We start from the raw sequence: 54554 nt of genomic DNA, 5'->3' as shown, positions 1-54554 counted from the left end.
TCGCTTTATAGCGCAGCCAGCCATAGGCGCCGACGATCCCAAGCGACAGGACCGCGAGAGAAATCGTTGCGATAATGAGACCCGCGGACCCGCCGCGCCGGCTACGCCGCTTGCGTCGCGCCAAGGATGCTCTCCGGGAAAAGATTATCAAGCTGGTGGTATTTCTCGATGGCGCGCTCGAATTCGTCGCCGATCCGCTTGATCTGCTCCGAAAGCTCCGCCTGGGCGCCCTGGATGCGCGAACCCAGCACCTTGTCGTCCCATTCTTCTTCGGTGCGAATGACGGGTGTCAGGCGCTCCATCTTGTAGGCGGCCTTGAAGTAGGATGGGCCTGGTTCGGTGCGTGTGGCCTGATTGGCGTCGCGATAGGAGGTGAGCAGCACATTGGCGGCGCGCTCGAGATGGTTCTGGTGTTCGGCAAACAGGCCCGCGGTCCTAGCGCGATGGGCGATGATGGCGGCCGTTTCCTGCCGGCGCAGCGAGAGGTCGCGGATGATTTCCTCGATCTTGCTGTTGTGCTCGTCGCGAATTTCACGAAGGTCCTCGATCAGATCGAGCTTGCGGTCGATATAATTATCCCTCGCTGTATCGAGACGCTTCTGCACACCGGCAAAGCCCGGATAGGGATCGGTCAGATAGCAGCCATCGATGAAAGCGACGAGCGAGAACATCAGGCCGATGGCAAAGAGCATCCAGGAATTCAGCTCCTGCAACCCGAGCGGCGCCGTCTTAAGCCGCTGGATCACCTCAGCACCGGCACCGCTTAAGATGGTCGCCGAGACTTCACGGTAATGCGCGAGCGCAATGTTGATCCCGAGGGCCACGGCGACATAGGCGACAAGCCCCAGCAGGCCGAGCAGCTTCAGCGCAAAGAAGCGATGCACCAGGAAGCGGACGCAGAAGAAGGAAAAAATCAGCGCCATGCCGATATTCAGGAAGGCGAAGGCCGCAGCCTCGGTTACACCCCCGACGAGACCCTGCTCGCTTCCCTTGGCCAGAAAGCTGCCGTTCATCACCATTTCGATGAGTACGAGGAAGACGATCAGCGAGACTTTGAAGCCCCACGCCGCCCTGCTGGAAACCTTCGCCGCCCGCTGCAGCTTGTGCCTGGCCTTGAAACCCACCATCTCGTCTTCGGCAGTTTTCAGGTTACGGCGCAGACCATGCAGCTCGTCGACGCCGCTTGCCACCTCCGCCTTGAAATCCGAGACGCTCGACGCGTTCGCCTGGCGGATCAGCCCGAACTGGCCCTCGAAATCGAGGTTGCGCAAGCGGCTGTCAAACGTCTGGAACTGGTCTTCGAGGATTTGATAGGAGCTTTTCTTCTCTGCTTCGACCCAGGCGACAATGCGCTGTTCCGTCTCGTCATGCGATTGCGCATCCGGCGGCGGCCGGTTCTGCCGGCCGGCAGCGGCACCTTTTTCCTTCAGGTCGAGGGTCGTGCCCAGCTTTTCGATATCGACGACGGGAAACACGTCCGTCGAGGCGCGGAAATCATGGCTGGTCTCCCGAACGCTGTCCCAGAGACGGTTGAGGGCTTCGAAACGCAACGATCTTCCCCGGCGAATTCATCAACTTAGAAAGGACAATTGAGAGATCGATACCGCACTGGTTGTCCACGGTCCAGAGCGATCTAGCTGAGGTTAGGATGCGATTGTGGTAAAGACTAGCCCGAGCCTGTAGTGATCGGAAAACACTCACGTGAGCAAGGAGACGCTTTCACCTGATGGCGGACCGCTGCTATGCCACGGTCACGTTCGGGGTTGCCTTCCAGAAACCTGCCCGGCGCAGCCCTTCCCGATAGATGTCACGCTGCCATTGCTCCTTGAACGGCACGACGGAAAGCCATCGATCGACATCGAAATCCGGATTGGTTCTTTGGACGCGCCGAACGAAAAAGCCTGCCTTTTCCTCGTGCCCGAGCATCGCCCAGCTCGCCGCGGAAATCCTGTCCGCTAGGCGTGAATTCGCCATTCGTCCGATATAATCGAGGGCAGCTTCGAAGCGACCGAGCGTGTAGCTCGCCACGGAGGCAGTCCAAAGATACGTGTCGGGGCTTACCGGATTGAGCGCGATGGCGCTTTCAATCTTCGTCAGCGCCAGATCTGGCCGAGACGCGTGAAGCAAAGCTTCGGCATGGTCGGCAATGATGCCGGCATGACCCGGATTAAGGGCTTCCGCCAATTTCAATGCCTCGATGCTCTCATCACTCGCCTTTCGGAAGACTTTCGTCATGCCAAGCTCGCGATAGCCGTCGGCAATATCGCCACGCGCTGCGATGGCCTGCATCGCGTAGCTTTCCGCCTTGTCCAGCAAGGCCGCATTGCCACCGAAGGTCAGCACCCATTCCTTGGAATAGGTGCGGGCCATCGAGCTCAAGGCCGGCGCGAAATGGCGGCCGGTGCGCAGTGCCATCTCAAGTTCCCCACGCGCCCTCTGCAGGTCCGGTACCGATAAGCGCTCGATGTAACGTTTGCCGGCGAGGTAGCGCTGATAGGCCGCCGGATTTTCCTCGAAATGGGACCTCATCATCTCCCGACGTTCGATCTGTCCCGCAAGCGATAGCACGATATGACGTGCGACGGCCTGGCTCTGCTCTGCTTGTGAGGATTGTCCGAGGCTGACGCGCTCGGCCCAGATGATTTCATCGCTTGCGGCGTCGACCAGTTGCGAAAACAGCAGCGGTGCGTTGTCGCGAAGGCTAAGCCGCATCTCGAGAATGTAGGAGCGATCCCACTGATCGAAAGTTGCGACAGCACGTTCCCCAGCCCTGCCGACCCGGACCGTAGTGTAGCGATCCGCAATCTGGAGATTGTCCAGCGCGCAGAAGCCGATTGTAATATCGTTCACGAGAGATGAGGCATCATAATCCTTCCCTTGCCCCTCCGTGGAGGACAGGAGCAGAAGGGGTATCTTCACCCTCGTTCGCGCAGCTGAAGTCCCTTCATGATGGCGAATGGTATCCTCGGCTCGAATTTCCGAAGCATATTCCTGCTGCGCCGACCATGAGGCCAGCAGCGCGGCACGCTGCGCGAAAATCTGCCTGAAGTGCTCCACCTCGCCTTCCGCATCGAATATCCGCAACAGGGTGCGATGAATATCCCGGTCTTCAGGGTCTATACCGAAGACCAGGAGTGCTGCCTCTCGCACCAGAGCGATATCGTCCATCCCGTTGGCTTCTGCAGCTGCGGCATTCAGCGCCTCCTTCAACGCCATCAGATGCTTGCCGCTTTGGGCTTCCCGCCAATGAAAGAAAACCGCGCTCTGGCAATCGATACCCTGCAGGAATTCCGCCTCGAGCGTTTTCACCAGCGATTTCAATCTTGCAAAGATTGGCCCGCCACCATCCGAACGCGCGAACCAGAGGTCGGAGGTGGTTGGAGGCGCATGGAGTTCGACGGCTGTTTCGCTGAAACGCAGAAATGATCTCCCGAGCGCTTCCTGACGGACCCTGATACGCGAAACCAGCTTGCGCAGATTGACCTGCGCGCTGCCATTGTCATCCCCCCACAAAAGCCGGGCGATCGCGCTACGCGACGCGCGCGCTGCTGGCTCCAGCATCAGATAGACCAGGATCAACAGGCCTTTTTCGGGAAAGGCGACCTCGTCACCGTCACCATCCAAAAGCTTCAAGCCGCCAAATGTATGTAGTGAAAACATAGTCTGTTCACAAAATCCGGGTGAAGCAGCGGCGGCTGAGAAGGTATTTCCTTTACCTGCTAACCTCATTCGCGCTCGGACGAGTATGGTGAAATTTCGATAAGGCTGTAGTGTGTCGAAAGGTTTGGCGATTTTCAATTCCAATTGCCGACAATCTGATAAACCACTCGCTAAATCACGGGCTCGTCATCCCTCGGCGGAGCGCGCGAGTTCATTCGGAGCATCAAATCATGACGCCCTCTCCCTTCAAGAATATCTGTGTCTACGGCGCCGGCGCACTCGGCGGTGCGATCGCGACCAAGCTCGCCTCCGCCAAAGAGGCGCAGACGAGAATTTCCGTCGTTGCGCGCGGAGCTCATTTGGAGGCCATTCGCGCCGGCGGCATAAGCCTGTGGGAAGCGGGTGCGGATAGTCCCCTCGTTGCCCAGATGACGGCAACGGCCGATGCCGGCGAACTGCCGCCGCAGGATCTCGTCATCACCGGCCTCAAAGGCCATCAGCTTGCCGCAGCCGTCCCCGGCATCGCGAAGCTGCTGCATCCAGGAACCCGCGTCGTTATGATCCTCAATGGTGTACCATGGTGGTATTTTCACCGGGACCGTCAGAGTGGTCATGCCGAGCACCAGATGGAAGAACTCGATCCGAACGGCGATCTCTGGCGCCTGATCGGCCCGGAGCGCATCATCGGCTGCGTGGCCTATCAGGGAGCGGAGGTCGTCGCACCTGGCGAGGTCAAACTCGCCAACAGCGGCCACTTCATCCTTGGAGAGCCATCCGGCGAGACGACGGCCGATATCGAAGCTGTCGCAGCGCTACTCCGACAGGCCGGCGTCAACATCTCGATTTCCTCGCGCATACGCGACGATATCTGGAGCAAGCTCATGGGCAATGCCGCCTTTAATCCCATCAGCGCACTTACCCGCGGATTGATGTCCGACATCATGGACGATCCCGCACTTGCCACTATGGTCGGGCAGGTGATGGCCGAGGTGAAAGCCGTCGCCGAGGCCTTGGGATCGCAAATCGCCATGTCCGTCGAAGAACGTCTTGAGCGCTCCCGCCAGATCGGGCCGGTGCGCACTTCGATGCTGCAGGATCTGCTTGCCGGCAAGGCACTGGAAATCACGCCTCTCGTGGGCGTCGTCGTCTCGCTCGGAAAGCTCGCGAATGTGCCGACGCCAGTCTCGGCGACCATTCTGGCGCTGGTGACGCAGCTCGATCGCAAGAACCAGCAAGGCACCGATTAAGCGGCGGTCGACTACGCCAGATAGATTTTCAATCCTCCGGCATCGGTCCACGGGCCTGTTTCCGGAGGAATTCCGGGCATGCCAGCTCTTTATATTTCACTTACTTCTTCGTCTTCAGCCCCGAATGGATTTCCTATGGGGACCGGCGTTACGCTTGCGGTGGAATATGGAGATAGATCCCATGCTCGACACGCACGTACCCAATCTCACGGAATCCATCCGCGTCCTCGTTCATAACAGCGACGAGAAGCATCATCGCGTTGCGGCATCGACTGCAACAACGAAGAGTTCGCGCAAGCGTCAGCCTCACTCGCGTCAGGTCCGGGAAAAGCGCACCTTTCAGGCCATGTTCGGCTTCGGGCTGCTGCTCGGCGCGCTCGAGTTGTTCATCGTGCTGCATTACCTCTGAGATTTCACCCATATGAGTAGACCGACTTTTCAACGGCGGATCGGCGGTGCGATTACCGCCCTCGTCACACCTTTTCGCGGCGGTGTTTTCGATGGCGTCGACATGATGGCCCATATCGAGTGGCAGCTGCTGAGCGGGATCGACGGGCTTCTGGTCTGCTCGCTGACCGGCGAAGGCCCGACGCTGACCGAGGCCGAGCGCATCCGCACCATCGAAATCTGCATCGAGCTTTCGGAAGACAAGGTGCCCGTCATCGTCGCGACCGGGACCAACGACACGGCGACAACCTTAGAGGAAACGATACAGGCACAGCGCCTTGGCGCCGATGCGGCCTTCGTGACGGTTCCTTATTACTCCAAACCAACACAAAAGGGGATCATTCACCATTTCGAGCAGCTGGCGACGCAGACCGAGTTACCTATCATCGTCCACAATCAGCCATCGCACACCGCGATCGATCTTGCCCCGGCAACGATCGCGCGGCTGGCCGAAATTGGTGGGATCATCGGGATCGCCGACGGCAGCGGTGACATCTCACGCATCGATCTCTGGCGGCCCTTCCTGCCGGAGCGGTTCGGCCTGTTTACCTCGAACGACGCCAGCGCACTCGGTTTCACCGTGGCGGGAGGTCATGGCTGCTTTTCCAATGCGGCCAACATCGTCCCCCGGCTCTTTCAATCCATGCAGCATTCGGCCGGCTGCGGTAACATCAACGCGGCCCTATCCATCGACGAGCGCCTGCAGCCATTATTCAGCGCGCTGGCCCGAGAAAGCGAGCCGGCGACGGTCAAACACGCCTTGTCACTGGTGAGGGATATCGAAGCAGATGTACGCCTGCCCTTGGTCGTCGCCGGGACCGAGACAGCCGCGGCCATCCAGGCAGCAATCACCCCGTTTCAACTCGATGGCAGCGGTCGTTTCGCCTCGCGCCATGCCTATCGCCTGGGATTGTAAAACCACTCCATCCCTATGAGATTTTTATATTTTTGCCGTTTCAAGCAAATGGAAAACCTAGCAACTCCCCCATAGATTCAACAGCGTAGCACCGAAAATGGTCTTATCGGACCGATGGTGCCGGTGACACTGAAAGGAACTATGATGTCACGCTACAGACATGTCGGCCTATCCGCCGACCCTCTCCAACGCCCTCGTGCCGTCGCGCTTCAGCGCGACGAGAGGCGCTTCTCTTCGGACGCATTGCTGGACGGAATTCGCTCCGTCACTCCACGCCTTGGGCTTGTCTTCCTGATCGCCGCCGCCCTGCAAATGGCGCTGCATCTGACCGGTCACTGAGTGAAATCGAAGAGATCCAAGAGGAAACATAAAAATGGCAAACGCACAGCATCTTCAGCGTCGCTTGGCCCACAGCCAGCTCTCGCCGGCTCCGGCCCGCTTCATCATCGGGCGTGACCGCCGCGGCAGCTGGATCGTTCAGGACCGGCAGGGTCTGGTCGGCGGCCTATTCCGCAACGAAGCAGCCGCCCTGCATTTCGCCGCAGAAGAATGCAACCACAATCCGGCTGATATCTGCCTGGCGCCCGAAGGCGCTATCCTCGACCTCGACGGTTTCGCTCCCGCCTCGTCCAATCTGCACTGAACTTGCCCTTGGCAGGCTTCGACACTATCCCGCCGAACGCTTCCTTAACCGCCCTCAGTTAAGCTTCCGGCCAGATATCCCAAGAACAGAAGACAATGTCGAAGCCTGCCTTCCGCTACAGCCACTACGACCTCAAGGAACAGCGCGCCGGAACGGTGATCGAAATCACCCTCACGGCCATTGCCAATGTCAGGCTGATGAACGGCTCGAATTTCGAGCGATTTACGGAAACCCTCAAGCACCAGTTTCTCGGCGGCGTTGCCAAGAAATCGCCGATCAGGCTCACCATCCCCGAATCCGGCCATTGGCATCTCGTCGTCGATATGGAAGGTCACAACGGGCAGGCAGAGTCGAGCGTGAAGATCGTCGATGCGGCACTGGCTCCCCGGATGCAGAAGGCTCCGCAGGAAACTTCCTCCGGCCGATAATACCGCGTTAACGCTCGCCGCGTTCTTTGCGCAGCTTCGACCACCAATCCAGCCGCTTGCGGATCTCCCGCTCGAAACCGCGCTCCGGCGGATCGTAGAAGGTTTGGCGACCCATCTTCTCCGGAAAATAGTTCTGGCCTGAAAAGGCATCCGGTTCGTCGTGATCGTAACGATAGCCGTCGCCATATCCCTCGGTGCGCATCAGCTTGGTCGGCGCATTCAGGATGTGTTTCGGCGGCAGTAGAGAGCCATTCTGCTTGGCCGCCTGCGTCGCCGCCTTGAAGGCCGTGTAGACGGCGTTGGATTTCGGCGCGGTGGCGAGATAGACGCAGGCCTGCGCCAGCGCCAGCTCGCCTTCCGGCGATCCGAGATAATCATAGGCATCCTTGGCAGCATTGCAGATGACCAGGGCTTGCGGATCGGCAAGCCCGATATCCTCCACCGCCATACGCACCAGCCGGCGCCCGAGGTAAAGCGGGTCCTCACCGGCATCGAACATGCGGGCGAGATAATAGAGTGCGGCATCGGGATCGGAACCGCGGACCGATTTATGCAGCGCCGAGATCAGATTGTAGTGCCCATCCTGTGCCTTGTCGTAGACCGGGGCGCGGCGCTGGACGATTTTGACCAGCATGTCGGGATTGAAAAGCTCGTCCTTGCGCGCCGCGCGCCAGACCTCTTCCGCCAGCGTCAGCACCGAGCGGCCATCGCCATCGGCCATGCCGATCAGGCTGGCGCGGGCATCCTCGGTCAGCGGCAACGGCTTGCCCTCTACCGCCTCGGCGCGGCGGAGCAGTTCTTCCAGGCTCTCCTCGTCATGCGACTGGAATGTCAGGACGCGGGCGCGGGACAGAAGAGCGGCGTTGAGCTCGAAAGACGGATTTTCGGTCGTCGCCCCCACCAGAATGACGGTGCCATCTTCCATCACGGGCAGGAAGCTATCCTGCTGGGCGCGATTGAAGCGATGGATCTCGTCGACGAACAGCAGGGTCTGGCGGCCATCCATGCGGCGCAGACGCGCCGCCTCGAACACCTTCTTCAGATCGGCAACGCCGGAGAAGATCGCCGAGATCTGCTCGAAGGCGAGACCCGCCTCGCCCGACAGCAACCGGGCAACCGTCGTCTTGCCGGTGCCGGGCGGTCCCCAGAAGATCATCGATCCCAGCGAACCCGCCTCGATCATCCGGCGCAGCACGCCGTCCTCACCGGTCAGATGTTCCTGACCGGTGACTTCAGCCAATGTTTGCGGCCGCAGACGATCGGCGAGAGGCCGTTTGTTGGCGACCTCCTCCGGTATCCGCGGTGCAAACAGGTCATTACTCATCGGAAGAACTGCCGGATGCGCTGGCCATCACGCTCGATCTCCACGCGCCAGAAGCTCGGGTTGGACGTGACGGTCTTCTGAAGGATTTCCGTGGTGTTGATCGCGACACCATTGATGGAAATGACGATATCGCGGGCAGCAAATCCAAGCCGGTCAGCCGGCGAATTCTGCTTCAGGCTCTCGATAACGACGCCGGTGGAATCCGGTGGCATATGCAGATCATCGGCGACGCGCGGCGAGAGATTGGCAACGGTTGCGCCGGAGAAGGGATTGTTGCCCTCGATCACCCGCTCATCGCGCGGCGTGGATTCGGGTGCGGCGGCAAGCGTCATCATGGCCTGATGTTCCTTGCCGTTGTCAAGTACGGTCAATGATACAGTCGCACCGAGGCCGGCCGTGGTCAGACGATAGCCGAGCGCATCGGGATGCTCTATCGGGATATTGTTCAGGGCCGTGATCACCTCGCCCGGCTTGAGGCCGGCCTTGGCAGCCGGGCCGCCATCGACCACCTTCGTCACCAGCGCACCGCGCACCTTGTCGAGGCCAAGCGCTTCGGCAACGTCCGATGTGACAGGCTCGAAGGAGGCGCCGATATAGGGGCGCTCGAAAGCCTTGTCGCCGCGGTCGGCTGCGGCAAGGAAGACCTTGACCAGATTGGCCGGGATGGCGAAGCCGATACCGTTGGAGCCGCCGCCCTGGGAGAAGATCGCCGTGTTCAGCCCGATCAACTGGCCGGTCATGTTGACGAGCGCGCCGCCCGAATTGCCAGGGTTGATCGAGGCATCGGTCTGGATGAAGAAGCCGACCTCGTTCTTTACCTGATTGCGGGCGAGCGCCGAGACGATGCCGCTCGTGACAGTCTGTCCGACACCGAAGGGATTACCGATCGCCAGCACGAGATCACCGACCTCGATGCCATCGGAATTGCCGAGCGGCAGAACCGGGAAGGTTTCGTTCTTCGACTGGATCTTCAAAACGGCGAGATCGACGCGATCATCCTTCAAGATGACCTTGCAGGGAAACTCGCGGCCGTCCGAAAGCGCGATCTTGATATCGTCGGCGCCATCGACGACGTGGTTGTTGGTGATGACGGTGCCATTCGCCTCCACGATAACGCCCGAGCCAAGCGAAGACTGCTTCTCCGTGCGATTCGGCATGCGCTGACCGAAAAACTGCTCGAAGAAGGGATCGCCGGCGAAGGGCGACTGACGCTGCACGACGCGTTCGGCGTAGACGTTCACCACGGCGCCGGAGGTCTGCTTGACCAGCGGCGCGAAGGAAAGCTGCATCTGCGTCTGGCTTTCCGGCAGCGTCTTTGCCGTCTGAGCCTCAGCGGAAAGCGGCATCGCCACGACGAGGGCAATCATCGAAACGGCAGTGCGCTTCAGGAGGACATGCATGGAAATTTCCCTTTTTAATTCTCTTTAAACAACGTTGTAGCGCCCGACGCTAGAAAGAAAAGAGGGCGGAAGCATGAAGCATAAATGGACGTTTGCGGTGATAAAAAACAGGCTCGCTGAACAAAAACATGCTGTCATGCATTTCGCGTTGGGAATCGTCAAAGGGAGCCACATATGCGATCGATCCATCTTGCCGCCGCCACCCTCCTCATCTCGCTGGGTATGACCGGCATCTCCCATGCCGCCAGCTTCGATTGCGAGGGGCAGAACCTGAAGCCGGACGAAAAGACGATCTGCGACGTGAGGGCTCTCAACGATGCCGACGTGAGGATGGTAACGACCTTCGACTTGCTTTCAGGGCTTCTTGCCATGGGCGCGCGCGGCACGATGCAGGACCAGCAGACGGAGTGGCTAAAGAAACGGCAGGCTTGCGGTGCCGATATCGCCTGCCTTACCTCGTCCTACCAGGAGCGTCAGAAAGAACTGAATGACGCCTACAAGCAGATCAATCGCCCGCTATAGGAGCGCGTTTTGTGATGGCTTGAAGGCTTTCACCGGAGATGTCCCCTCTCCCCGCCTGCGGGGAGAGGGTTAGGGTGAGGGGTAAACGCAGGGACAGATAAGCTCCGCCGTTGCGATAAAGCTCGAAAGCCCCTCATCCGTCCTCTCGCGGTCGAGCTATGCTCGACCGTTCGAGTCCACCTTCTCCCCGCTGCGCAGGGCGAAGGGGCTTGGTTATTTTCCACCCAAATCGCGAACGGCGCCGCGATCGGCACTGGTTGCAAAAGCAGCATAGGCCTTGAGCGCCGTAGTGACGTTGCGCTTGCGCGGTTCGGCCGGGTGCCAACCCCTAGCGTTCTGAGCTTCGCGGCGCGCGGCAAGTTCAGCATCGTCTACACGCAGGCTGATGGTGCGGTTCGGGATGTCGATGTCGATCATGTCGCCTTCGCGCACCAGGCCGATCGTGCCGCCGTTTGCAGCTTCCGGCGAAGCGTGGCCGATGGAGAGGCCGGACGTACCGCCGGAGAAGCGGCCGTCGGTGATGAGCGCGCAGGCCTTGCCGAGACCCTTCGACTTCAGATAGCTCGTCGGATAGAGCATTTCCTGCATGCCGGGGCCGCCCTTCGGGCCTTCGTAGCGGATGACGACGACGTCGCCAGCCACGACTTCATTGCTGAGAATGCCCTTGACGGCAGCGTCTTGGCTTTCGAAGACCTTGGCCGGGCCGGAGAACTTCAGGATCGATTCATCGACACCGGCCGTCTTCACGATGCAGCCATCGAGCGCCAAGTTGCCCTTGAGGACGGCCAGACCGCCATCCTTGGAGAAGGGATGCTCGACGGAGCGGATGACGCCCTTCTCGCGGTCCGTATCCAGCTCATCCCAACGGGAGCTCTGGCTGAAGGCAACCTGTGTCGGAACGCCGCCGGGCGCCGCGCGGAAGAATTCGCGCACGCTTTCGCTGTTGGTGCGGGTGATGTCCCAACGGTCGATGGCGTCGCCGAGGGTTTCGGCGTGAACGGTCGGGCAATCGCGGTTGATGAGGCCGCCCTTGTCGAGCTCGCCGAGGATCGACATGATGCCGCCGGCGCGGTGTACGTCTTCCATGTGTACGTCGCTCTTGGCGGGCGCAACCTTGGAGAGGCACGGCACGCGGCGCGAGAGCGCGTCGATGTCGGCCATGGTGAAATCGACTTCGCCTTCATGCGCAGCGGCCAGAATATGCAGAACCGTGTTCGTCGAACCGCCCATGGCGATATCGAGCGCCATGGCGTTCTCGAAAGCCTGCTTGGAGGCGACGGAACGCGGCAGGATGGAACCATCGTCCTGCTCGTAATAGCGGCGGGCGAGATCGACGACCAGATGGCCTGCTTCGACGAAGAGCCGCTTGCGGTCGGCATGGGTGGCGAGCGTCGAGCCATTGCCCGGCAGCGACAGGCCGAGCGCCTCGGTCAGGCAGTTCATCGAATTGGCGGTGAACATGCCCGAGCAAGAGCCGCAGGTCGGACAGGCCGAACGCTCGATGACCTGAACGTCCTCGTCGCTGATCTTGTCGTCGGCAGCGGCGACCATGGCATCGACGAGATCGAGCGCGACCTTCTTGCCATGCAGAACGACCTTGCCGGCTTCCATCGGGCCGCCGGACACGAAGACCGTCGGGATATTGAGGCGCAGCGAGGCCATCAGCATGCCGGGGGTGATCTTGTCGCAGTTCGAAATGCAGACCATGGCGTCGGCGCAATGGGCATTGACCATGTATTCGACGCTGTCGGCGATCAGCTCGCGCGACGGCAGCGAATAGAGCATGCCGTCATGGCCCATGGCGATACCGTCATCAACGGCGATGGTGTTGAATTCCTTGGCAACGCCGCCGGCCGCTTCGATTTCGCGGGCGACGAGCTGGCCGAGATCCTTGAGGTGAACGTGGCCGGGCACGAACTGGGTAAAGGAATTGACCACTGCAATAATGGGCTTGCCGAAATCGCTATCCTTCATACCCGTCGCACGCCAAAGGCCGCGCGCGCCGGCCATGTTGCGGCCGTGGGTGGTGGTTCTGGAACGATAAGCTGGCATGGTGTCTTCCTCGTCATCCTGGAATTTGTGCGGCGTCGGCATGGGCCAAAGGTTTCGGGCCGAAGGGGACGCCGGCAACTCCGCTTTTTGGAATTGTCCTAATCCAATCGTGCAATACTGTCACTATCAACTCAAGCGAATCCGGTACGCTGCGGGGCAAGTGCTGCGGCCGGACAAACAAGCATTACGACCACAATTGGGAACGAAGCCGCCTGTTCACAAGCACACACAAAAAGTTGCTTTCACTTCCAAAGAAATGCCTGCCTAAGAGTGTAACAAAATCCGTGTCCACTGCGTATGGCTGATATCGAAGCTGTTACCGCATAGAGGAATTGCTCCATGGCCTCCTTCCGCCCACCGAAAATCACATCCTCCGAGATCACGCCGCGCTCGGTCTATCTGAAGCGGCGCGATTTCCTGACGGCCGCAGCAGCTGGCATCGGCATCGCGGCTGTCGGTGGCAAGGCGGCGATGGCCGAGGCGCTGACGGCGACCAAGAGCAATTATACGGTCGATGAGAAGCTGACGCCGATCAAGGACGTCACTACCTACAACAATTTCTACGAATTCGGTCTCGACAAGGCCGATCCGGCCAACCTCTCGGGCAAGTTCAAGCCGCGGCCGTGGACCATCAAGGTCGACGGCATGGTCAACAAGCCCGGCACCTTCGATGTCGATGCCTTGATCAAGGAGTTTCCGCCGGAAGAGCGCGTCTATCGGATGCGCTGCGTCGAAGCCTGGTCGATGGTCATTCCCTGGGACGGCTTCCAGCTCTCTGCCCTGCTTGACAAGGTAGAGCCTCAGGGCAGTGCCAAATTCGTGACCTTCGAGACCGTGGTGCGGCCCGAGGAGATGCCGGGGCAATCCGGCCTCCTGCAATCGCTGGAATGGCCCTATGTCGAGGGTCTGCGCCTGGACGAGGCCCGCAACCCGCTGACGCTGCTGGCCGTCGGCCTTTATGGCGAGACCCTGCCCAACCAGAACGGCGCGCCGATCCGGCTCGTCGTGCCGTGGAAATATGGCTTCAAAGGCATCAAGTCGATCGTGCGCATCACGCTCACCGACAAGCAGCCGGTGAATACCTGGCAGGCGACGAACAGCCAGGAATACGGCTTCTATGCCAACGTCAATCCGGCCGTCGACCATCCGCGCTGGAGCCAGGCAACCGAACGGCGCATCGGCGAAGGCGGCTTCTTCGGCTCGAACCGGCATCCCACCCTGCCCTTCAACGGCTATGCTGATCAGGTCGCCAGCCTCTATAGCGGCATGGACCTCAGGGTGAATTTCTGATGGCTTTCTCCTTCGCCCTGCCCAAGCGCTGGCAGCCTGCCTCAGTATGGGCGCTCTATGTCGTCGGGCTCCTGCCGGCCGCCCGGGAATTCTATCTCGGCGCAACGGATCAGCTCGGCGCCGATGCGGTGAAAACCTTTGAGCTTTTCCTGGGGCTGTGGGCGATCCGCTTCCTGCTGCTGACGCTTGCGGTCACGCCGCTTCGCGATCTCTTCGGCTGGAACTATCTGCGCTATCGCCGCGCGCTCGGCCTGCTCTGTTTCTACTACGCGCTGATGCACCTGACCGTCTACATGGTTCTCGATCAGGCGCTCGACGTACAGGCTGTCATCGACGACGTGCTGAAGCGGCCCTTCATCATGTTCGGCATGGCGGGGCTCGTCATGCTGCTGGCGCTTGCCGTAACCTCGAACAACTTCTCGATCAAACGGCTCGGCAAGACATGGATCTGGCTGCATCGCCTCGTCTATATCGTCGCCGCCTGCGTCGCCTTGCACTTCGCCCTGTCGACCAAGGTGCTGTCGCTGGAACAATTCATCTATATCGGCCTGCTGATCGCCATGATCCTCTACAGATCCTACCGGCCGATCATGATGGAGAGACGGCGGGCGGCGCGCAGGCCGGCAGTGGCTTCCAGTTCCAGGGCGGCCTGAAGCGGTCGCCCTGCTCTTTCAAGCAATAGTCATTCTGCAGCGCTGGCGATCTTCGCCTGGCCCTGCTCCTGCACCTCGACGGTCGCCGTCAGGCCGGCAATCAGCTTCGTGCCGTCAGGCACCTTGTCGAGCGCGATGCGCACCGGCACGCGCTGCGCCAGGCGCACCCAGCTGAACGTCGGGGTAATATTGGCAAGCAGGCTGCCGGAGGTGCGCTCGCGGTCCTCGATGCCGTAGGCGATGCTTTCGACATGGCCGGTCAGTTTCTCAGCCTGGCCCATCAGATGAATGTGGACTTCGTCGCCGACATGGATGCGCGGGAGCTTGGTTTCCTCGAAATAACCTTCGACGCGAAGGGAATCGCTGTCGATCAGCGCCACCTTGGCGGTGCCGGCAGAGACATAATCGCCCGGACGCAGGCTGAGGTTGGAGATCGTGCCATTGACGGTGGCGCGGACCTCGGAGCGGTCGAGATTGAGCTGGGCAAGCTCGCGATTGGCGGTCGCCTGACGAACGGCGGCTTCATCCTGCTGCTCTGTGGTCTGCGCCTGCTCCTTCTGCTGGAGAGAGGCGGCATCGCCAAGGCGCGCCTGCCGCTGGCTTTCGCGGCGGGCCTGGTCGAGAGCGGCATTGCTGCTTGCAAGAGCTGCATCCGCCTGTTCGAGCGCGATGGCGAAGCGATCGCGATCGACGCGGAAGAGGACATCGCCCTTCTTGACGGTCTGGTTGTCCTTGACGAGGACCTCGCTCACGAGGCCTGAGACATCAGGCGCAATGCCGACGACATCGGCCCGCAGGCGCGCATCGCGCGTCCAGGGCTCGTCCATGTAGTGGCCCCAGAGCTGGCGGCCGACATAGACGGCGGCAACGACGAAGATGAGAGTGACGGCCACGCGGCCGATGAGTTTTAACGCGTTCATGTGAAGTACCAACGAGAGACAGAGGAGACGGCGCTGAGCAAAAGGACGTAAAGCGCGAGATCGAAAAGACCGCGATGCCAGACCAGAGTGTAAACTCCGATCCATGCCAGCAGGCGTCGAACGATGATGACGGCAAACAGCGTCACCAGCATGAGAACAAGAAGGCGTGGGATATAGACGCCATAAAGATCGAATTCTGCGGGCATGATGTTACTCGGCGGCGATGGGAAGAGGTTGAGTTGTATCGGATAAAGGCGGCTGCCAGCTCGCCGGCGGTTCGGCATGGGGGAAGAGCGCCCGACGAAGACCGACGAGCGCATCGAGGCTTGCCCGGCCGGCGTGCCGCTTTTCCTGTGCGACGGCTTCGAGGCCATGGTCGATCGAGACTCGCAGCTCGTCCGTGGGTTCGATGGCGCGCTTGGCCTTCAGCCGCGAACGATAGAAATCCGATACACCAATCAGCACTTCGCTGACGGATGCGGCGGCGGGCGGCTTCAGCTGACCACGCTCCTTCTGCAGCATCAGCACGTTAAAGCCGAGGCGGACATCGGCGTAACCGTCGACCTTCTTCAGTTCGCGGTCCTCGATACCTGCAAGGCGGGGCACGAGCTGGCCGAGGCGGTCGAGGATGCGGCCGGACAGGCGTTCGTGATCGGCACGACGGATACCGGCGGCGGTTTCGGCAAGATCGGTCCAGCCGGCCCTGACCAGTCGCCAGGCGGCAAGCTCGGCGCCGAACGGCCGGGTGAGCAAGGTCCAGACCAGGGCGAAGCCCACGCCGGCCAGAGCTGCAATAGCGCTGTTGGTAAAACTGGCGAAATCGGCCGTGTAACGATCCTGAAGCGCGATGAAACTTGCACCGTTCACCGCCAGCAGCATGCCGAGCATGTTCGTTTGCGGGCGGGTAATCAGAACGCCCATCACCAGGAAGGGCGGAGCGAAGACCAGCACCAGCATCTCGAAGCCGGAGATCGACGGCAAGACACCGAAGATATAGACGCAGGCGATGACGAGGCTGAGCGCGGTCCATATGAACATAGTGGTGATGAAGGGCGCGGGGCGATCGAGCGCGGCGAAAAACGAGCAGGCAACGGCCGCCATGGCGACGAAGCCGGCGCCATCCTCCCATCCGGAATAGATCCAGAAGAAGCAGGCAACCGCAATCCCGGCGATGACACCACCGGCCGAGAAGGCAAGCAGGGCGTAATCATAGTGCCTGATGTGACCGACGACGTTGCGATGGCGGAAGGCGGGGCGCCAAGTGCCGACCTGCTGCCCGGAAACGATCTGGGCACGCAGCGTCAGACAATCCTGCCAAAGGTCGACGATTTCCTTCAGGCGGGCAAGAGCGCTCGACCGGACGAGGTCATCCCAACCGAGGTCAAGATCATTCTGCTGCAACTCCTCGATCTTTCCCGATAAGGTTTCGGCGGTCTCATCGAGCTTGCCGCGACTACCCTGCCCGAGCCAATCGGCCACGTCGTTCAGAACGGCAACCAATTCCTGTGGTAGCGGCTTGCCGGTGGCCTTCAAGGCGTGCAGGCGGTCAGCAAGGGAGGAGAAGAGCGGCAACAGCATCAACAGGCGACCGCGCAGCTCGCGTGAATGCCTGACAATATCGCGGCTGCCCGCATCATATTTCAACTGGCTAATGACGAGATCGAGGCCGGAAACGTCGGCGGCAAGCTTCTGGCGCTTCAGGGGCGTTGCGGGCGAAGCACCCTCGCCGCGCAGGATCTCATCCGCCCAGGTGCCGGCATCATCCAGCCACGAACCGATGCGCTGACCAAGCAAGGTGCCAACGCTGCTCGGAAAGGCGATGGCGCTGACGACGCTTGCGCAGACGATACCGATGATGATTTCCTCCGAACGGGCGAGCGCGACATCGAAGATGGTTTCGGGTGAACCGACGGTCGGCAGCGCGATCAGCGGCAGCGTATAGCCGGCCAGCATGAAAACATAGCTGCGCGAGGTACGGTCGAGCATCGAGATGAACAGCAGAGTGCCGGTCCAGAGCGCAACCACGATTGACAGCAGTTCCGGCGCATTGACGAAGAGCGGAATGAGGATCACCGACGCTGTGGCGCCGATCAGCGTGCCAAGCGCGCGATAAAGCCCCTTGGAGCTGGTTGCGCCAGCAAGCGGATTGGCGACCACATAGACGGCCGCCATCGCCCAATAGGGGCGCGGCAGATCGAGCGACAACGCGATGAACAGCGCCATGATCGCAGCAATGAAAGCTTTGACGGAGAACAGCCACTCGCGCGAGGATGGAATGCTCATAGGACCTTCTCCGGCTCCGGCTCGGTCGCCTTCGATGCTTCGAATTCTTCGAAAGCCTTGAGGACGCGAACCGCAGCTTCGATGTCTGCCGGGTCGACATTGGCAAGGATCTTGCCGCGCAGTTCGTCGAGGGCGTCCTCCATGCGCGAAGCCAGCTTTTCACCCTCGGGCGTCAGCCACAGGCCTTTTGCGCGCCGATCTGTCGGATCATCCTTGCGGATGACGAGATCCATGCTTTCGAGCTGATCGAGCAGGCGAACCAGAGACGGGCCTTCGATGCCGACATAGGTGGCGAGGACCACCTGCCGCACGCCACCCCCCAGACGGCCGATCCAAAGCAGCGGCGCGGCCACGGCCTCGGATATGCCATGAGAGCTCAGCGTGATGTCGACGACCCGGCGCCACTGGCGGCCGGTCGTGAGCAGATTGGCGGTGAATATGCGCTGTAGGGTGTTTGGCGAGTTCATAAGAACAAATTAGCACTAAACTAATTAGCATTCAAATTATTTTAATGGAAAGCGCTATCTGAAAAGGGAAATGCAGCCATGCGTTCTACGATGAGCGCGATAGTAAACGGCTCGAGATGCCAAGCCATGGTGATCCGGTCAGCCATTCGAACCCTCGGTCATCGATCGACGTCGCGCAGATAGGCACAGATCATCCGGACAAGCTCCTGTTTCAGTTCCGGCGAGCCCAACACATGCTTTCGAGCGGCGCTATGGATCACACCCTCCACCGCGCCGGATAGGAGCTGCGCGAGCACATCGTCGGAGGGACCATTGCGGTCACTGCGATGGGCAGCGACAAAAGCTTTGTAGTGACCTTGATATTCGGCCAGGAAGGCATCGTGCGCCAACCTCGAACCATCATGCCCCGGCGCCTCATCCAGTAGCACCCTGTGAAGCTCCGGCTTCACATTGTGAGCATCGATCATGCCTTGCACGAGCGCCTCCGCGCGCTGCGGCAACGGCAGTTCACCAGCCATCGCATTTCGCATGACCGTGAGAACCTCATCAAAGTGGCGGCGTCTGATGGCTTCGACCAACGAAAGCTTGTCGGGGAAATACTGGTAGAGCGAACCGATGCTGATGCCAGCGACGGCCGCGACTGTATTCGTCGTAAAACCAGCCCATCCGCGCTCCCCCAAAACGCGAGCACCCGATTCGACAATTGCGTCCACCGTTGCCCGCGAACGCGCCTGGCTCGGCTCCTTTCGCATCGGCGAACGCGGCTTCTTAATGCGAGTAGACATGCGATCCCCATTCCATGAAAATGTGAACAGATTACTCGCATTTCATCAACCGACGGAAGGGCAAACTCTTGAGCGACGTGTCATTGCTGCAAACACTTTTCGGCTATCAAGCCTGGGCGAATGAGGAACTGCTCGACGCGATCGGTCGCCTCGATCCCGACCGGTACGGCAAGGAGCGTCATCTCTCGTTACGGTTGATGAATCATTCGCTGGTCGTCGCGCGCATATTCGCGGCGCATTTCACCGGGCGGGGACATGACTACACGGACGACAACACGCCCGAGACTCCTGCCCTGCCCGATCTTCGTGCGGCGCTCACGGCCTCCGACCAATGGTATCTGAAATATCTCGAAAGCATCGATCCCGAACTGCTGTCAACCTCCGTGCCATTCGTCTTCACGGATGGCGACAGAGGCTGCATGACACGGCAGGAGATGCTTCTTCACGTCGTCACGCACGGAGGCTACCACAGAGGCGAGATCGGCCGTCTGCTGGCACAGCTCTCCATCACGCCGCCCTGGGATACGCTTGCCGTTCACCTTCACCGCAGCGAGCCTTCGCGACGGCTGGCGCTGGCGGCAGAATAGCTCGGGCTTGCCGCTAGAGTGAGTCCGATTTTTTCAGCAGCGCCGCCGTGTCGCGCAGCCAGCCGGCCGGATCGTCGCGGTGATAGATCCGTTCGGATGGCTCGATATTGTCGAGGAAGCGCTGATAGATCACCGCGCGTCTCGCCATGGCAATCGGCTCAAGCAGTTCGGCGGCGCGCGCGGGATCAGAACCGGGCACTCGAGCGAGCCATTCGCCATTCCAGTGATCTTTGATCGTCTCGACGTATTCCGGCGGCACACCATCGAGGAAGGCGGATTGATCGAGCAAGGGGTGGCCAATGCCGCTGTCGCCCCAATCGATCAATGTAATCTCCCGCTCCGTACCGCGAAAATTGCCGGGATGGCAGTCACCATGGACGAGCGTATCCGGCAAACCGCAGGCGTCGACCTCGGCGAATAGCGCCGGCAGACCTTCCACGAAGCGCCGCAGCGTCGCAAGCTCGTCCTCCGACAGTTCCTCACTCGTCCGCCGCACGACCTCGGCGATTTCAAAGGACAAGCTCGGACCACTCCAATCGGGCAATCGCATCGCGCCTAGTTCGTCGACGCGATCGATCCACGAAACCTGTATCTCGACAAGCAGCGTCACCATGGCGAGCAATTGCGGCAATGTCGCCTCATACAAGTCGTCGCCCGGGATCTGCTCGATCAAAACGCGCCCGTATTCGTCATGCCCATACAATGTTGGAATGCGGTGACCGGCGAGAGCCGTGATGACGCGGCCCTCATGCGCCAGGAATGGCGGCACGACTTTCAGCCAGGCCGATTGGCTGCCGATGGGAATGCGCCAGACGCTGGAGAGATTCCAGGTGCGAATCTGGAGCGGTTTGCCGGTGAGTGCCAGGCCGCGCCCTGCGAGCACCCGGACAGCCCAATCGAGATCGGCGGCGGGACCACCGGGCTCGGCATAGGTTTGGCGCAACGGATGAGTCTCGATCCGCCCTGGCCAAGGTTCTGCCGGCACGGGCTCGGCAATCTCAGCCAAATAGGTGACTTCGCCACCAGGCGCGCGGTCGCGCGCTGTTTCCAGCAGGCGCAGTATCGTCACGTCGATGCCAAGACGTTCGCGCGCGGCGCGCACGATGGATTCCACCTCCTGCCACCAGGGAACATCGACAGGGATCGGCGGCAGGGAGCCAATGACGGTGCCGTCTGACGTCACCAAGACCAGACATGCGGTGCGCGGCGGCACCGTTATCTTTTCCTGGTTCTCCATCTTTGTGCCCCCCCAATCTGCCCACACGCCGCAGCGAGCTCGACTTTACCCTGTACCTGCACCCTCTCTGCTACCCTGGCGGCAACAATGCGGCAAGCCGAGCAATGCCGTTCGGCCGTTTTCATGCAATGCCCGCCTGTGAAATTCACAACAAGCGTCAAGCTGCGCGCGCGGTCCGCGACAGAACGCGATCAAGCGCCATGGCCGCCGCGATACCAATGGCATAGGCCAGGATGTTCCAGAGTGAGAACACTCTTCCGAACAACAGGGCTCCGGCGGTGGTCAATCGAAAGGCATCAAGATCCGGCGTATGCCAAAGCCTGAAAAGCTCCACGGCGATCGCGATGAGTAACGCCACCGCGGCAATTCTGAAACGCCCTGACGATATGAATATTGCTGCCAGGAGCCAGTAGACCATCGCTCCCCACAATAAAGAGCCGCCATATTTGACGACCACGAAGGGCAGATCAATCGCATAGCCATATCGCCGCAGCGCAAGACCACCAGCGATGGTCAACAGCAGCGCAAAGAGCGGAAGCAGTCTCCCGCGTGTCAATCTTCGCTGCATTGTTCCGCAACGCTCCCTGTTACCTGATAGGCTTGAGCCGGATGCGACTCATCAAGCTGCCGCAATATTCCAAAGCAATCAGGGAGATTGGAAGAGCGTTCCCGCAAGCCCAAACGCCAAAAGGCCGGATGATCGCTCATCCGGCCTTTCAAATTGTATCCGAAACCTGGCCTTAAGCGGCTGCGGCTTCTTCTTCAGCGGCAACGCGAGCCTTGTCGGCTGCGCCCTTGGCATTGACGTCGCGATCGACGAATTCGACGACTGCGAGAGCGGCATTGTCGCCCTGACGGAAGCCGGCCTTCATGATACGCAGATAGCCGCCGTTGCGGGTGGCGTAGCGGGTTGCAATCGCATCGAACAGTTTCGAAACGACAGCTGCGTCGCGGATCTGCGAGATGGCCTGACGACGAGCGTGCAGGTCACCGCGCTTGCCGAGGGTTACCAGCTTCTCGACGATCGGACGAATTTCCTTCGCCTTCGGGAGAGTGGTGACGATCTGCTCATGGGTGATGAGCGAAGCTGCCATGTTGGCGAACATCGCCTTACGGTGGCTAGCGGTTCTATTCAGCTTGCGGCCGGCTTTACCGTGGCGCATTGCTATTCTCCTTCACTTGCAGGCATCGTTCGCCTGCAGTTTGTTGGTTAGTATTGGTCTTCGTAACGCTTGGCGAGATCTTCGATGTTCTCGGGCGGCCATGCCGGCACTTCCATGCCGAGGTGCAGGCCCATGGAAGCGAGAACTTCCTTGATTTCGTTCAGCGACTTGCGACCAAAATTCGGCGTGCGGAGCATTTCTGCTTCGGTCTTCTGAATGAGGTCGCCGATGTAGACGATGTTGTCGTTCTTCAGGCAATTTGCCGAGCGAACGGACAGTTCCAGCTCGTCCACCTTCTTGAGGAGCGCCGGGTTGAAAGCGAGTTCGGTAACTGCTTCTTCTTCGGCTTCCTTCTGCGGCTCGTCGAAGTTGACGAACACGCCAAGCTGATCCTGAAGGATGCGAGCCGCGAAAGCGACAGCATCTTCACCGCTGATCGAACCATCGGTTTCGATCGACATGCTCAGCTTGTCGTAGTCGAGAACCTGTCCTTCGCGGGTATTTTCAACCTTGTAGGACACCTTCTTGACCGGCGAATAGAGGCTGTCGACCGGGATGAGGCCGATCGGAGCATCTTCCGCACGATTGCGCTCGGCCGGGACATAGCCCTTGCCGTTATTGACGGTGAACTCCATGCGGATTTCGGCGCCCTCGTCGAGCGTGCAAATGACATGCTCGGGGTTGAGGATTTCGATATCGCCGACCGTCTGGATGTCGCCAGCCGTTACAACGCCTGGGCCCTGCTTGCGGACAACCATGCGCTTGCTGTCATCGCCGTCCATCTTGATGGCGATTTCCTTGATGTTCAGCACGATGTCCGTCACGTCTTCCCGGACGCCCGGGATAGAGGAGAACTCATGCAGCACGCCGTCGATCTGCACGGCCGTTACAGCGGCGCCACGCAGAGAAGACAGCAGAACGCGACGCAGCGCGTTGCCGAGGGTGAGACCAAAGCCACGCTCCAGCGGTTCGGCCACGAGCGTTGCCTTGGTACGGCCGCTCGAGGTGAACTCGACCTTGTTGGGCTTGATCAGTTCCTGCCAGTTTTTCTGAATCATGTTTTTGCCTTCCGTTCGTTGCCACCATCCAATCGTGGCAACCGAGCTTGAGTAACACCAAGCCGGGCGCATCTACCCCGGCCGGTGTCGTGAGTGGCGATGATCAGACGCGACGCTTCTTGCGCGGGCGGCAACCATTGTGCGGGATCGGGGTCACGTCTCGGATGGACGTGATCATGAAACCAGCAGCCTGGAGGGCGCGCAGAGCGGATTCACGACCGGAGCCCGGACCGCAAACTTCAACTTCGAGCGACTTCATGCCGTGTTCCTGGGCCTTCTTGGCGCAGTCTTCGGCAGCGATCTGGGCAGCGAACGGGGTCGACTTGCGCGAACCCTTGAAGCCCTTGGCACCAGCGGACGACCAGGCAATAGCGTTGCCCTGTGCGTCGGTGATGGTGATCATCGTGTTGTTGAAGGTCGAGTTGACGTGTGCGACGCCCGACGTGATATTCTTGCGCTCGCGACGACGAACGCGGACGGCTTCCTTGGCCATGTTAGTCCTTTCTTGGATCTCTGCACCGCCGTAATGCCAGCGGCTACACCGAAGCGGCACCCATAGAGCACCGCTTCAAACTCAAAAGAGGCCGGCGGACCGCCAGCCTCCCAAATCCGGTTGCCCGGAAATTACTTCTTCTTACCAGCGATCGCCTTTGCCGGACCCTTGCGGGTACGAGCATTGGTGTGCGTGCGCTGGCCGCGAACCGGCAGGCCGCGACGATGACGCAGACCGCGGTAAGAACCAAGGTCCATAAGACGCTTGATGTTCATCGCGGTTTCGCGACGCAGGTCACCTTCGACCTGGTAGTCACGGTCGATGGTTTCGCGGATCTGCAGAACTTCGGCATCCGTCAACTGGTTGACGCGACGCTCGGCCGGGATACCGACCTTCTCGCAGATTTCCTGAGCAAACTTCGGTCCGATCCCGTGAATGTAACGAAGCGCAATAACTACGCGCTTTGCAGTCGGGATGTTGACGCCAGCGATACGAGCCACGCCTGTTCTCCTTGCATTCCTTTTGCCTTGGCAAAGGGTCTTGTTATGCAGCCCGGGAGCTGCTTGTTCAATGTGCGTCCGCCACATGTCAAAACGACCGTACCCGGACTTCCCGTTGGAAATCCGCGCCGATCGCATAGCATGTCGCGAGTTGGCGCGGTGTTTAGCGGAATCAGCGCAAAAAAGCAACCGCTCCGGCAAGTTTATTTTAGGCTATCTAAAGCTTAGCCAGGATAGCCTCTATGCTGTCGGTCACATGCTCGATATCGGCCATGCCGTCGATGCTCTGCAGCTTACCCTTTGCATAGTAGTAACCGATCAGCGGCGAGGTCTCCTTGTAGTAGACCTGAAGACGAGTCGCCATGGTTTCGGCATTGTCGTCCGGACGGCGCTTGAAATGCGTCGAACCGCATTTGTCGCAAACGCCTGCCGTTGCCGGAAGCTTGTCAGTGTCGTGATAGACACTGCCGCAGTTCGAGCAGGAATAGCGGCCCGAAACACGGCGAATCAGTTCGGCGTCGTCGACCCTGAGCTCGATCACGATGGAGAGCTCGAGGCCCTTCGCATTGAGCATCTTTTCGGTTGCATCCGCCTGGACCAGCGTGCGCGGGAAACCGTCGAGGATGAAACCCCTGGCGCAATCGGGCTGATCGATACGCTCGGAAACGATGGCGTTGACCACCTCATCCGGAACGAGCTTACCAGCCTTCATCAGAGCGTCGGCGCGCTTGCCGACTTCCGTGCCGGCCTGAACGGCCGCGCGCAGCATATCGCCTGTGGAAAGCTGCGGAATGCCATGCTTCTCCACGATGCGTTGGGCCTGGGTCCCCTTACCTGCTCCCGGCGGCCCTAAAAGTATGAGTCTCATCGCCCCCTCTTTCCTCCACGCAACTTCGATTTCTTGATCAGGCCTTCATATTGCTGTGCGATCAGGTGACCCTGAATCTGCGCCACCGTATCCAGCGTTACGCTAACCACGATCAGAAGCGAAGTGCCACCCAGAGACAAGGGAATACCTGTCTGGGATACGAGAATTTCGGGCAGGATGCAGACGAAGACAAGATAGATCGCGCCGATGACCGTGATGCGGGTCAGCACGTAATCGATATATTCGGCAGTGCGCTCGCCCGGACGGATGCCCGGAATGAACCCGCCATGCTTCTTCAGATTGTCGGCCGTGTCCTTCGGATTGAAGACCAGCGCGGTATAGAAGAAGGCGAAGAAGGCAATCAGCGCGGCGTAGAGCACCATATAGACGGGCTGTCCGTGGCCGAGTGCTGCAACGATGGAGGTAACCCAGGTCGGCAGCGCCGTATTGTTGCCAAGACCGGCAGCCGTTGCCGGCAGCAGCAGCAGCGACGATGCAAAGATCGCGGGGATAACGCCCGAAGTGTTGAGCTTCAGCGGCAGGTGCGACGTATCGCCCTGGAACATGCGCGTGCCAACCTGGCGCTTCGGATACTGGATCAGCAGGCGGCGCTGCGCGCGCTCGACGAAGACGATAAGCGCGATGACCAGAATGGCGACGATCAGCACGGCGAGAATAAGAGGCGTGGAAAGCGCGCCGGTGCGGCCAAGTTCTAGAGTGCCGGCGAGCGCGGTCGGAAGACCGGCGGCGATACCGGCGAAGATGATCAGCGAAATACCGTTGCCGATACCGCGCGACGTCACCTGCTCACCGAGCCACATCAGGAACATCGTGCCGCCGAGCAGCGTGATGACGGTGGAAATGCGGAAGAACCAGCCGGGGTCGACGACTACGCCGTTGCCGTGCTCAAGGCCGATCGCAATGCCATAGGCTTGCAATGCGCCGAGCAGTACCGTGCCGTAGCGGGTGTACTGGTTGATGATCTTGCGGCCCTGCTCGCCTTCCTTCTTCAGGTTTTCAAGCGACGGGACAACCGAGGTCATCAGCTGAACGATGATCGAGGCCGAGATGTAGGGCATGATGCCGAGCGCGAAGATCGCCATGCGCTGCACTGCGCCGCCCGAGAACATGTTGAAGAGGCCAAGAATGCCGCCCGACTGATTCTGGAAAGCCTGAGCGTAAGCGGCAGGATTGAGGCCAGGAAGCGGAATGTGGGTGCCGAGCCGGTAGACGAGGAGAGCACCGAGCGTAAACCACAGGCGCTTCTTGAGATCCTCGGCTTTGGCAAAGGTAGAAAAATTGAGGTTGGACGCCAATTGTTCCGCTGCAGAAGCCATGCAAATCTCCGCATCACCAATTCCGGCATAGTCGGCCGAGCCCGGAATCAGTCTGTAAATTGTTCAAAAGCCGGGCTTCGGACGGATTGCGCTGCAATCGGGCGCCTCACCCTTGGTTCCCGTTATCGATCGGAAAGACACTTGCCGCATCGATCAGATTCGTGAGGCTCACATATGGGAGCAAAATCGCCCGAAGTGAAGTCACTTCGGGCGATTATTGATAATATTATTCTGCGGCAGCAGCGAGCAGCTTGACGGAACCGCCAGCCTTTTCGATCTTCTCGACTGCGGACTTGGAGGCGCCTGCAACTTCAAGAGCAAGCTTCGCCTTCAGTTCGCCGTCCGAGAGAACCCGAACGCCGTCCTTGACGCGGCGAATAACGCCGGCAGCCTTGAGAGCTGCTGCATCAACGGTGTTCTTGGCATCGAGCTTGCCGGCATCGACGGCAGCCTGAATGCGTGCCAGCGATACGACAACGTAGTCGGATGCGAAGATGTTGTTGAAGCCGCGCTTCGGCAGACGACGGTAGATGGGCATCTGACCGCCTTCGAAGCCGTTGATCGCAACGCCCGAACGGGACTTCTGACCCTTCACACCACGGCCACCGGTCTTGCCGGAGCCGGAGCCGATGCCGCGGCCGAGGCGCTTGCGGCTGTGGGTCGAGCCTTCGTTATCCTTGATTTCATTCAGTTTCATAGCGAATTACCTCCGGCTCACTTCTCGTCGACAACGCGAACGAGATGCTGGACAGCACGGATCATGCCACGAACAGCCGGGGTATCTTCCAGCGTGCGGCGACGGTGCATCTTGTTCAGTCCGAGACCGATCAGCGTCTTCTGCTGAACATCCGGACGGCGGATCGGGCTGCCAATCTGCTCGACCGTAACGGTCGCCTTAGCTTCAGCCTTTTTGGTCGTCTTGGCCATAGGTCAAACTCCCTTATTCTTCGGAGGCGTTGCCCGAAGCGGCGCGGCGAGCCTGCAGGGTGGCATACTTGATGCCGCGCTGAGCTGCGATGTCCTTCGGGTGAACCTGGTGCTTCAGGGCGTCGAACGTGGCGCGAACCATGTTGTACGGGTTCGACGAACCGGTCGACTTGGCAACGACGTCATGAACGCCGAGCGTTTCGAAAACGGCGCGCATCGGGCCGCCGGCGATGATACCGGTACCGACCTTGGCCGAGCGCAGCAGAACCTTGCCGGCGCCGTGGCGGCCATGAACGTCGTGATGCAGCGTACGGCCGTCGCGCAGCGGTACGAAGATCATGTCGCGCTTGGCGCTTTCGGTTGCCTTGCGGATGGCTTCCGGCACTTCGCGTGCCTTGCCATGGCCGAAGCCTACGCGGCCCTTCTGGTCGCCAACGACGACGAGAGCAGCGAAGCCGAAGCGACGGCCACCCTTAACAACCTTGGCGACGCGGTTAATCGCGACCAGCTTGTCGACGAATTCGCTATCGCGCTCTTCACGGCTCTGACGGTCTTCCCGCGGAGCCCTCTTTTCCTGTGCCATTGTCCTCTTCCTTTTTCTTTTCCGGGTGCAATCGGCAAACAAAACGAAGACCGCATGCATTCCCTTGCGGGAAACCTGCGGTCCGGTGAATATCCGGCCGGCATCCTTGGGATCACCGGCCGGAAATCTGATTAGAAGGTCAGGCCGCCTTCGCGGGCTGCTTCAGCCAAGGCCTTGATGCGGCCGTGGTAGATGAAAGCGCCGCGATCGAACACGACTTCCTTCACGCCGGCCTTGGAGGCGCGCTCAGCAACGAGCTTGCCAACGAGAGCTGCGGCTGCGGTATCGGCACCGGTCTTCAGAGAACCGCGCAGATCCTTGTCGAGGGTGGAGGCAGCCGCGAGGGTCTTGCCAGCCACGTCATCGATGACCTGGGCGTAGATGTTCTTCGACGAGCGATGAACCGACAGGCGCGGACGGCCATTGGCCACCGACTTGATTTGACGGCGCACGCGGTTGGCGCGACGCGCAAGTGCTTCTTTCCTGCTAGCCATTTCGCGTGTTCCTTACTTCTTCTTGCCTTCTTTGCGGATGATCCGCTCTTCGGCATACTTAACACCCTTGCCCTTGTAGGGCTCGGGGCCGCGGTATTCGCGGATTTCAGCTGCAACCTGGCCGACCTGCTGCTTGTTGATGCCGGTGACGACGATTTCCGTCGGCTTCGGCACAGCGATCGTGATGCCCTGCGGCGGCTCATAAACCACGTCGTGGCTGAAGCCGAGCGCCAGCTGCAGGTTCTTGCCCTGCATAGACGCACGATAGCCGACGCCGTTGATTTCGAGCTTGCGCTCGTAGCCGTCCTTAACACCCTTCAGGATGTTCTCGATCATCGTGCGGGACATGCCCCACTTTGCGCGAGCATCCTTGGAGTCGTTGAGCGGCGTCACGACGATTGCATTGTTTTCCAGCTTGAGACCGATTTCGTCGTTAGCGACGAAAAACAGCTCGCCCTTGGGGCCCTTAGCAGTCACTTTCTGGCCATCAACCGTGGCCGTGATCCCTGCAGGTACCTGAACGGGCTTCTTACCGATACGAGACATTTTTCAAACCTGTCTGTTTCGAAGGAGATATCTCTGTTCGATCTTAGAAGACCGAGCAGAGAACCTCGCCACCAACATTCTGTTCGCGAGCCTGGTGATCGGCCATCACACCCTTCGGAGTCGAAAGGATGGTGATGCCGAGGCCGTTCGCGACCTGCGGAATGGACTTGACCGAGACATAAACCCGGCGGCCCGGCTTGGACACACGGCCGATCTCACGGATCACCGATGCGCCTTCGTAGTACTTGAGTTCGATGTTGAGCTCAGACTTGCCGTTGCCGAAATCGACGACGGAGTAGCCACGGATGTAGCCTTCAGCCTGGAGCACATCGAGAACGCGTGCACGGAGCTTGGACGCAGGCGTCGAAACCGACGACTTGCGGCGCGAAGCGCCATTGCGGATGCGGGTGAGCATATCGCCCAAAGGATCAGTCATAGACATCTAATCTGCTCCTTACCAGCTGGACTTGACGATGCCCGGCACCTTGCCGAGATTGCCGAGTTCACGCAGCGCGATACGCGACATGCGCAGTTTGCGGTAGTAGGCGCGCGGACGGCCAGATACTTCGCAACGGTTGCGAATACGGGTCTTCGATCCATCGCGCGGGAGCGATGCCAGCTTCAGAGTGGCCTTGAACCGGTCTTCGATCGAGAGAGACTGGTTCATGATGATTGCCTTGAGAGCAGCCCGCTTTGCGGCCTGGTTGGCAACCGTATTGCGGCGGCGCTTGTTCTTTTCAACTGCGCTTGTCTTCGCCATATCAGGGTTCCTTTTCTACGCTCGTCGTTACGGTTATTGACGGAACGGGAAGTTGAACTCTTTCAGAAGAGCCCGTGCTTCGTCGTCGGTCGTCGCCGTCGTGCAAACGATGATGTCCATGCCCCACATCTGATCAACCTTGTCGTAGTTGATCTCAGGGAACACAATGTGCTCCTTGATGCCCATGGCAAAATTGCCACGACCGTCAAAGCTCTTCGGGTTCAGGCCGCGGAAGTCGCGAACGCGCGGAAGCGCGATGTTGACCAGACGATCCAGGAACTCGTACATGCGGGCGCCGCGCAGGGTGACCTTCGCGCCGATCGGCATATTTTCGCGGACCTTGAAGCCAGCGATGGAGTTGCGTGCGCGGGTGATGACCGGCTTCTGGCCAGCGATGGCCGCCAGGTCAGCAGCAGCAACGGTCGGCTTCTTCGAATCAGCCGTCGCTTCGCCAACGCCCATGTTGATCACGATCTTGTCCAGCTTCGGGATCTGCATCTCGTTGGCGTAGGAGAACTTCTCCTGCATCGCTGCACGGATGCGAGCAACGTATTCCTTCTTGAGCCGCGGCTCGTACTTTACCTCAGCCATCGATCACTTCTCCCGAGGTCTTGGCCACGCGGACCTTCTTGCCATCCACAACCTTGAAACCGACGCGGGTCGGCTTGCCGTCCTTGTCGACGATCGCCAGGTTGGACAGGTGAAGCGAGGCTTCCTTGCTGATGATGCCGGCTTCCTGGTTCTGCGTCTGGCGCTGATGGCGCTTGATGACGTTGACGCCACGAACGACCGCACGGTCTTCCTTCGGCAGCACTTGAATGACTTCGCCGGTACGACCCTTGTCCTTACCGGTCAATACGACAACCTTGTCGCCTTTACGGATCTTCTGCATCGCTCCGCTCCTTACAGTACTTCTGGAGCCAGCGAGATGATCTTCATGTGGTTCTTGGCGCGAAGTTCGCGCGGAACCGGTCCGAAGATACGGGTGCCGATCGGCTCTTTCTTGTTGTCGATGAGGACTGCTGCGTTGGTATCGAAGCGGATGACGCTGCCATCCGGACGACGGATGTCCTTGGCGGTACGAACGACAACCGCCTTCATCACGTCACCCTTCTTCACACGGCCGCGCGGAATAGCTTCCTTGATCGAAACGACGATAACGTCGCCGATCGAGGCATACTTGCGCTTCGAGCCGCCCAGCACCTTGATGCACATGACACGACGTGCGCCGGAATTATCCGCCACGTCGAGGTTTGTTTGCATCTGAATCATGTCAGGTCGCCTTCTTGTTGTTACCGGAATGGTTGGGCCAATCGACCCCCTACCCCGGCTTATGGACTAGTGTCTTGTCTGATTATGCCTGGCTTCGGGATCACAAAGGATCGTCTCTGCCGGCCATCAATAAAGCAAAAGAACGCCCGTTCTCGAGCGTCCTGCTTCCAAGCTCGTGCTTCATACAGATATTTCGCCCAAGCGCAAGGGCCTGAGCGAAATTCTGTTACTTGGACTGGGCGGAAACGACCGTCCAGGTCTTGTCCTTGGAGATCGGCGCGCATTCCTCGATGGAAACGACGTCGCCGGTCTTGTACTGATTGTTTTCGTCGTGAGCCTTGTACTTCTTGGAACGACGAACGGTCTTCTGGAGCAGCGGGTGAGCGAAACGACGCTCCACGCGGACAACTACCGTCTTCTCGTTCTTGTCGCTGACCACGACGCCCTGCAGAATGCGCTTCGGCATGTTATTCTTCCTTTAGGCCTTTGCTTCTGCCGCCTTCTGGCGGGCAATGGTTTTTACGCGAGCGATGTCCTTACGGACTTCGTTGATGCGCGAGGACTTCTCGAGCTGGCCGGTCGCCTTCTGAAAGCGCAGGTTGAACTGCTCCTTCTTCAGCTTGGCAAGCTCGTCCTTGAGTTGGTCGGCGCTCAGGGCGCGAACATCTGCGGCTTTCATGAGCTTCTTCCTTACTCTGCAATGCGCTGAACGAAGCGCGTCTTGACCGAGAGCTTGGCAGCGCCGAGGCGCAGAGCCTCGCGAGCGATTTCTTCGCTCACACCGTCGATCTCGAACATCATACGGCCGGGCTTGACCTTGCATGCCCAGTATTCGACAGAGCCCTTACCTTTACCCATACGGACTTCGGTCGGCTTTGCGGTTACCGGAACATCCGGGAACACGCGGATCCATACACGGCCGGCGCGCTTCATATAGCGCGTGATCGCGCGGCGAGCCGCTTCGATCTCGCGAGCGTTGACGCGGTTGGGCTCCTGCGACTTCAGGCCGAATTCGCCGAACGCCAGATCAGAACCACCCTTGGCAACGCCCTTGATGCGGCCCTTGAATTGCTTGCGGTACTTCGTACGCTTTGGATGCAACATTTTCTTATTCTCCGAACTTATCTGCCACGTACGCTATCAAGCGTTGTCGCGGCGACGGTCTCTATCGCGATCGCGGCTAGCCGGACCCTGGGCGTCGCCTTCGAGCGCGCGGCGTTCGGAGGCCATCGGATCGTGCTCAAGGATTTCGCCCTTGAAGATCCAGACCTTGATGCCGCAGATACCGAAAGCGGTTTCTGCTTCAGCCGTACCGTAGTCGATGTCGGCGCGCAGCGTATGCAGCGGCACGCGACCTTCGCGGTACCATTCCGTACGAGCGATTTCAGCACCGCCGAGACGACCGGCGCAGGTGATCTTGATGCCTTCGGCGCCAAGACGCATCGCGGACTGAACGGCGCGCTTCATGGCGCGACGGAAAGCAACACGGCGTTCCAGCTGCTGAGCGATCGACTGGGCAACCAGCGTCGCGTCGATTTCCGGCTTGCGAACTTCAACGATGTTGAGGTGCGTTTCGGAATTCGTCATGTCCGACAGCTTCTTGCGGAGCTTGTCGATGTCAGCGCCCTTCTTGCCGATGATCAGGCCCGGACGAGCCGAGTGGATCGTGACGCGGCACTTCTTGTGCGGACGCTCGATGACCACCTTGGAGATACCAGCCTGCTTCAGTTCGTTCATGACGAACTTGCGCATCTTCAGGTCTTCGTGGAGGAGCTGGCCGTACTCGGCATTGTCCGCGAACCAGCGGCTATCCCAAGTGCGGTTGATGCCAAGACGAAAGCCGATCGGATTGATTTTCTGACCCATTATGCGGCCTCCCCTTGAGCTTCCACTTCACGAACGACGATCGTCAGGTGCGCGAACGGACGCTCGATGCGAGACGCACGGCCGCGGCCACGAGCGTGGAAACGCTTCATGACGATCGACTTGCCGACGTAAGCTTCCGCTACGACCAGCGAGTCAACGTCGAGATCGTGGTTGTTTTCTGCATTGGCGATCGCAGATTCGAGCGTCTTCTTCACGGCGCCAGCGATGCGCTTGCGCGAGAATTCCAGCTCTGCGAGCGCGCGATCAACCTTCTTGCCACGGATCGAAGCCGCGACCAGGTTGAGCTTCTGCGGGCTGACGCGGAGCGTGCGCGCAACTGCCTGCGCCTCATTGTCCTTCAGCCGGCGTTCGGTTTTTGCCTTGCCCATTGTTACTTCCTCTTCGCCTTCTTGTCCGCACCGTGACCATAGTAGGTACGGGTCGGGGCGAACTCGCCGAACTTGTGTCCGACCATGTCTTCATTGACGCTGACCGGAATGTGCTTGCTGCCGTTGTAGACGCCGAAGGTCAGACCAACGAACTGCGGCATGATGGTGGAGCGACGGCTCCACATCTTGATTACTTCGTTACGTCCGCCTTCACGCACCTTCTCAGCCTTCTTGAGAAGATAGCCGTCAACAAACGGACCTTTCCATACTGAACGAGCCACTTGAGACTTCCTCTCTTACTTCTTGCGCTGATGGCGCGAGCGCATAATCATCTTGTCGGTCGACTTGTTCGACCGCGTACGCTTGCCCTTGGTCGGCTTGCCCCACGGGGTCACCGGATGGCGACCACCAGAGGTGCGGCCTTCACCACCGCCGTGCGGATGGTCGACCGGGTTCATGACAACGCCGCGGTTATGCGGCTTCTTGCCACGCCAACGCGAACGACCGGCCTTACCGTCGTTGATGTTGGCATGATCCGGGTTCGAAACCGCGCCGATCGTTGCCAGGCAATTGCCATGCACGAGGCGCTGTTCGCCAGAATTCAGGCGAAGGATCGCCATACCCTGGTCGCGACCGACGAGCTGGGCGTAGGAACCGGCGGAGCGAGCGATCTGACCACCCTTGCCCGGCTTCATTTCCACGTTGTGGATGATGGAGCCGACCGGGATGAACTGAAGCGGCATGGTGTTGCCCGGCTTCACGTCCACTGCCTTTTCCGAAGCGATGACCTTGTCGCCGGCAGCGAGGCGCTGCGGAGCGAGGATGTAGGCCAGTTCGCCGTCCGTGTACTTCACCAGAGCGATGTAAGCGGTACGGTTCGGATCGTATTCGATGCGCTCGACCGATGCTTCAACGTCGAACTTGCGACGCTTGAAGTCGACCAGACGATAGCTGCGCTTGTGACCACCGCCCTGGAAGCGGACAGTGATGCGACCGGTGTTGTTACGGCCACCCTTGGAGGTGAGGCCTTCCGTCAGCGTCTTGACCGGCTTGCCCTTGTAGAGCGAGGAGCGATCGACGATGACCAGCTGACGCTGGCTCGGGGTCGTCGGATTGAATGTTTTCAATGCCATTTTCTTATTCCTCAGAGACCGGTGGAGACGTCGATCGACTGGCCTTCGGCGAGCGTCACAACAGCCTTCTTCACGTCCTTCTGCTTGCCGACGAGACCCTTGAACCGCTTGGTCTTGCCGAGGCGCAGCAGAGTGTTAACGGCCGTAACCTTGACGCCGAAGAGCGCTTCGACGGCAGCCTTGATTTCCGGCTTCGTCGCGGTCTTGGCAACGTTGAAAACAACCTGGTTATTGTCCGAAAGCAGCGTGGACTTTTCGGTGATCGCAGGAGAAACGATCACATCGTAATGGCGAAGATCCGTCACTTGAATCGCTCCTCTAGAGCTTCAACTGCAGCCTTGGACAGCACGAGCTTGCCGCGGCGCAGGATGTCGTAAACGTTGATGCCCTGAACCGGCAGAACATCGATATTCGGAATGTTCTGGGCTGCGAGCTTGAAGTTGCTGTCGAGTTCAGCGCCGCCGATGAACAGAGCGTTCGTCAGGCCGAGCGTCTCGAAAGCGCCAGCGAGTGCCTTGGTCTTGGCTTCGGTAGCGACGAGATTGTCGATAACAATCACGTCTTCAGCCTTGAACTTGGCCGAGAGAGCGTGACGCAGGCCGAGGGCGCGAACCTTCTTCGGCAGATCATGCTCGTGGCTGCGGGCGACCGGGCCGTGAGCCTTACCGCCGCCGCGGAACTGCGGAGCGCGAGCCGAATGGTGACGAGCGCGGCCCGTACCCTTCTGCTTGTACATCTTGGCGCCGGTGCGCGCTACGTCCGCGCGGCCCTTGGCCTGATGCGTGCCCTGCTGCTTCTTGGCAAGCTGCCAGCGAATAACGCGAGCGAGAATGTCTTCACGCGGCTCGAGGCCGAAAATCGCATCAGAAAGGGAAACCTTCCCGGCGTCTTTGCCCTCAAGGGTCTTGACGTTGAATTCCATTGGTTTGGCTCCCTTACTTCGCTGCCGACTTGACGGCGTCGCGCACGATGATCCAGGCACCCTTGGAGCCGGGAACCGCACCCTTGACCAGGATCAGACCACGATCTTCGTCGGTCGATACTACTTCAAGGTTCTGCGTCGTAACGCGCGTCTGGCCCATGTGACCAGCCATCTTCTTGTTCTTGAACACCTTGCCCGGGTCCTGGCGCGAGCCGGTCGAACCGTGCGAACGGTGCGAAACCGACACACCGTGCGTGGCGCGCAGACCGCCGAAGCCATGGCGCTTGATGGCGCCGGCAAAGCCCTTACCGATCGTCGTGCCGGTCACGTCGACGAGCTGACCCGCCGTGAAGTGACCTGCGTTGAGTTCGGTGCCGACTTCAAGCAGATTGTCTTCCGTGACACGGAATTCTGCGAGCTTGGCCTTCGGCTCCACGCTTGCAACGGCGAAATGGCCGCGAAGAGCCTTCGTCGTGTTCTTAACTTTAGCCTGGCCGGCACCGAGCTGAACTGCGATGTAGCCATTCTTTTCAACTGTGCGCTGGGCTACGACCTGGCAGCCTTCCATACGCAATACGGTAACCGGGACATGCTCGCCGGCGTCGTTATAGACGCGGGTCATTCCCACCTTCTGTGCAATCACACCTGAACGCATCGGTTCAATCCTTCTCACTCAGCTCGAAGACCGGAGGTCTTAGAGCTTGATCTCAACATCGACACCGGCGGCGAGATCGAGCTTCATCAGCGCGTCTACCGTCTGCGGGGTCGGGTCAACGATGTCGAGGAGGCGCTTATGCGTGCGCATCTCGAACTGCTCGCGGCTCTTCTTGTCGATGTGCGGGGACCGGTTTACCGTAAACTTCTCGATACGAGTCGGAAGCGGAACGGGGCCCCGGACGCTAGCACCGGTGCGCTTCGCCGTCGACACGATCTCGCGCGTGGACGCATCGAGAATTCGGTGATCGAACGCCTTCAGGCGAATGCGGATATTTTGGCCGTTCATTCGACGTTATCCTTGTGTTTGTTATCTCGCGTGCCTCTCGAAAAAGGGCACGGATTGTTCTGTTTCCTAAGGCGGACCACCGGTTTCAAAGATCGAGAGGGACGCCGGCGACGGCATCCCCATCCACTCTTTAGGCCTTTCGGCCCACCTTATTGTTAATTTCATTGGCCGCTTCGTCATCCGAAGCAGCGCGCAAATCGCGCTCGCGCGCCATTTGCAACATTTCTATGTCATAAGCAAGCGGCTACAGCCGCTTGCATCATAATATTGTCATCGAATCGGCCACTCGGATGGAGTGGCCGCCTTCGAATTACTCGACGATGGATGCGACGATGCCTGCGCCGACGGTACGGCCGCCTTCGCGGATTGCGAAGCGAAGCTTTTCTTCCATCGCGATCGGAACGATCAGCTCGACGGCAACCGTCACGTTGTCGCCAGGCATAACCATTTCCGTGCCTTCCGGAAGCGTCACGATGCCCGTCACGTCCGTCGTACGGAAGTAGAACTGCGGACGGTAGTTCGTGAAGAACGGCGTATGACGGCCGCCTTCTTCCTTCGTCAGGATGTAGGCTTCTGCCATGAACTTCTTGTGCGGCTTGACGGAACCCGGCTTGCACAGGATCTGACCACGCTCGACGCCGTCACGGTTAACACCGCGGATCAGTGCGCCGATGTTGTCGCCAGCCTGGCCCTGATCGAGCAGCTTGCGGAACATTTCAACGCCGGTAACCGTCGTCTTCGACGTCGGACGAATGCCGACGATTTCGACTTCTTCACCAACCTTGACGATACCACGCTCAACGCGGCCCGTCACAACCGTACCACGGCCAGAGATCGAGAACACGTCTTCGATCGGCATCAGGAACGGCTGGTCGATCGGACGCTCAGGCGTCGGGATGTAGGCGTCAACCTGAGCCATCAGCTCGCGGATCGCGTCTTCGCCGATCTTCTTGTCCGAATCTTCAAGTGCAGCAAGCGCCGAACCCTTGACGACCGGGATATCGTCGCCCGGGAAGTCGTAAGACGACAGAAGTTCGCGAACTTCGAGCTCGACGAGCTCGAGAAGTTCTGCGTCGTCAACCTGGTCGACCTTGTTCAGGAACACCACGATCGCCGGAACGCCAACCTGGCGAGCAAGCAGGATGTGCTCGCGCGTCTGCGGCATCGGGCCGTCAGCGGCAGAGCAAACCAGGATCGCGCCGTCCATCTGTGCGGCACCCGTGATCATGTTCTTGACGTAGTCGGCGTGGCCGGGGCAGTCAACGTGCGCATAGTGACGGTTCGGCGTCTCGTATTCAACGTGGGCCGTCGAGATCGTGATACCACGAGCCTTCTCTTCCGGAGCCGCGTCGATCTGGTCGTACGCCTTGAACTCGCCGAAGTACTTCGTGATCGCTGCCGTCAAGGACGTCTTGCCGTGGTCAACGTGACCGATCGTACCGATGTTAACGTGCGGCTTATTGCGCTCAAACTTACTCTTTGCCATTTTCGGCTCTCCGTTTTCCTGTCCCCTGGGGGATCAATTCTTGTTATCGGTCAATTGGTATTCCGGTCACTTCTGACCGGAATACTTTGCCTGGATTTCCTGTGCGACGTTCGACGGAACCGGCGCATAATGATCGAAGGTCATCGTGTACTGTGCACGGCCCTGAGACATCGAACGCAGGTTATCCACGTACTTGAACATGTTCGCCAGCGGGACGTTCGCGTTGATGACAACAGCGATACCGCGGCTTTCCTGGCCCTGGATCTGACCACGACGCGAGTTCAGGTCGCCGATGACGTCGCCGACGTAATCTTCCGGCGTTACGACTTCGACCTTCATCATCGGCTCGAGGAGCTGGGCACCAGCTTCGCGGGCTGCTTCACGGAAGCAAGCGCGGGACGCGATTTCGAAGGCCAGAACCGACGAGTCGACGTCGTGGAAGGCGCCGTCGATGAGCGTCGCCTTGACGCCGAGCATCGGGAAGCCAGCCAGCGGGCCGGAAGACAGAACGCTTTCGATACCCTTCTGAACGCCCGGGATGTATTCCTTCGGAACGGAACCGCCGACGATCTTGGACTCGAACTTGAAGTCGTCGCCGTCCGGGTTCGGTTCGAACACGATCTTGACGCGCGCGAACTGACCGGTACCACCCGACTGCTTCTTGTGGGTGTAGTCCTTTTCCGTCTGACGCGTGATGGTTTCGCGGTAAGCAACCTGCGGCGCGCCAACGGTAGCTTCAACCTTGAATTCACGACGCATGCGATCGACGATGATGTCGAGGTGAAGTTCACCCATGCCGGCGATGATCGTCTGACCCGATTCCTGATCCGTCTTCACGCGGAAGGACGGATCTTCGGCAGCCAGACGGTTGAGCGCGAGGCCCATCTTTTCCTGGTCGCCCTTGGTCTTCGGCTCGATCGCAATCTGGATGACCGGCTCGGGGAATTCCATGCGCTCGAGGATAACCGGCTTCAGCGGATCGCAGAGCGTATCGCCAGTGGTGGTTTCCTTGAGGCCGGCCAGAGCAACGATGTCGCCAGCGAAGGCTTCTTCGATGTCTTCACGCGAGTTGGAGTGCATCTGCAGCATGCGGCCGACGCGCTCGCGCTTGTCCTTAACCGTGTTGATGACCGATGCGCCCTTTTCGAGCTTGCCGGAATAGATGCGGGCGAAGGTGAGCGAGCCGACGAAGGGGTCGTTCATGATCTTGAATGCCAGCATGGACAACGGCTCGCTGTCGTCAGCGTGACGTTCGATTTCGGCTTCCGTCTTGAAGTCGATACCCTTGATCGCCGGAATATCGAGCGGCGACGGCAGGTAATCGACAACGGCGTCGAGCAGCGGCTGAACACCCTTGTTCTTGAAGGCGGTGCCGCAGAACATCGGATGGAACTTGACGTCGATCGTGCCGCGACGGACGAGCGCGCGGATCTGATCGTTGTCAGGCAGGTTGCCTTCGAGGTAGGCTTCGGTCGCGGCTTCGTCGATCTCGACAACGGTCTCGATCAGCTTTTCGCGGTACTCAGCAGCCTTGGCCTTCATGTCTTCCGGAATTTCGACGACGTCCCACTGAGCGCCGAGCGATTCGTCGCGCCAGATGAGAGCGTTCATCTCGATCAGGTCGACAACGCCCTTGAAATCGCTTTCAGCGCCGATCGGCAGCTGCATGACGACGGCGGTCGCGCCGAGGCGGGTCTTGATCATCTCGACCGAGCGATAGAAGTCAGCGCCGGTCTTGTCCATCTTGTTGCAGAAGATCATGCGCGGAACATGATACTTCTCAGCCTGACGCCATACGGTTTCCGTCTGCGGCTCAACGCCGGCATTGGCGTCGAGCAGAGCGATGGCACCGTCGAGAACGCGCAGCGAACGCTCGACTTCGATGGTGAAGTCGACGTGGCCGGGGGTGTCGATGATGTTGAAGCGGCGGGTCTTGCCGTCGCGGCCCTTCCAGAAGGTGGTCGTAGCAGCAGAAGTGATCGTGATGCCACGCTCCTGCTCCTGCTCCATCCAGTCCATGGTGGCTGCGCCGTCGTGCACTTCGCCGATCTTGTGCGACTTGCCGGTGTAGTAAAGAATACGCTCGGTCGTCGTGGTCTTGCCGGCGTCGATGTGCGCCATGATACCGAAATTGCGGTAGTCTTCGATTTTATATTCGCGAGCCATAATGGACTGCCTTTCCGAAACCGTTCGGGATTACCAGCGATAATGCGAGAACGCGCGGTTGGCGTCAGCCATCTTGTGCGTGTCTTCGCGCTTCTTGACGGCAGCGCCGCGGTTGTTGGAGGCATCGAGAAGTTCGCCGCACAGACGGTCAACCATCGTCGTCTCGTTACGCTTACGAGCAGCGGTGATCAGCCAGCGGATGGCCAGAGCCTGGCGACGCTCAGGACGCACATCAACCGGAACCTGGTACGTAGCACCACCAACGCGGCGCGAGCGGACTTCAACGTGCGGAGCGATGTTATCCAAAGCCTGATGGAACACGCCGAGCGGCTCCTGCTTTGCCTTGCCCTGCACGGCGTCAAACGCGCCATATACGATGTTTTCAGCTACGGACTTCTTGCCGTCCAGCATGATGGCATTCATGAACTTGGTAACAACCAGATCGCCGAACTTCGGGTCCGGATTGATCTCGCGCTTTTCTGCTCTATGACGTCGGGACATGTAACTTCTCGTCTCTCAACTGTTTGCGACGCTTCACCACGCGGAGAACCTCGCGCAGCGCCGGATTATCTAAAAAACCGAATTACTTCGGACGCTTTGCACCGTACTTCGAACGGCGCTGCTTGCGGTTCTTGACACCCTGGGTATCGAGAACGCCGCGGATGATGTGGTAGCGAACACCCGGAAGGTCCTTAACGCGGCCGCCACGGATCATGACGACAGAGTGTTCCTGAAGGTTGTGACCTTCGCCGGGGATGTAACCAATGACTTCGAAGCCGTTGGTCAGGCGGATCTTTGCGACCTTACGCAGAGCCGAGTTCGGCTTCTTCGGCGTCGTCGTGTAGACGCGGGTGCAAACGCCGCGCTTCTGCGGGTTCTCCTGGAGAGCGGGAACCTTATTACGCTTAACCTGCGCCTGGCGAGGCTTACGGATCAGCTGGTTTACGGTAGGCATTCAACCATCCCTTGTAAATCTATGTCGACACCCTTGCGGGCTTCACTTGCGCCGTCACCGGCAACGACACACGTTCGTCTCAATGCGCAAAACATGGCCCGATCCGCTTTCGCAGATGGACCACAAAAAAGCAGAGGACGCCAAAAATAGCGTCTTGCGTGCAGCATTCGTGTCTTCAACGTGCGTTTAGAACCTTGTTTGAGGTGAACTCCAGGGCGCGTCGCCCCGAATAGCCATGCCTCACATGGGTTCCGATGGCGGCGGTACTACTGGTTTCCCGCCGGTTCGTCAAGGCCGGTTAAGAAATTATCTTTGTCATAAAGCCCGGAAAGGCCGGGCAAACCAGCCATTTGGCGCATTGGATACGGAAATGCCGCCTCCCCGGCAAGATGGACTTTGGTATTTTGTCAAAATCCCTATAAGGAATCACCGAAGGACATTTCCATCCGACGGACCCGCACGGCGAAAAGGAATCGCCGGGTCGATTCGACACTCCCGAAGGAAGACTCATGATTACAGCGCCAGACAACGACAACAATTCCGACGGCCCCATGGTCTTCATCATCATCGGCAAGGGATATGAGACCGATGGCGGCGAAGGCATCGACCTGCACGTCATGCTGAAAGCGCCTGACGACGACACCGCCGTGCGCGAGGCGCTGAACGCGCTTGCCGAAGAAGGCTTCATCGAGGCCGACCTCGATCAGATCGGCCTGCTGACGGATATTCCGGACGAAGAGCCGCACGCCTCCGCCTATCAGGGCGCGCTCGAAGGCGAAGTCGCGATTATCCGCTTCCGCTGACGGATCTGCCTCCCTTGCGGGGGCGACCTCCCCTCACCCATTCAATTTCATCGCAGCAAAAAAGAAACCGCCCGGATCGCTCCGGGCGGTTTTGATTTTTTCCATCCCTTACCGATTTACTCGGCCGGGGTGTTCTCGCTGGCGAGGTCCTGCAGCATCGGCGTTGCAACACCGGCGCCGGTGCCCTTGCGGCGCTCTTCGAGGATGAGCTCGTCGCGGGCCGTGGCGATGCGGCGGATCTGCGTCATGGTACCGCCGGTACCGGCCGGGATCAGGCGGCCGACGATGACGTTTTCCTTCAGACCCTGCAGACCGTCGGTCTTGCCGGCGATAGCAGCTTCGGTGAGCACCTTCGTCGTTTCCTGGAAGGACGCAGCCGAGATGAAGGACGGCGTCTGCAGCGATGCCTTGGTGATACCGAGCAGAACCGGATCGCCATAAGCAGGCTTCTTGCCTTCTTCGATGAGGCGGTCGTTGGCGTCGTCCAGTTCGATACGATCGACGTTGTCGCCGACGATGTACTGGCTGTCGCCCGCATCGGTGATTTCCACCTTCTGCAGCATCTGACGGACAATCACTTCGATGTGCTTGTCGTTGATGACAACGCCCTGCAAGCGGTAGACTTCCTGGATTTCGTTGACCAGGTAGGAAGCCAGAGCCTCCACGCCCTTGATCGCCAGGATGTCGTGCGGAGCCGGGTTACCGTCGAGGATGTAGTCACCCTTTTCGATATAGTCGCCTTCCTGAAGGTGGAAGGGCTTGCCCTTCGGGATCAGGTACTCGACCGGCTCGACACCGTCTTCCGCCGGCTCGATGATGACGCGACGCTTGTTCTTGTAGTCGCGGCCGAGGCGGATCGTACCATCGATCTCTGCGATGATGGCGTGGTCCTTCGGACGACGAGCTTCGAACAGTTCGGCAACACGCGGCAGACCACCGGTGATGTCCTTGGTCTTGGCGCTTTCCAGCGGCGAACGGGCGAGAACGTCACCCTGCGACACCTTCGTGCCCGGCTCGACCGACAGGATCGCGTCGACCGAGAGCAGGAAGCGGGCTTCGCCACCGCGCGAGAGCTTGGCGACATTACCGCTAGCGTCCTTGATGACGATCGCCGGCTTCAGATCGGAACCGCGCGGCGTCGAGCGCCAGTCGATAACCTGACGCTTGGTGATGCCGGTGGACTCGTCCGTCGCTTCGAGGACCGAGAGACCGTCGACGACGTCTTCGAAGTGAACCGTACCGGCCACTTCCGTCATCATCGGACGGGTATAGGGGTCCCACTCTGCCAGACGCTGACCGCGCTTCACCTTGTCGCCGTCGTCGACATACAGCTTCGAGCCGTAGGCAACGCGCTGCGAAGAACGTTCGACGCCACGTTCGTCCAGGATCTGGACCGTCATGTTGCGGCCCATGGCAACGAGGTTGCCATCGGAGTTGCGCAGCATGTTGCGGTTCTTGATCTGAACCGTGCCTTCATACGAAGCTTCCAGGAACGACTGGTCGACCACGGTTGCCGTGCCGCCCAGGTGGAAGGTACGCATGGTCAGCTGCGTGCCCGGCTCACCGATCGACTGTGCGGCGATGACGCCGACAGCTTCGCCGATGTTGACAGGCGTACCGCGAGCAAGGTCACGGCCGTAGCAGACCGAGCACACGCCCGTCTGGATTTCGCAGGTCAGTGCCGAACGAATGCGGATCGACTGGATACCGGCCTTCTCGATCTCGATGACATCAGGCTCGAGGATCATCTTGCCGGCATCGACGATGCGCTCACCCGTGACCGGATGATCGATGTCGTCCAGGGCCGTACGGCCGAGGATGCGGGCGCCGAGCGAGGCGACAACCTGACCGGCATCGACGATGGCGGTCATGGTGAGGCCGTTTTCGGTACCGCAATCGACGTGCGTAACGATGCAATCCTGCGCGACGTCGACGAGACGACGGGTCAGGTAGCCCGAGTTCGCGGTCTTCAAGGCGGTGTCGGCCAGACCCTTACGGGCACCGTGCGTCGAGTTGAAGTACTCGTTAACGGTGAGGCCTTCCTTGAAGTTCGAGATGATCGGCGTCTCGATGATTTCGCCCGACGGCTTGGCCATGAGGCCGCGCATGCCGCCCAGCTGGCGCATCTGGTTCGGAGAACCACGAGCACCCGAGTGGCTCATCATGTAGATCGAATTCATCGGCTTCTGGCGACCGGTCTTCTCGTCGAACTCGACGGCCTTAATGCGGGCCATCATTTCTTCGGCGACCTTTTCCGTGGCCTTGCCCCAGGCGTCGACAACCTTGTTGTACTTTTCGCCCTGGGTGATCAGGCCGTCGTTGTACTGCTGCTCGTATTCCTTCACGAGTGCTTCGGTATCGCCGACGATCTTAACCTTGGTGTCCGGAATGACCATGTCGTCCTTGCCGAACGAAATGCCGGCGCGGCAAGCATGGGAGAAGCCAAGCTGCATGATGCGGTCGCAGAAAATGACCGTGTCCTTCTGGCCGCAATGGCGGTAGACCGTGTCGATCATCTTGGAGATGTTCTTCTTGGTCATTTCCTGGTTGCAGATGTCGAAGGTCACCTTGCCGTGCTTCGGCAGCAGTTCACCGATCAGCAGGCGGCCTGGCGTCGTCTCATAGATCTTCGAATAGGGCTTGCCCTCTTCGTCGACCGACTTGAAGCGGCCACGGATCTTCGAGTGCAGCGTCACGACCTTGTTTTCGAGAGCGTGATGCAACTCACCGAGGTCGGAGAAGGCCATGCCTTCGCCCGGCTCATTCTGGTTCAGGATCGACAGGTAGTACAGGCCGAGAACCATGTCCTGCGAGGGAACGATGATCGGCGCGCCGTTTGCCGGATGCAGAATGTTATTGGTCGACATCATCAGCACGCGGGCTTCAAGCTGGGCTTCCAGCGAGAGCGGCACGTGAACGGCCATCTGGTCACCGTCGAAGTCGGCGTTGAAGGCCGTGCAGACGAGCGGATGCAGCTGGATCGCCTTGCCTTCGACCAGCGTGGGTTCGAAGGCCTGGATGCCCAGGCGGTGCAGCGTCGGCGCGCGGTTCAGGAGAACCGGATGCTCGCGGATGACCTCGTCGAGGATATCCCAAACTTCCGGCTTTTCCTTTTCAACCAGCTTCTTGGCCTGCTTGACGGTCGAGGAATAACCCTTCGCGTCGAGGCGGGCGTAGATGAACGGCTTGAACAGCTCGAGCGCCATCTTCTTCGGCAGGCCGCACTGGTGCAGCTTCAGTTCCGGACCGGTCACAATGACCGAACGGCCGGAATAGTCGACGCGCTTGCCGAGCAGGTTCTGACGGAAGCGGCCCTGCTTGCCCTTGAGCATGTCGGACAGCGACTTCAGCGGACGCTTATTGGCGCCGGTGATGACGCGGCCACGGCGGCCGTTGTCGAACAGCGCATCGACAGATTCCTGCAGCATGCGCTTTTCGTTGCGGATGATGATGCCCGGAGCGCGCAGTTCGATGAGGCGCTTCAGACGGTTGTTACGGTTGATGACGCGGCGATACAGATCGTTCAGATCCGACGTCGCGAAGCGGCCGCCATCGAGCGGAACCAGCGGGCGCAGGTCCGGCGGGATGACCGGGACGACCTTCATGATCATCCATTCCGGACGGTTGCCGGATTCCATGAAGTTCTCGACGATCTTCAGGCGCTTCATCAGCTTCTTCTGCTTGAGGTCCGACGTGGTGTCGGCAAGCTCCGAGCGCAGGTCGCCGGCGATCTTTTCGAGGTTCATGCTGGCCAGCATCTCGTAGATCGCTTCAGCGCCGATCATGGCGGTGAACTGGTCTTCGCCATATTCGTCGACGGCGAGCATGTACTCTTCTTCAGAGAGAAGCTGATGCTCCTTCAGAGCCGTCAGGCCCGGCTCGGTGACGATGTAGTTTTCGAAGTAGAGAACGCGCTCTACATCCTTCAGCGTCATGTCGAGCAGCGTCGAAATACGCGAAGGCAGCGACTTCAGGAACCAGATGTGGGCAACGGGAGCGGCGAGCTCGATATGGCCCATGCGCTCACGGCGAACGCGCGACAGCGTGACTTCGACGCCGCACTTTTCGCAGATGATGCCCTTGTACTTCATGCGCTTGTACTTGCCGCACAAGCATTCGTAGTCCTTGATCGGTCCGAAGATTCGTGCGCAGAAAAGACCATCACGTTCCGGCTTGAACGTACGATAGTTGATCGTTTCCGGCTTCTTGATCTCGCCATAAGACCAGGAAAGAATCTTCTCCGGCGACGCAATCGAAATCCGGATGGAATCGAAATTCTGCGCAGGCACCTGCGGATTGAAAAGATTCATGACCTCTTGGTTCATGCCTATCTCCTTTAGGGGCGAAACGCCCTCGAATTGCGAACAGTGCCGGCAAATCCCGGGAACCGGACTGACGCCTTAAAACCGCCTTGCGGCGCCATGCATCCGAAAGGACGTCGACGGCGCTGCAATATTCCAAACGGTGCGCGCTGACCGACAGCGCGCACCCGCAGGCTATTACTCTGCTGCGTCCGGAAGCTGGCTTGCCGTCTGCAGATCGTCGACCTTGGAGTTTTCCAGTTCGACGCTGAGACCCAGCGAGCGCATTTCCTTGACGAGAACGTTGAAGCTTTCCGGAATGCCCGCTTCGAAGGTGTCGTCGCCACGAACGATGGCTTCGTAGACCTTGGTGCGGCCGGCCACGTCGTCCGACTTGACCGTGAGCATTTCCTGCAGCGTGTAGGCTGCACCGTAAGCTTCAAGTGCCCAGACTTCCATTTCGCCGAAGCGCTGACCACCGAACTGCGCCTTACCGCCCAGCGGCTGCTGGGTGACGAGCGAGTACGGACCGATCGAACGGGCGTGGATCTTGTCGTCGACAAGGTGGTTCAGCTTCAGCATGTAGATGTAGCCAACCGTGACCTGACGGTCGAACTGCTCGCCGGTACGACCGTCGTACAGTGTCGACTGACCGGTCTGTTTGAGACCTGCCATAGCCAGCATGTGGTTGACATCCGCTTCGCCAGCGCCGTCGAAGACCGGGGTCGCGATGGACACGCCACGCTTCCACTGATCAGCCAGACGCAGGACCGACGCATCGTCATACCCGTGAACGTCGTCGCTCTTCGGGCCGTCGCCGACGACCAGATCGATCGTCTTGCGCAGAGGCTCGATGTTGCCGCTTGCCTTGTAGGCTTCGATCAGTTCACCGATCTGACGACCCATGCCGGCGCAAGCCCAGCCAAGGTGCGTTTCGAGAATCTGACCGACGTTCATGCGCGAGGGAACGCCGAGCGGGTTCAGCACGATATCGACATGCGTACCGTCTTCAAGGAACGGCATGTCCTCAACCGGAACAATGCGCGAGACCACGCCCTTGTTCCCGTGACGGCCTGCCATCTTGTCGCCCGGCTGGATCTTACGCTTCACAGCGACGAAGACCTTGACCATCTTCATGACGCCCGGAGGCATTTCGTCGCCGCGCTGGACCTTCTCGACCTTGTCCATGAAGCGCTGTTCAAGGCGCGACTTGGATTCGTCGTACTGGCCGCGCAGAGCTTCGAGCTCGCCCTGGACCTTTTCGTCCTCAACGGCGAACATCCACCACTGCGAACGCGGATACTCCGAAACGACTGAATTCGACAGTTCCGTGCCCTTCTTGAAGCCCTTCGGACCTGCAAGAGCAACCTGACCGCGCAGCATCTCGACCAGGCGGCCGTAGACGTTACGGTCGAGGATCGCCTGCTCGTCGTCGCGGTCCTTGGCAAGGCGTTCGATCTCTTCGCGCTCGATCGCCATGGCACGTTCGTCCTTTTCGACGCCGTGACGGTTGAAGACGCGGACTTCGACGACCGTACCGTAGGTGCCGGGCGGCATGCGCATGGAGGTATCGCGAACGTCGGATGCCTTTTCACCGAAGATGGCGCGCAGAAGCTTTTCTTCCGGCGTCATCGGGCTTTCGCCCTTCGGCGTGATCTTGCCGACGAGGATATCGCCCGGCTGAACTTCGGCGCCGATGTAAACGATGCCGGCTTCGTCCAGGTTCTTCAGCGCTTCTTCCGAAACGTTCGGAATGTCGCGGGTGATTTCTTCCGGACCGAGCTTGGTGTCGCGCGCCATCACTTCGAATTCTTCGATGTGGATGGAGGTGAACACGTCGTCGGCAACGATACGCTCGGAGAGCAGGATCGAGTCTTCGTAGTTGTAGCCGTTCCACGGCATGAACGCGACGAGCACGTTCCGGCCGAGAGCCAGATCGCCGAGGTCGGTCGACGGACCGTCTGCCAGGATGTCGCCCTTGTTGACCACGTCACCGACGGTGACCAGCGGACGCTGGTTGACGCAGGTGTTCTGGTTCGAACGCTGGAACTTCATCAGGCGATAGATATCGACGCCGGACTTCGACGGATCGAGGTCTTCGGTGGCGCGGATAACGATACGCGTTGCGTCAACCTGGTCGACCACGCCGCCGCGGCGGGCGCCGATAGCAGCACCGGAATCACGCGCGACGACCGGCTCCATGCCGGTACCGACGAACGGGGCTTCGGCGCGCAGAAGCGGCACGGCCTGACGCTGCATGTTCGAGCCCATGAGAGCGCGGTTGGCGTCGTCGTTTTCCAGGAACGGGATCAGAGCGGCAGCAACCGAAACCAGCTGCTTCGGCGAGACGTCCATCAGGTTGATGTTGTCGCGCGGAGCGAGCATGACTTCGCCGGCATGACGGCAAACGACGAATTCCTCGATGAAGGAGCCGTCGGCGTCGAGCTCGGCGTTGGCCTGAGCAACGTAGTACTTCGCCTCTTCCATGGCGGAGAGGTAGAGCACGTCGTTGGTCACCTTACCGTCGATGATGCGGCGATAAGGGCTTTCGATGAAGCCGTACTTGTTGACGCGGGCAAAGGTCGCCAGCGAGTTGATGAGGCCGATGTTCGGACCTTCCGGCGTTTCGATCGGGCAAATACGACCGTAGTGCGTCGGATGAACGTCGCGGACTTCGAAGCCGGCGCGCTCGCGGGTCAGACCGCCCGGGCCGAGAGCCGAAAGACGACGCTTGTGGGTGATTTCCGAAAGCGGGTTCACCTGGTCCATGAACTGCGACAGCTGCGAGGAGCCGAAGAATTCGCGGACGGCAGCGGCGGCCGGCTTTGCGTTGATCAGATCCTGCGGCATGACCGTGTCGATTTCGATCGAGGACATACGTTCCTTGATCGCACGTTCCATGCGCAGCAAGCCGAGGCGATACTGGTTTTCCATCAGCTCGCCGACCGAACGGACGCGACGGTTGCCGAGGTTGTCGATGTCGTCGATCTCGCCCTTGCCGTCGCGCAGCTCGACGAGCATCTTGACCACGGCCAGGATGTCGTCCTTGCGCAGGATGCGGACGGTGTCTTCGACGTCGAGGTCGAGACGCATGTTCATCTTCACGCGGCCGACGGCGGAGAGGTCGTAACGCTCCGCATCGAAGAACAGCGAGTTGAACATGGCTTCGGCCGATTCCATGGTCGGCGGTTCACCCGGACGCATGACGCGGTAGATGTCGAACAGAGCGTCCTGACGGTTCTCGTTCTTGTCGGCAGACAGCGTGTTGCGGATGTAGGCACCGACATTGATGTGGTCGATGCCGAGAATCGGGATTTCGTCGAAGCCGGCCTTCAGGATGATCGGCAGGGTCTTCTCGTCGATTTCGTCGCCGGCTTCGAGATAGATCTCACCGGTCTGGAAGTTGACGATATCTTCTGCCAGGAACAGGCCGTAAAGCTCTTCGTCCGTCGCCTTGAGGGCCTTCAGGCCCTTGTCCTGCAGCTGACGCAACAGGCGCGGGGTGAGCTTCTTGCCGCCTTCAACCACGACTTCGCCGGTGTCGGCGTCGATCATGTCGGAAACGGTCTTGGCGCCCTTCAGCGTTTCCGCCTTGAAGGGGATGCGCCAGCCATCGCCGGAGCGCTCATAGAGCGACTTCGTGTAGAAGGTCGACAGGATTTCTTCGCCGTCCATGCCGAGCGCCATCAGCAGCGACGTCACCGGAATCTTGCGGCGACGGTCGATACGGGCGTAGACGATGTCCTTGGCGTCGAATTCGATATCGAGCCAGGAGCCGCGATACGGGATAACGCGGGCGGCGAAGAGCAGCTTGCCGGAAGAATGGCTCTTGCCCTTGTCGTGGTCGAAGAAGACGCCCGGCGAACGGTGCATCTGCGACACGATCACGCGCTCGGTGCCGTTGACGATGAACGTACCGTTGTTCGTCATGAGCGGCATGTCGCCCATGTAAACGCTCTGTTCCTTGATGTCCTTGATGGACTTCGCGCCGGTATCCTCGTCGATATCGAACACGATCAGACGGAGGGTCACCTTCAGCGGCGCGGCGTAGGTCAGGTCGCGCTGGCGGCACTCATCAACGTCGAACTTCGGCGGTTCGAACTCATAGGAAACGAACTCCAGCATGGAAGCGCCGGAGAAATCAGTGATCGGGAAAACCGACTTGAAGACGGCCTGGAGACCTTCGTCCGGGCGGCCGCCCTTGGGTTCTTCGACCATGAGAAACTGATCGTAGGACGCTTTTTGAACCTCGATGAGGTTCGGCATCTCTGCGACTTCGGGAATCTTACCAAAAAACTTGCGTACGCGCCTGCGACCGTTGAACGAAAGGGTCTGAGCCATCGTCGCTCCTTTAAAATCCTGCACCCGGGCCTGCAACGGATGGGAATCGCTGGCCAGGCGACCCCATCAATCAATGAGTAGTTCAATCTCGTCTATCTAACCGAAAACCGCTCAGCCGGATTGCGTCGCGGTTCGGTTTGAGACCATCCTCTTGAAGAACCCATTACCCAAAAGCCGTTTTGCCCGCGGCTTTTGGGTAATTCGTTCAGAAAAACGGCAAATGGGAGGTAGCAAAAAGCCACCTCCCAAAGCAGTTTCAAGCTTACTTAACGTCGACCTTAGCGCCGGCGTCTTCGAGCTTCTTCTTGATGTCAGCAGCTTCAGCCTTGGAAACAGCTTCCTTGACAGCCTTCGGAGCGGCTTCAACGAGGTCCTTGGCTTCCTTGAGGCCCAGGCCGGTGATGGCGCGGACTTCCTTGATGACGTTGATCTTGTTCGCGCCGGCATCAGCGAGGATGACGTCGAACTCGGTCTTTTCTTCTTCAGCAGCTGCAGCAGCGCCGCCAGCACCACCGGCAACGGCAGCAACAGCTACCGGAGCAGCGGCGGAAACGCCCCACTTTTCTTCGAGAAGCTTGGACAGTTCTGCGGCTTCGAGAACGGTCAGCGAGGAGAGGTCGTCTACGATCTTTGCGAGATCAGCCATTTTTGTAGTTCCTTTTGTTCGGTTCGAACTGGTTGGTTATAAACAGCGAAAAACCGCCTTACGCGGCTTCGTCCTTCTTGGCGTAGGCCGAGAACACGCGAGCAAGCTGACTTGCCGGCGCTGCAACAACACCTGCGATGCGGGTAGCCGGAGTCTGGATCATGCCCAGCAGCTTCGCGCGCAGCTCGTCCAGCGAAGGCAGGGTCGCGAGCGACTTTACACCTTCGGCGTTGAGCGTTGTTGTTCCCATGGCGCCGCCCAGAACAACGATCTTGTCGTTGCCCTTGGCGAAATCCACGACGACCTTCGGAGCGGTAATCGGATCAGTGCTGTATGCAATCAGCGTCTGACCGGTGAAGAGATTGGAAATCCCTTCCGCATCCGTGCCCTGAAGAGCAATTTTGGCCAGGCGGTTCTTCGCGACTTTGACGGTGCCGCCAGCAGCGCGCATCTTGGAACGAAAATCGTTCATCTGAGCGACTGTAGCACCAGCATAGTGGGCCACGACAACCGAGCCCGAAGCCTTGAAGACTTCGTTCAGTTCCGTGACGAATTCGCGTTTTTCCGCTCTTTCCACTGCTTTTCTCCAGTTGACAGGACCGGGTTAACGGGCCTGCCGGGTTGCCTTTTGCCTCCTGGGATCAATGAGATCCCAAGCGACGCTTGAGGATCCTGTCCCCTCGCGCTCGAGCCTGACGGCTCCAAGGCACAAGGCATCCAAGGCTCGAACCGAGTTCATCGAAGCAAAGCTTCTTCAAAATTCGGGTCTTACCCGTCTCATGCAGGCTTAAGTGATTAAGGGATAACCACCTGCAATCTCGGACAGGAATTCCGGATTTCTCCGGAAATCCCGGCCCCGAAAGGCCGGGAATTCTTAAATACCGGGCTCAGCGCCCGGCAGAACCAATCAGGCGCTCGGCGCCGTAACCGTCGACGGCTCGATCTTGACGCCCGGACCCATGGTCGAGGAGATCGCTACGCGCTTGACGTAGTTGCCCTTGGCGCCGGCCGGCTTCGCCTTGATCACGGCGTCAGCGAAGGCGCGGATGTTTTCTTCCAGAGCCTTGGCGTCGAAGGAAGCCTTGCCGATACCGGCATGGACGATACCAGCCTTCTCGACGCGGAACTCGACAGCGCCGCCCTTGGAAGCTTCAACAGCTGCCTTGACGTCCATCGTAACGGTGCCAACCTTCGGGTTCGGCATCATGCCACGCGGGCCGAGAACCTTACCGAGACGGCCGACAAGCGGCATCATGTCCGGGGTGGCGATGCAGCGATCGAAATCGATCTTACCGCCCTGAACGATTTCAACCAGGTCTTCTGCGCCAACGATGTCCGCACCAGCAGCCTTGGCCTCGTCAGCCTTGGCGCCGCGAGCGAAGACAGCAACGCGAACCGTACGGCCAGTGCCGTTCGGCAGGTTGACAACGCCACGAACCATCTGGTCGGCGTGACGCGGGTCAACGCCGAGGTTCATCGAGATTTCGACGGTTTCGTCGAACTTGGCGACGGCACGTTCCTTGACCATGTTGATGGCCAAATCCAGAGCATAGAGCTTGGTCGGATCAACGCCTTCACGAATCTTCTGAATACGCTTTGCTACCATGGTCTTAGCCCACCACTTCCAGGCCCATCGCGCGGGCGGAGCCCTCGATCATGGCCATTGCGCCCTCGATATCGGCTGCGTTCAGATCCTTCATCTTGGCTTCGGCGATTGCCTTGACCTGAGCCTTGGTCAGGGTGCCAGCCTTGGCGCCCTTGCCCGGGGTCTTCGAGCCGGACTGGATCTTTGCTTCCTTCTTCAGGAAGTAGCTGACCGGCGGCTGCTTCATGACGAAGGTGAAGGACTTGTCCTGGTAGTAGGTGATGACGACCGGGATCGGCATACCCTTTTCCATTTCCTGCGTGGCGGCATTGAACGCCTTGCAGAATTCCATGATGTTAATGCCACGCTGACCAAGCGCAGGACCGATCGGCGGCGACGGATTCGCCGAGCCGGCCTTGACCTGCAGCTTGAGCTGGCCTGCAACTTTCTTAGCCATTTCTCTCTGCCTTTCTACATGACCGGTTGCCCGGCCTACTATGCCGGATCGCTCCGGCGGCTGCGGTTGCGTGGTGCGGATTAACAGGTCCGGCTAAGACCCTACCCTTCCACGCGGATTGCGGCTTTGCCGCGAGACATAAGTAAGCATTTACTTATATCCAAACTCGAACGAAAGGCCAGCCGCCAGGCCAACCTTTCGTAGAAATCCCAATCAGACCTTCTCGACCTGGCTGTATTCCAGCTCGACCGGCGTAGCGCGGCCGAAAATCGACACTTCCACCTTCAGGCGCGAACGCTCTTCGTCCACGTCCTGAACCGTGCCGTTGAACGATGCGAACGGACCGTCGGATACACGAACCTGCTCGCCGATCTCGAAGGATACGGAAGCCTTCGGCCGCTCGACGCCTTCCTGAACTTGGCCGAGAATGCGCTCGGCTTCATAATCCGGAATCGGAACAGGCTTATTGTCGGAGCCGAGGAAGCCAGTGACCTTCGGCGTATTCTTGATCAGATGGTAGGCCTCATCCGTCAGGTTGGCGCGCACCAGCACGTAACCCGGGAAGAACTTGCGCTCGCTGTCAACCTTACGGCCGCGACGAACTTCGACCACCTTCTCGGTCGGCACAAGGATCTTCTCGAACAGATGCTCGAGACCCTTCTGCTTGGCCTTCTCCTCAATGGATTCAGCCACCTTCTTTTCGAAATTAGAATAAGCGTGGACGATGTACCAACGTGCCGCCATGTTCATCTCCACCCGATATCAATTGCCGGTATTCAGCACATAGCTGAGAATCCAGCCAATGAGCTGGTCAGCAGCAAAGAAAAACAGCGAGGCGAACACGACCATGACGAGCACCATCACCGTCGAGATCATGGTCTCGCGGCGCGATGGCCAAGTAATTTTCGACGTCTCGGAGCGCACCTGCCGCAGAAACGCTAGTGGATTCGTTTTGGATGCCATTGACTGCCCACGCAATTACGGCGCGTAAAGCTGAACATATCAGCCCCACGCACCGCGTGTCTGTTAAACCCTACATAAACACCGATTCCCGATTTAACAAGAGGCAATACGGCGTTTTCTAAAATTTGCCGACAATCCGGCATAACCCTCAACCCAAGAAGCTGCGAAACGACGCGCCAGTCAAATCAAGGAAAATGGCAGGGGCAGCAGGGCTCGAACCTACGACCTGCGGTTTTGGAGACCGCCGCTCTACCAACTGAGCTATACCCCTTCTTCCTTCGAATATTCGCTTCAAGCGGTGGACCGCCTGGGCAGTTCGAAGACATGGCGCTCCCTTTAAGGCGGGATGAAACGATTGGCAAGAGCGTTTTTTGCTTTTTCCCAATCGAACCCGCAACTTCGCGCAGGACATAACCGGGCGGAAGATCCGCCACCGGGGCGAAGCTGCCGCGTATGCTGCGGAAAGACTGCCCCTCGCCTTCGTTATTCCCCGGGAGAGCCTTTCGGCTTGCGCTTGAGAAATTTCGGCCTGAGGCGGCGCATGAAGTTATCCGCGGAGCGAATCACATTCGTCAGGGAGATCAGCTTGTCTATTTCGGCATCGGTATTACCGAGCCGCTCCGACAAAACCTCGGCCGCTGCCAGAGCAATCTCGGCCGGAGGAACTTCCGTGAAG

Annotated in this window: 64 protein-coding genes and 1 tRNA gene (2 of these 65 only partly in view); 11 read left to right on the top strand and 54 right to left on the bottom strand. The window is 59.5% G+C overall.

What is annotated here, in order from left to right; translation table 11 throughout:
• From ABOK31_RS05540 to ABOK31_RS05530, 3 genes are all read right to left on the bottom strand, one after another.
• Positions 1 to 124: the 5' end (the start) of a hypothetical protein gene (locus tag ABOK31_RS05540; protein WP_349958040.1), read on the bottom strand. 695 nt of this gene lie to the left of the window's left edge; only the first 124 of its 819 coding nucleotides appear in the window; the start codon lies at positions 122 to 124; its stop codon lies beyond the left edge, outside the window.
• Positions 102 to 1550: a hypothetical protein gene (locus ABOK31_RS05535; RefSeq protein WP_349958039.1), complete on the bottom strand. Its 1449-nt coding sequence runs from the start codon at positions 1548 to 1550 to the stop codon at positions 102 to 104. Before ABOK31_RS05535 ends, ABOK31_RS05540 begins: the two co-directional genes overlap by 23 nt.
• 190 nt (positions 1551 to 1740) lie before the next feature.
• Complete coding sequence (locus ABOK31_RS05530; protein ID WP_349958038.1) at positions 1741 to 3660, bottom strand: hypothetical protein; 1920 nt, start codon at positions 3658 to 3660, stop codon at positions 1741 to 1743.
• Positions 3661 to 3890: 230 nt separating this feature from the next.
• Between ABOK31_RS05530 and ABOK31_RS05525 the strand changes: the two genes are divergently transcribed.
• The 6 genes from ABOK31_RS05525 to ABOK31_RS05500 all read left to right on the top strand — a co-directional run bounded on the left by ABOK31_RS05525 (position 3891) and on the right by ABOK31_RS05500 (position 7341).
• Positions 3891 to 4907, top strand: coding sequence for a 2-dehydropantoate 2-reductase (locus ABOK31_RS05525; protein WP_349958036.1), 1017 nt, complete (start codon positions 3891 to 3893; stop codon positions 4905 to 4907).
• A gap of 181 nt (positions 4908 to 5088) precedes the next feature.
• The gene (locus tag ABOK31_RS05520; RefSeq protein WP_349958034.1) at positions 5089 to 5316 is read left to right on the top strand and encodes a hypothetical protein; all 228 of its coding nucleotides are present in this window, start codon (positions 5089 to 5091) and stop codon (positions 5314 to 5316) included.
• A gap of 12 nt (positions 5317 to 5328) precedes the next feature.
• On the top strand, positions 5329 to 6270 hold the full coding sequence (gene dapA, locus ABOK31_RS05515; protein ID WP_349958032.1) for a 4-hydroxy-tetrahydrodipicolinate synthase: 942 nt from the start codon (positions 5329 to 5331) through the stop codon (positions 6268 to 6270).
• A 144-nt stretch (positions 6271 to 6414) separates the two neighbouring features.
• On the top strand, positions 6415 to 6609 hold the full coding sequence (locus ABOK31_RS05510) for a hypothetical protein (protein ID WP_350019268.1): 195 nt from the start codon (positions 6415 to 6417) through the stop codon (positions 6607 to 6609).
• 34 nt (positions 6610 to 6643) lie between these two features.
• Complete coding sequence (locus ABOK31_RS05505; protein ID WP_349958029.1) at positions 6644 to 6913, top strand: hypothetical protein; 270 nt, start codon at positions 6644 to 6646, stop codon at positions 6911 to 6913.
• 95 nt (positions 6914 to 7008) lie between these two features.
• Positions 7009 to 7341, top strand: coding sequence for a DUF1883 domain-containing protein (locus ABOK31_RS05500; protein WP_174174474.1), 333 nt, complete (start codon positions 7009 to 7011; stop codon positions 7339 to 7341).
• A 7-nt stretch (positions 7342 to 7348) separates the two neighbouring features.
• On the opposite strand, the gene ABOK31_RS05495 is transcribed toward ABOK31_RS05500, so the two are convergent.
• Together ABOK31_RS05495 and ABOK31_RS05490 are read right to left on the bottom strand one after the other, a co-directional pair.
• Positions 7349 to 8665 (bottom strand): replication-associated recombination protein A, encoded by a 1317-nt coding sequence (locus ABOK31_RS05495; RefSeq protein WP_349958027.1) that lies wholly within the window; start codon positions 8663 to 8665, stop codon positions 7349 to 7351.
• Positions 8662 to 10065, bottom strand: a complete 1404-nt coding sequence (locus ABOK31_RS05490) for a DegQ family serine endoprotease (RefSeq protein ID WP_349958025.1) — start codon at positions 10063 to 10065, stop codon at positions 8662 to 8664. Before ABOK31_RS05490 ends, ABOK31_RS05495 begins: the two co-directional genes overlap by 4 nt.
• A 174-nt stretch (positions 10066 to 10239) precedes the next feature.
• Between ABOK31_RS05490 and ABOK31_RS05485 the strand changes: the two genes are divergently transcribed.
• Entirely contained in the window at positions 10240 to 10587 is a 348-nt protein-coding gene (locus tag ABOK31_RS05485) for a hypothetical protein (protein WP_349958023.1), read from the top strand.
• Between the two features lie 213 nt (positions 10588 to 10800).
• On the opposite strand, the gene ilvD is transcribed toward ABOK31_RS05485, so the two are convergent.
• On the bottom strand, positions 10801 to 12639 hold the full coding sequence (gene ilvD, locus ABOK31_RS05480; RefSeq protein ID WP_174174467.1) for a dihydroxy-acid dehydratase: 1839 nt from the start codon (positions 12637 to 12639) through the stop codon (positions 10801 to 10803).
• A 339-nt stretch (positions 12640 to 12978) separates the two neighbouring features.
• On the opposite strand from ilvD, the gene msrP reads away from it, so the two are divergent.
• Together msrP and msrQ are read left to right on the top strand one after the other, a co-directional pair.
• Positions 12979 to 13929 (top strand): protein-methionine-sulfoxide reductase catalytic subunit MsrP, encoded by a 951-nt coding sequence (msrP, locus tag ABOK31_RS05475; protein ID WP_349958022.1) that lies wholly within the window; start codon positions 12979 to 12981, stop codon positions 13927 to 13929.
• Positions 13929 to 14582 carry a protein-methionine-sulfoxide reductase heme-binding subunit MsrQ gene (gene msrQ, locus ABOK31_RS05470; RefSeq protein WP_349958020.1) on the top strand — a complete coding sequence of 218 codons (654 nt, stop codon included), beginning with the start codon at positions 13929 to 13931 and terminating at the stop codon, positions 14580 to 14582. Before msrP ends, msrQ begins: the two co-directional genes overlap by 1 nt.
• A gap of 29 nt (positions 14583 to 14611) precedes the next feature.
• Here the strand turns inward: msrQ and ABOK31_RS05465 are convergent, their stop codons facing one another.
• The 5 genes from ABOK31_RS05465 to ABOK31_RS05445 form a co-directional block, all read right to left on the bottom strand.
• Complete coding sequence (locus ABOK31_RS05465) at positions 14612 to 15502, bottom strand: HlyD family secretion protein (protein WP_174174463.1); 891 nt, start codon at positions 15500 to 15502, stop codon at positions 14612 to 14614.
• Positions 15499 to 15708, bottom strand: a complete 210-nt coding sequence (locus ABOK31_RS05460; protein WP_349958018.1) for a DUF1656 domain-containing protein — start codon at positions 15706 to 15708, stop codon at positions 15499 to 15501. The genes ABOK31_RS05465 and ABOK31_RS05460 overlap by 4 nt, the downstream gene beginning before the upstream one ends.
• Before the next feature lie 4 nt (positions 15709 to 15712).
• Entirely contained in the window at positions 15713 to 17785 is a 2073-nt protein-coding gene (locus tag ABOK31_RS05455; protein ID WP_349958016.1) for an FUSC family protein, read from the bottom strand.
• The gene (locus ABOK31_RS05450; RefSeq protein ID WP_174174459.1) at positions 17782 to 18252 is read right to left on the bottom strand and encodes a MarR family transcriptional regulator; all 471 of its coding nucleotides are present in this window, start codon (positions 18250 to 18252) and stop codon (positions 17782 to 17784) included. The genes ABOK31_RS05455 and ABOK31_RS05450 overlap by 4 nt, the downstream gene beginning before the upstream one ends.
• Positions 18253 to 18410: 158 nt before the next feature.
• Positions 18411 to 19037 (bottom strand): TetR/AcrR family transcriptional regulator, encoded by a 627-nt coding sequence (locus ABOK31_RS05445; protein WP_349958015.1) that lies wholly within the window; start codon positions 19035 to 19037, stop codon positions 18411 to 18413.
• A gap of 77 nt (positions 19038 to 19114) precedes the next feature.
• Between ABOK31_RS05445 and ABOK31_RS05440 the strand changes: the two genes are divergently transcribed.
• Positions 19115 to 19624, top strand: coding sequence for a DinB family protein (locus ABOK31_RS05440; protein WP_349958863.1), 510 nt, complete (start codon positions 19115 to 19117; stop codon positions 19622 to 19624).
• Between the two features lie 13 nt (positions 19625 to 19637).
• Here the strand turns inward: ABOK31_RS05440 and ABOK31_RS05435 are convergent, their stop codons facing one another.
• The 33 genes from ABOK31_RS05435 to rpsL all read right to left on the bottom strand — a co-directional run bounded on the left by ABOK31_RS05435 (position 19638) and on the right by rpsL (position 40782).
• Positions 19638 to 20861 (bottom strand): aminoglycoside phosphotransferase family protein, encoded by a 1224-nt coding sequence (locus ABOK31_RS05435; protein ID WP_349958013.1) that lies wholly within the window; start codon positions 20859 to 20861, stop codon positions 19638 to 19640.
• Between the two features lie 157 nt (positions 20862 to 21018).
• Entirely contained in the window at positions 21019 to 21429 is a 411-nt protein-coding gene (locus ABOK31_RS05430; RefSeq protein WP_349958012.1) for a DUF2809 domain-containing protein, read from the bottom strand.
• Between the two features lie 172 nt (positions 21430 to 21601).
• Entirely contained in the window at positions 21602 to 22024 is a 423-nt protein-coding gene (gene rplQ, locus ABOK31_RS05425; RefSeq protein ID WP_015339614.1) for a 50S ribosomal protein L17, read from the bottom strand.
• 47 nt (positions 22025 to 22071) lie between these two features.
• A complete protein-coding gene (locus ABOK31_RS05420) occupies positions 22072 to 23082 on the bottom strand; it encodes a DNA-directed RNA polymerase subunit alpha (RefSeq protein ID WP_047634789.1) in 1011 nt (336 codons plus the stop codon).
• A 103-nt stretch (positions 23083 to 23185) separates the two neighbouring features.
• Positions 23186 to 23575 (bottom strand): 30S ribosomal protein S11, encoded by a 390-nt coding sequence (gene rpsK / locus ABOK31_RS05415; protein ID WP_004118426.1) that lies wholly within the window; start codon positions 23573 to 23575, stop codon positions 23186 to 23188.
• A gap of 131 nt (positions 23576 to 23706) precedes the next feature.
• On the bottom strand, positions 23707 to 24075 hold the full coding sequence (gene rpsM, locus ABOK31_RS05410) for a 30S ribosomal protein S13 (RefSeq protein WP_004118424.1): 369 nt from the start codon (positions 24073 to 24075) through the stop codon (positions 23707 to 23709).
• 217 nt (positions 24076 to 24292) lie between these two features.
• A complete protein-coding gene (locus tag ABOK31_RS05405; RefSeq protein ID WP_349958010.1) occupies positions 24293 to 24943 on the bottom strand; it encodes an adenylate kinase in 651 nt (216 codons plus the stop codon).
• Positions 24940 to 26280: a preprotein translocase subunit SecY gene (secY, locus tag ABOK31_RS05400; RefSeq protein ID WP_174174447.1), complete on the bottom strand. Its 1341-nt coding sequence runs from the start codon at positions 26278 to 26280 to the stop codon at positions 24940 to 24942. The genes ABOK31_RS05405 and secY overlap by 4 nt, the downstream gene beginning before the upstream one ends.
• Before the next feature lie 226 nt (positions 26281 to 26506).
• Complete coding sequence (gene rplO, locus ABOK31_RS05395) at positions 26507 to 26977, bottom strand: 50S ribosomal protein L15 (RefSeq protein WP_095434669.1); 471 nt, start codon at positions 26975 to 26977, stop codon at positions 26507 to 26509.
• A gap of 17 nt (positions 26978 to 26994) precedes the next feature.
• A complete protein-coding gene (rpmD, locus tag ABOK31_RS05390) occupies positions 26995 to 27207 on the bottom strand; it encodes a 50S ribosomal protein L30 (RefSeq protein WP_007690786.1) in 213 nt (70 codons plus the stop codon).
• Between the two features lie 13 nt (positions 27208 to 27220).
• A complete protein-coding gene (rpsE, locus tag ABOK31_RS05385) occupies positions 27221 to 27790 on the bottom strand; it encodes a 30S ribosomal protein S5 (RefSeq protein ID WP_004118414.1) in 570 nt (189 codons plus the stop codon).
• A gap of 131 nt (positions 27791 to 27921) precedes the next feature.
• Positions 27922 to 28284 carry a 50S ribosomal protein L18 gene (rplR, locus tag ABOK31_RS05380; protein WP_004118412.1) on the bottom strand — a complete coding sequence of 121 codons (363 nt, stop codon included), beginning with the start codon at positions 28282 to 28284 and terminating at the stop codon, positions 27922 to 27924.
• A 12-nt stretch (positions 28285 to 28296) separates the two neighbouring features.
• A complete protein-coding gene (gene rplF / locus ABOK31_RS05375; protein ID WP_075852344.1) occupies positions 28297 to 28830 on the bottom strand; it encodes a 50S ribosomal protein L6 in 534 nt (177 codons plus the stop codon).
• 43 nt (positions 28831 to 28873) lie between these two features.
• Positions 28874 to 29272, bottom strand: coding sequence for a 30S ribosomal protein S8 (gene rpsH / locus ABOK31_RS05370; RefSeq protein ID WP_015339607.1), 399 nt, complete (start codon positions 29270 to 29272; stop codon positions 28874 to 28876).
• Between the two features lie 12 nt (positions 29273 to 29284).
• A complete protein-coding gene (rpsN, locus tag ABOK31_RS05365; RefSeq protein ID WP_004118406.1) occupies positions 29285 to 29590 on the bottom strand; it encodes a 30S ribosomal protein S14 in 306 nt (101 codons plus the stop codon).
• 33 nt (positions 29591 to 29623) lie between these two features.
• Positions 29624 to 30181, bottom strand: coding sequence for a 50S ribosomal protein L5 (gene rplE / locus ABOK31_RS05360; RefSeq protein ID WP_047634795.1), 558 nt, complete (start codon positions 30179 to 30181; stop codon positions 29624 to 29626).
• Positions 30174 to 30482: a 50S ribosomal protein L24 gene (rplX, locus tag ABOK31_RS05355; protein WP_015339605.1), complete on the bottom strand. Its 309-nt coding sequence runs from the start codon at positions 30480 to 30482 to the stop codon at positions 30174 to 30176. Before rplX ends, rplE begins: the two co-directional genes overlap by 8 nt.
• 11 nt (positions 30483 to 30493) lie before the next feature.
• Positions 30494 to 30862, bottom strand: a complete 369-nt coding sequence (gene rplN, locus ABOK31_RS05350; RefSeq protein ID WP_003573790.1) for a 50S ribosomal protein L14 — start codon at positions 30860 to 30862, stop codon at positions 30494 to 30496.
• A gap of 226 nt (positions 30863 to 31088) precedes the next feature.
• The gene (rpsQ, locus tag ABOK31_RS05345) at positions 31089 to 31328 is read right to left on the bottom strand and encodes a 30S ribosomal protein S17 (RefSeq protein WP_069611899.1); all 240 of its coding nucleotides are present in this window, start codon (positions 31326 to 31328) and stop codon (positions 31089 to 31091) included.
• Positions 31329 to 31340: 12 nt separating this feature from the next.
• Complete coding sequence (rpmC, locus tag ABOK31_RS05340) at positions 31341 to 31541, bottom strand: 50S ribosomal protein L29 (protein WP_007690763.1); 201 nt, start codon at positions 31539 to 31541, stop codon at positions 31341 to 31343.
• Positions 31542 to 31552: 11 nt separating this feature from the next.
• Entirely contained in the window at positions 31553 to 31966 is a 414-nt protein-coding gene (gene rplP, locus ABOK31_RS05335) for a 50S ribosomal protein L16 (protein WP_349958006.1), read from the bottom strand.
• A 36-nt stretch (positions 31967 to 32002) separates the two neighbouring features.
• A complete protein-coding gene (rpsC, locus tag ABOK31_RS05330; protein ID WP_004118393.1) occupies positions 32003 to 32728 on the bottom strand; it encodes a 30S ribosomal protein S3 in 726 nt (241 codons plus the stop codon).
• Positions 32728 to 33117 carry a 50S ribosomal protein L22 gene (rplV, locus tag ABOK31_RS05325; RefSeq protein ID WP_004118391.1) on the bottom strand — a complete coding sequence of 130 codons (390 nt, stop codon included), beginning with the start codon at positions 33115 to 33117 and terminating at the stop codon, positions 32728 to 32730. Before rplV ends, rpsC begins: the two co-directional genes overlap by 1 nt.
• A gap of 2 nt (positions 33118 to 33119) precedes the next feature.
• Positions 33120 to 33398, bottom strand: a complete 279-nt coding sequence (rpsS, locus tag ABOK31_RS05320) for a 30S ribosomal protein S19 (RefSeq protein ID WP_037199970.1) — start codon at positions 33396 to 33398, stop codon at positions 33120 to 33122.
• A gap of 15 nt (positions 33399 to 33413) precedes the next feature.
• On the bottom strand, positions 33414 to 34250 hold the full coding sequence (gene rplB, locus ABOK31_RS05315; protein WP_174174445.1) for a 50S ribosomal protein L2: 837 nt from the start codon (positions 34248 to 34250) through the stop codon (positions 33414 to 33416).
• 11 nt (positions 34251 to 34261) lie between these two features.
• Complete coding sequence (locus tag ABOK31_RS05310; protein WP_015339600.1) at positions 34262 to 34555, bottom strand: 50S ribosomal protein L23; 294 nt, start codon at positions 34553 to 34555, stop codon at positions 34262 to 34264.
• A complete protein-coding gene (rplD, locus tag ABOK31_RS05305; RefSeq protein ID WP_112507501.1) occupies positions 34552 to 35172 on the bottom strand; it encodes a 50S ribosomal protein L4 in 621 nt (206 codons plus the stop codon). The genes ABOK31_RS05310 and rplD overlap by 4 nt, the downstream gene beginning before the upstream one ends.
• A gap of 13 nt (positions 35173 to 35185) precedes the next feature.
• Positions 35186 to 35827: a 50S ribosomal protein L3 gene (rplC, locus tag ABOK31_RS05300; RefSeq protein ID WP_349958003.1), complete on the bottom strand. Its 642-nt coding sequence runs from the start codon at positions 35825 to 35827 to the stop codon at positions 35186 to 35188.
• Positions 35828 to 35866: 39 nt separating this feature from the next.
• On the bottom strand, positions 35867 to 36175 hold the full coding sequence (gene rpsJ / locus ABOK31_RS05295) for a 30S ribosomal protein S10 (protein ID WP_003547547.1): 309 nt from the start codon (positions 36173 to 36175) through the stop codon (positions 35867 to 35869).
• A gap of 310 nt (positions 36176 to 36485) precedes the next feature.
• Positions 36486 to 37661, bottom strand: a complete 1176-nt coding sequence (gene tuf, locus ABOK31_RS05290; RefSeq protein WP_075852341.1) for an elongation factor Tu — start codon at positions 37659 to 37661, stop codon at positions 36486 to 36488.
• 66 nt (positions 37662 to 37727) lie between these two features.
• Positions 37728 to 39827, bottom strand: a complete 2100-nt coding sequence (gene fusA / locus ABOK31_RS05285; protein ID WP_174174443.1) for an elongation factor G — start codon at positions 39825 to 39827, stop codon at positions 37728 to 37730.
• 30 nt (positions 39828 to 39857) lie between these two features.
• Positions 39858 to 40328, bottom strand: coding sequence for a 30S ribosomal protein S7 (gene rpsG, locus ABOK31_RS05280; RefSeq protein WP_015339596.1), 471 nt, complete (start codon positions 40326 to 40328; stop codon positions 39858 to 39860).
• 82 nt (positions 40329 to 40410) lie between these two features.
• Positions 40411 to 40782, bottom strand: a complete 372-nt coding sequence (rpsL, locus tag ABOK31_RS05275) for a 30S ribosomal protein S12 (RefSeq protein ID WP_003507760.1) — start codon at positions 40780 to 40782, stop codon at positions 40411 to 40413.
• A gap of 509 nt (positions 40783 to 41291) precedes the next feature.
• On the opposite strand from rpsL, the gene ABOK31_RS05270 reads away from it, so the two are divergent.
• On the top strand, positions 41292 to 41585 hold the full coding sequence (locus tag ABOK31_RS05270) for a hypothetical protein (protein WP_004123433.1): 294 nt from the start codon (positions 41292 to 41294) through the stop codon (positions 41583 to 41585).
• 116 nt (positions 41586 to 41701) lie between these two features.
• On the opposite strand, the gene rpoC is transcribed toward ABOK31_RS05270, so the two are convergent.
• The 10 genes from rpoC to ABOK31_RS05220 form a co-directional block, all read right to left on the bottom strand.
• Positions 41702 to 45910 (bottom strand): DNA-directed RNA polymerase subunit beta', encoded by a 4209-nt coding sequence (gene rpoC / locus ABOK31_RS05265; protein WP_047637047.1) that lies wholly within the window; start codon positions 45908 to 45910, stop codon positions 41702 to 41704.
• Positions 45911 to 46084: 174 nt separating this feature from the next.
• Complete coding sequence (rpoB, locus tag ABOK31_RS05260; protein WP_174174441.1) at positions 46085 to 50227, bottom strand: DNA-directed RNA polymerase subunit beta; 4143 nt, start codon at positions 50225 to 50227, stop codon at positions 46085 to 46087.
• A 262-nt stretch (positions 50228 to 50489) separates the two neighbouring features.
• Positions 50490 to 50873: a 50S ribosomal protein L7/L12 gene (rplL, locus tag ABOK31_RS05255; protein ID WP_015339593.1), complete on the bottom strand. Its 384-nt coding sequence runs from the start codon at positions 50871 to 50873 to the stop codon at positions 50490 to 50492.
• Between the two features lie 58 nt (positions 50874 to 50931).
• Positions 50932 to 51450: a 50S ribosomal protein L10 gene (gene rplJ, locus ABOK31_RS05250; protein ID WP_004123444.1), complete on the bottom strand. Its 519-nt coding sequence runs from the start codon at positions 51448 to 51450 to the stop codon at positions 50932 to 50934.
• Between the two features lie 330 nt (positions 51451 to 51780).
• Entirely contained in the window at positions 51781 to 52479 is a 699-nt protein-coding gene (gene rplA / locus ABOK31_RS05245; RefSeq protein ID WP_174174439.1) for a 50S ribosomal protein L1, read from the bottom strand.
• Between the two features lie 4 nt (positions 52480 to 52483).
• Positions 52484 to 52915 carry a 50S ribosomal protein L11 gene (gene rplK / locus ABOK31_RS05240; RefSeq protein WP_069614842.1) on the bottom strand — a complete coding sequence of 144 codons (432 nt, stop codon included), beginning with the start codon at positions 52913 to 52915 and terminating at the stop codon, positions 52484 to 52486.
• A 213-nt stretch (positions 52916 to 53128) separates the two neighbouring features.
• On the bottom strand, positions 53129 to 53659 hold the full coding sequence (gene nusG, locus ABOK31_RS05235) for a transcription termination/antitermination protein NusG (protein WP_075857230.1): 531 nt from the start codon (positions 53657 to 53659) through the stop codon (positions 53129 to 53131).
• Positions 53660 to 53677: 18 nt separating this feature from the next.
• Positions 53678 to 53878 (bottom strand): preprotein translocase subunit SecE, encoded by a 201-nt coding sequence (gene secE / locus ABOK31_RS05230; RefSeq protein ID WP_069614841.1) that lies wholly within the window; start codon positions 53876 to 53878, stop codon positions 53678 to 53680.
• A 195-nt stretch (positions 53879 to 54073) separates the two neighbouring features.
• Positions 54074 to 54149 (bottom strand) — tRNA-Trp (locus tag ABOK31_RS05225).
• 212 nt (positions 54150 to 54361) lie between these two features.
• A protein-coding gene (locus ABOK31_RS05220; RefSeq protein WP_174174437.1) for a 3-deoxy-manno-octulosonate cytidylyltransferase crosses the window boundary here: on the bottom strand, positions 54362 to 54554 show its 3' portion. Its footprint extends 683 nt past the window's final position; 193 of the gene's 876 nt are visible here — the last part of the coding sequence; its start codon lies off the right edge, out of view; it ends in the stop codon at positions 54362 to 54364.

Source organism: Rhizobium sp. ZPR4 (assembly GCF_040215725.1).
In the GTDB taxonomy this organism is placed as follows: Bacteria; Pseudomonadota; Alphaproteobacteria; order Rhizobiales; family Rhizobiaceae; genus Rhizobium; species Rhizobium rhizogenes_D.
This window is presented reverse-complemented; position numbering and strand designations above follow the sequence as displayed.

Excerpts from the sequence above, each read along its gene's own strand:
- tuf (WP_075852341.1), bottom strand. The coding sequence starts at position 37,661 with ATGGCAAAGAGTAAGTTTGAGCGCAATAAGCCGCACGTTAACATCGGT.
- ABOK31_RS05505 (WP_349958029.1), top strand. The coding sequence starts at position 6,644 with ATGGCAAACGCACAGCATCTTCAGCGTCGCTTGGCCCACAGCCAGCTC.
- ABOK31_RS05455 (WP_349958016.1), bottom strand. The coding sequence starts at position 17,785 with ATGAGCATTCCATCCTCGCGCGAGTGGCTGTTCTCCGTCAAAGCTTTC.
- rpsK (WP_004118426.1), bottom strand. The coding sequence starts at position 23,575 with ATGGCCAAGGAAGCCGTCCGCGTTCGTCGTCGCGAGCGCAAGAATATC.
- rplA (WP_174174439.1), bottom strand. The coding sequence starts at position 52,479 with ATGGTAGCAAAGCGTATTCAGAAGATTCGTGAAGGCGTTGATCCGACC.
- rplR (WP_004118412.1), bottom strand. The coding sequence starts at position 28,284 with ATGGCTAGCAGGAAAGAAGCACTTGCGCGTCGCGCCAACCGCGTGCGC.
- rplD (WP_112507501.1), bottom strand. The coding sequence starts at position 35,172 with ATGGAATTCAACGTCAAGACCCTTGAGGGCAAAGACGCCGGGAAGGTT.
- ABOK31_RS05485 (WP_349958023.1), top strand. The coding sequence starts at position 10,240 with ATGCGATCGATCCATCTTGCCGCCGCCACCCTCCTCATCTCGCTGGGT.
- rplF (WP_075852344.1), bottom strand. The coding sequence starts at position 28,830 with ATGTCTCGTATCGGTAAGAAGCCCGTTCAGGTACCTGCAGGGATCACG.
- rpsH (WP_015339607.1), bottom strand. The coding sequence starts at position 29,272 with ATGTCTATGACTGATCCTTTGGGCGATATGCTCACCCGCATCCGCAAT.
- rpoC (WP_047637047.1), bottom strand. The coding sequence starts at position 45,910 with ATGAACCAAGAGGTCATGAATCTTTTCAATCCGCAGGTGCCTGCGCAG.
- ABOK31_RS05270 (WP_004123433.1), top strand. The coding sequence starts at position 41,292 with ATGATTACAGCGCCAGACAACGACAACAATTCCGACGGCCCCATGGTC.
- ABOK31_RS05450 (WP_174174459.1), bottom strand. The coding sequence starts at position 18,252 with ATGAACTCGCCAAACACCCTACAGCGCATATTCACCGCCAATCTGCTC.
- dapA (WP_349958032.1), top strand. The coding sequence starts at position 5,329 with ATGAGTAGACCGACTTTTCAACGGCGGATCGGCGGTGCGATTACCGCC.
- ABOK31_RS05430 (WP_349958012.1), bottom strand. The coding sequence starts at position 21,429 with ATGCAGCGAAGATTGACACGCGGGAGACTGCTTCCGCTCTTTGCGCTG.
- secY (WP_174174447.1), bottom strand. The coding sequence starts at position 26,280 with ATGGCTTCTGCAGCGGAACAATTGGCGTCCAACCTCAATTTTTCTACC.
- rplL (WP_015339593.1), bottom strand. The coding sequence starts at position 50,873 with ATGGCTGATCTCGCAAAGATCGTAGACGACCTCTCCTCGCTGACCGTT.
- ABOK31_RS05465 (WP_174174463.1), bottom strand. The coding sequence starts at position 15,502 with ATGAACGCGTTAAAACTCATCGGCCGCGTGGCCGTCACTCTCATCTTC.
- rplN (WP_003573790.1), bottom strand. The coding sequence starts at position 30,862 with ATGATTCAGATGCAAACAAACCTCGACGTGGCGGATAATTCCGGCGCA.
- ABOK31_RS05435 (WP_349958013.1), bottom strand. The coding sequence starts at position 20,861 with ATGGAGAACCAGGAAAAGATAACGGTGCCGCCGCGCACCGCATGTCTG.
- msrP (WP_349958022.1), top strand. The coding sequence starts at position 12,979 with ATGGCCTCCTTCCGCCCACCGAAAATCACATCCTCCGAGATCACGCCG.
- rplC (WP_349958003.1), bottom strand. The coding sequence starts at position 35,827 with ATGCGTTCAGGTGTGATTGCACAGAAGGTGGGAATGACCCGCGTCTAT.
- rpmC (WP_007690763.1), bottom strand. The coding sequence starts at position 31,541 with ATGAAAGCCGCAGATGTTCGCGCCCTGAGCGCCGACCAACTCAAGGAC.
- ABOK31_RS05405 (WP_349958010.1), bottom strand. The coding sequence starts at position 24,943 with ATGAGACTCATACTTTTAGGGCCGCCGGGAGCAGGTAAGGGGACCCAG.
- ABOK31_RS05525 (WP_349958036.1), top strand. The coding sequence starts at position 3,891 with ATGACGCCCTCTCCCTTCAAGAATATCTGTGTCTACGGCGCCGGCGCA.
- rplK (WP_069614842.1), bottom strand. The coding sequence starts at position 52,915 with ATGGCTAAGAAAGTTGCAGGCCAGCTCAAGCTGCAGGTCAAGGCCGGC.
- ABOK31_RS05420 (WP_047634789.1), bottom strand. The coding sequence starts at position 23,082 with ATGATTCAGAAAAACTGGCAGGAACTGATCAAGCCCAACAAGGTCGAG.
- rplE (WP_047634795.1), bottom strand. The coding sequence starts at position 30,181 with ATGGCTGAGGTAAAGTACGAGCCGCGGCTCAAGAAGGAATACGTTGCT.
- rpsQ (WP_069611899.1), bottom strand. The coding sequence starts at position 31,328 with ATGCCGAAGCGCATTCTGCAGGGCGTCGTGGTCAGCGACAAGAACGAG.
- ABOK31_RS05500 (WP_174174474.1), top strand. The coding sequence starts at position 7,009 with ATGTCGAAGCCTGCCTTCCGCTACAGCCACTACGACCTCAAGGAACAG.
- secE (WP_069614841.1), bottom strand. The coding sequence starts at position 53,878 with ATGGCATCCAAAACGAATCCACTAGCGTTTCTGCGGCAGGTGCGCTCC.
- ABOK31_RS05530 (WP_349958038.1), bottom strand. The coding sequence starts at position 3,660 with ATGTTTTCACTACATACATTTGGCGGCTTGAAGCTTTTGGATGGTGAC.
- ABOK31_RS05460 (WP_349958018.1), bottom strand. The coding sequence starts at position 15,708 with ATGCCCGCAGAATTCGATCTTTATGGCGTCTATATCCCACGCCTTCTT.
- rpsC (WP_004118393.1), bottom strand. The coding sequence starts at position 32,728 with ATGGGTCAGAAAATCAATCCGATCGGCTTTCGTCTTGGCATCAACCGC.
- rpoB (WP_174174441.1), bottom strand. The coding sequence starts at position 50,227 with ATGGCTCAGACCCTTTCGTTCAACGGTCGCAGGCGCGTACGCAAGTTT.
- rplO (WP_095434669.1), bottom strand. The coding sequence starts at position 26,977 with ATGAAACTGAATGAAATCAAGGATAACGAAGGCTCGACCCACAGCCGC.
- nusG (WP_075857230.1), bottom strand. The coding sequence starts at position 53,659 with ATGGCGGCACGTTGGTACATCGTCCACGCTTATTCTAATTTCGAAAAG.
- rplP (WP_349958006.1), bottom strand. The coding sequence starts at position 31,966 with ATGTTGCATCCAAAGCGTACGAAGTACCGCAAGCAATTCAAGGGCCGC.
- fusA (WP_174174443.1), bottom strand. The coding sequence starts at position 39,827 with ATGGCTCGCGAATATAAAATCGAAGACTACCGCAATTTCGGTATCATG.
- rpmD (WP_007690786.1), bottom strand. The coding sequence starts at position 27,207 with ATGGCCAAGACGACCAAAAAGGCTGAAGCTAAGGCGACCGTTACGGTC.
- ABOK31_RS05445 (WP_349958015.1), bottom strand. The coding sequence starts at position 19,037 with ATGTCTACTCGCATTAAGAAGCCGCGTTCGCCGATGCGAAAGGAGCCG.
- rplV (WP_004118391.1), bottom strand. The coding sequence starts at position 33,117 with ATGGGCAAGGCAAAAACCGAACGCCGGCTGAAGGACAATGAGGCGCAG.
- rpsJ (WP_003547547.1), bottom strand. The coding sequence starts at position 36,175 with ATGAACGGCCAAAATATCCGCATTCGCCTGAAGGCGTTCGATCACCGA.
- rplX (WP_015339605.1), bottom strand. The coding sequence starts at position 30,482 with ATGCAGAAGATCCGTAAAGGCGACAAGGTTGTCGTATTGACCGGTAAG.
- rpsG (WP_015339596.1), bottom strand. The coding sequence starts at position 40,328 with ATGTCCCGACGTCATAGAGCAGAAAAGCGCGAGATCAATCCGGACCCG.
- rpsL (WP_003507760.1), bottom strand. The coding sequence starts at position 40,782 with ATGCCTACCGTAAACCAGCTGATCCGTAAGCCTCGCCAGGCGCAGGTT.
- ilvD (WP_174174467.1), bottom strand. The coding sequence starts at position 12,639 with ATGCCAGCTTATCGTTCCAGAACCACCACCCACGGCCGCAACATGGCC.
- ABOK31_RS05490 (WP_349958025.1), bottom strand. The coding sequence starts at position 10,065 with ATGCATGTCCTCCTGAAGCGCACTGCCGTTTCGATGATTGCCCTCGTC.
- rplQ (WP_015339614.1), bottom strand. The coding sequence starts at position 22,024 with ATGCGCCACGGTAAAGCCGGCCGCAAGCTGAATAGAACCGCTAGCCAC.
- ABOK31_RS05510 (WP_350019268.1), top strand. The coding sequence starts at position 6,415 with ATGTCACGCTACAGACATGTCGGCCTATCCGCCGACCCTCTCCAACGC.
- ABOK31_RS05495 (WP_349958027.1), bottom strand. The coding sequence starts at position 8,665 with ATGAGTAATGACCTGTTTGCACCGCGGATACCGGAGGAGGTCGCCAAC.
- ABOK31_RS05520 (WP_349958034.1), top strand. The coding sequence starts at position 5,089 with ATGCTCGACACGCACGTACCCAATCTCACGGAATCCATCCGCGTCCTC.
- rpsE (WP_004118414.1), bottom strand. The coding sequence starts at position 27,790 with ATGGCACAGGAAAAGAGGGCTCCGCGGGAAGACCGTCAGAGCCGTGAA.
- rpsN (WP_004118406.1), bottom strand. The coding sequence starts at position 29,590 with ATGGCGAAGACAAGCGCAGTTGAAAAGAACAAGCGCCGCCGCAATACG.
- msrQ (WP_349958020.1), top strand. The coding sequence starts at position 13,929 with ATGGCTTTCTCCTTCGCCCTGCCCAAGCGCTGGCAGCCTGCCTCAGTA.
- rplB (WP_174174445.1), bottom strand. The coding sequence starts at position 34,250 with ATGGCATTGAAAACATTCAATCCGACGACCCCGAGCCAGCGTCAGCTG.